Genomic DNA, 57,671 nt, shown 5'->3' with positions numbered 1-57,671 from the left:
AATGATGCCGTTACTATTTATAATGGTTATCGCTCTTATTGGTCGAATGATTTTCTTACCTGGTGCATTAGATGGTCTTAACTACCTATTCCAGCCAGATTTTAGCAAAATCACAGATCCAAAAGTATGGTCTGCTGCTTATGGTCAAATATTCTTTACGTTAAGTGTCGGCTTCGCAATCATGCTAGCTTATTCAAGTTACCTACCTGAAAAATCAGATGTAAATAACAATGCCTTTATGACGGTATTAATTAACTGTGGTTTCTCAATTATCGCTGGTATCCTTATCTTTTCTATCTTAGGTAACATGGCACATGAACAAAGTAAGCCATTAACTGAAGTCGTGAGCGCTGGTGTTGGCCTTGCTTTTGTTACTATTCCTGCGGCAATTAACCTACTACCAGCTCCTTATATTCTTGGTCCTTTATTCTTCTTTGCTTTGGTTGTTGCGGGATTAAGTTCTCACATTTCGATCATTGAAGCGGTAACCTCAGCCTTCATTGATAAGTTAAATTGGTCACGTAAAAAAGCAGCGTCTGTTGTTTGTAGTGTTGGTTTAGTGGTTTCAATGGCGTTCGCTACTAATGGTGGTTTGCTTCTTCTTGATTTAGTGGACTACTTCATTAACAACATTGCTCTACTTGCTAGTTGCCTAATTGAACTGTTTATCATGGGTTGGCTAGTGAAACTTGCAGATATTCGCTCACACGTAAATAAGATATCTGAATTTACCGTCGGTAAATGGTTTGAAATCTGCTTACGCTTCGTAAGCCCAGCATTCCTAGTCGTTATCTTAGGGACAAATATTGTTAATACCTTAACTGATGGCTACGGCGGATATGCTCAATCTGATTTACTTCTACTAGGGTGGGGCCTTATTGCTGCAATGTTAGTAGTTGGTGTTGTTATTAATAAATCAAGCAAGGAGGCTTAGTATGACAACTGGTGCAATTATTATGATGGTTTTAGGTTTAGGGATAACTTGGGGTGGCGCTGCATTCTGTATCCGCAAAGCGATGAACAGTAATTAAAAAATAGTTTCTAGAAAATGCTAATCTTAAAGCAGATCTTCAGATCTGCTTTTTTGTTTTTCGCCGTTTCATTTTAATACCACTGTAATTAAGTACTCTATTTATTACTAGAATTGGTATAAATTAATTTAGAAGGTAAAAATGACCATTCTCTACTCATTTCGTCGATGCCCTTACGCTATGCGAGCACGGCTTAGCCTTGTTCTGTCAAATAAACCCGTGCAACTTCGCGAAATAATATTGAAACATAAACCTGAAGCAATGCTACAGGCATCCCCTAAAGGCACTGTCCCTGTTCTAATAGAAAAAAATGGGCATGTGATAGATGAAAGCTTAGATATCATGAAATGGGCCTTAGAGGGCTCTGTACTACTTTTATCAACAACACCTGAAATGCATCTGTTAATTAAAGAAAACGACGAAAGTTTTAAAAAGTGGTTAGATAAATATAAATACGCAGATCGTTATCCTGAACATTCTGAAGTTTACTACCGTGAGCAAGGCGAGATATTTTTAGAGCAACTAGAACGACGCTTAACTAATTCAAATATGTTATTTAGCGACAAATATAGTTTTGCTGACTTAGCTATCCTTCCTTTTATTCGACAGTTTGCATTTGTAGACATTCGTTGGTTTAACCAAAGTAGATATCAACACGTGCACCACTGGCTAATGACTTTCATTGATTCGGCGCTGTTCCTCTCAATTATGCAGAAATACCCTACTTGGCTAGAATCAAATCAGGAAATATCCTTTCCTAACAATAATATCAATGTAACTAATTAGCTGGTCGATTTATTAAGCAGGAAAATTAATGACGTTGACATAACCTCTTTATTTATCTTCTATTTCCTCAAACTAGAAAAACAAAAAAGGAGACTCGAAAGTCTCCTTTTATTATTCATCGATAGAATCGATAATTAGTTATGAGCAATCCACTCATTCATGTCTGTTTTCAGGTTATCCGATTTAGTACCGAAGATAGCTTGAACACCAGAACCTGCAACAACAACACCAGCAGCGCCAAGTTGTTTCAGTTTATCTTGATTAACCGCTTCAACATTAGCTACAGAAACACGTAGACGAGTGATACAAGCATCAAGGTTTGTAATGTTTTCTTTGCCACCAAATGCAGCAACTAACTCACCAGCAAGTTCAGAACCAGTAACAGCTGGGCCTGCATTTTCATCTTCGTCTTCACGACCTGGAGTCTTAAGATTCATTGCTTTGATTACGAAGCGGAATACGATGTAATAAACAACTGCATAAACAAGACCAAGGCCAACAAGAAGAAGCATGTTCTCTGCGCGTGGCGATTGGACTACAAAGTCAATGAAACCATTCGAGAATGTGTGACCATGAACAATACCTAATGCATTAGTTAGCATGTATGCAACACCAGCAAGTACTGCGTGGATAGCATAAAGAACAGGAGCAACAAATAGGAATGCGAATTCAATTGGTTCTGTGATACCTGTAAGGAATGAAGTTAACGCAGCAGATGCCATGATACCCATTACTTTAGCGCGGTTTTCAGGTTTTGCTGAGTGTGCAATTGCGATTGCAGCAGCAGGAAGACCGAACATTTTGAATAAGTAACCACCAGCAAGTTGACCGAAACCATTACCTGCAGCACGAGATGCGTCATCAGCAGTAAGGAAACAAGTCATGATACCGTGAACTTGTTCACCAGCATTGTTTGTACAAGTACCAGCTTCATAGAAGAATGGTACGTTCCAAATATGGTGAAGACCAAAAGGAATAAGAGAACGTTCAATTACACCATAGATACCAAATGCAGCTACAGGGTTTTGATGTGCAGCCCAATCAGAGAATGCTGCAATAGCACCGCCAACAGGAGGCCAAACAACAGATAGGATTAAACCTAGAGCGATAGATGCGAAACCAGTAACGATTGGCACAGCACGCTTACCAGCGAAGAAGCCCAGATATTCAGGAAGTTGAATACGGTAGAACTTGTTGAATGCCCAACCAGCAAGACCACCAGCAAGGATACCACCAAGAACACCAGTCTCAATACCATCAACACCCATTACTGTTGCCATTACTTTAAGCGTAGCAACCATGATGCCGTAACCAACAACAGCAGCTAGACCAGCAACACCGTCATTGTTTGTAAAACCAAGCGCAGTACCAACAGCAAATAGTAAAGCCATTTGACCGAATACTGAACCACCAGCTTGTTCCATTAAATGAGAAACAACTTCTGGAAGGAAACTAAAGTTGGCTGCACCAACCCCTAAAAGAATACCAGCAACAGGAAGTACTGATACAGGCAACATAAGTGCCTTACCAACTTTCTGTAGACTAGCAAAAAGGTTTTTAAACATGTTTTGCTCCTAATATTTATAAATACAATTGGAAACAGTTAGTTCTTACTTATCAATTACGGCAATATCCCCCTTGCCTATGTGTAATTCATAATTTTGTAAGCATTCGTGTCTCTAATCAAACTGTCGCTAAATATAGACCTATGTAAAAACACTTTCTAGCATGTTTTCATTTAATGTTTTAAAACCCTGCAGTGATCACAAAAGCACGGCGTAGTAAAAGTAGCAATAAAAATACAAGTTATCCGCAACCACCTGATTTTATTTAAAAAAGAACACCAACATCAAAAAATGAAATGTTATTTTTAGCAACAAAAATAGATAGGTCAAATAAACCACACAGTTAATCGTTTGCCTGCTTAAATTCTGGAATAAAACTGCTTAAAATCAATCAAACAAAAAAAAGAGAGGTAAAAACCTCCACTTTGATTACTTTTCAATCTAAATAAAATTATTTGTTCAAAAAAAGATTTCTGAAATTATTCGTCGTTGTTTGAGCAACTTCTTCGAATGACTTCCCTTTTAATAGCCCAATATACTCTGCAACATCTCTTACATAAGCGGGCTGGTTCTCTTTTCCTCTGAAAGGAACTGGAGCTAAATAAGGTGAATCAGTCTCAACTAAAAGACGTTCTAAAGGTAAACGACGAACAACATCTTTTAATTCTGTCGCCTTATTAAAGGTCACGATACCTGAAATCGAAATATAAAAACCAAGCTCCATCGCCGCTTCTGCGAATGCCCAATCTTCAGTAAAACAATGAATGACACCACCACATTTATCTGCTTGACCATTTTTTAGAATAGCTAAGGTATCTTCACGAGCTTGTCGTGTGTGTATAATAAGTGGCTTATTATACTCAACAGCCACAGCAACCTGTTGCTCAAATAAGTCACGCTGACGCGGTGCACTTTCTGGTTGATAAAAATAATCTAATCCAGTTTCACCAATCGCAACAACACGATCATTTGCTGCATATTGACGAAAAATAGATAAATCAAAATCAGAATCAACGTCTAATGGATGAATACCACAAGAAGCATAAACCTCAGAATGATCCTTAATCATTTCCATCATATTTGGAAAAGCATCAAGAGTAACACCTACCGTTAGGAACTGTTCTACCCCACGTTGTTTTGCTTTTTCAATGACATCTGCTACGCCAGTATGCAAATCGTTGTAATTTAATTTATCTAAATGGCAGTGTGAATCAACTAACACATTATTCTCCAATGAACTCAAACAACCACTGAGTTAACAATAATTCTTTATTTAATCCTGAATGAGCATTCAACTGTTGTCGTAATGCATTCAAACTCAAATATTGTTTATAAATAGTATTCGCTGGGATACGAATCGCTAAACGCTCAATGATTTCTTTTTCATCACAATGTACCCAGTCCGTAATAATTCCTAATTGTCTCTTTTGAATATCAGACAATAAATAACTTAACCAACATAAGCCTTCATCATCTAATTTGATCAGGCTTTTGACGACCTCTGAGGTATGACAAAAAGAAGAATTAACACAAGTATCAAAATAAGACAGTAACTGTTGATGAGCAGCCTGCTTCTTATCTTGATAAAAGCTTTTTACCGCTAAGGGTAGATATCCATTTAATGTAATGGATTGCTTACTAACTTTTAATTTTTCAGTTTCACCTAACCACGCTTCTATTACTTCACTACTGATCTCTGGTTGCTGCCAAACCTGACAACGGCTTCGGATCGTAGGCAATAAATGATGCGGAGAATTAGCCAACAAAACAAACTGACAGTTTTTAGGTGGAGCCTCTAATGTTTTTAAGAGTGCATTTGCCGCGGATTCTGTCATTTTTTCTGCGGGCTCAATGATGATCATTCGTTTAGCATTAAATTGTGATGATTCTAGTGCCCACAAATTACATTGTCTTATTTGATCAACAGATATCGATTTCCCCTCAACTTCAGGTCTTATCCAGTGCAAGTCAGGGTGATTACCTGACTCAACTAAACCACAGCTATGACAAAAACCACAAGGTTCGGTACCTTGCGTTAAGCACAATAAAGTATCAGAGAAATATTGGACAAGAACATCTCTGCCCGTACCATCAGACATTGCACATAAGATGGCATGAGGCAATCGATCTGTCGCTATCAATTGCTGCCATTGCTGCCAAACATCTTGTTGCCAAGGATATAATTTAGTTGCCATTGACCACTAACCACGCTTCTAATGCGTTAATGATAGATTGAGTTACAGTCTCTAGGTCTTGGCCTGCATCAATAGTCACAATCGTTTCATCACTATTAGCAAATTCTAAATAACGTTCACGACTGCGTTCAAAAAAATCCAGTTTCATTTGCTCTATTCTATCCAACTCGCCACGTGCAGACGCACGCTGCAAGCCAAGTTTAGGATCAATATCCATATAGATAGTTAAGTCTGGTTTAAAATCTCCAAGAACAGTGGTTCTCATTGTCGCCATTAAATCACGATCAAAACCACGACCACCACCTTGATATGCTTGTGAAGATAAATCATGGCGATCACCAACCACCCACTCACCTCTTGCTAAAGCCGGTTTAATTACATTTCCAACTAGCTGTGCTCGTGCTGCATACAATAATAATAACTCAGCCATATCAGTTAATGGCTCATCAGGATGACCTTGTTTAACCAACTCACGCATTTTTTCAGCTAATGGTGTCCCACCTGGCTCTCTTGTCGTAACCGGGTTATCAATGCCATGCTTAGCTAGAGTCGCCAATACGTTTTTGATCGCTGTACTTTTACCTGCGCCTTCTAGGCCTTCAATTACAATAAATTTAGACATGATTAATTTCTTAATGTTCTTAGGTAAGCTCTAACTGCTTTGTTATGCTCAACGAGTGATTTTGTGAATTTATGACCGCCAGTGCCATCTGCAACAAAATAAAGATAACGACTAGTTTCTGGGTGCAGGGCTGCTTTTATCGATGCAGGGCCCGCCATTGCAATCGGTGTTGGCGGTAGGCCATTTATTGTGTACGTGTTGTAAGCTGTTGGCGTACGTAGATCTTTTTTACGAATATTACCATCGTATTTATCTCCCATTCCGTAAATTACGGTTGGATCTGTTTGTAAACGCATTCCACGCTTTAAACGGTTAACAAAAACAGACGAAACACGTTCTCTTTCTGAATCTATTGCTGTTTCTTTTTCAATAATAGAGGCTAAAATCAATGCTTCATAAGATGATTTCAAAGGTAAATTAGCTGATTTTGTTCCCCACTCAGTCTCTAATACTGAAACTAATGCATTATGAGAACGATCTAGAATATCAAAGTCACTCATTCCTGCCGTATAGTGATACGTTTCTGCTAAGAACAAACCTTCTAATTTAGGACGATCAATCCCCAACTTCTTTGCGATTTCTTTTTCTGAAAGATCACTTAATTCATGATCTAGATAAGGCGCTTGCTCTAATTGTTGCAACCATTCAGAAAAACGGCTTCCTTCAACAAATGTAATCGAAAATTGGTGCTCTTTACCTGATTTTAATTGCGTTAACACAGAAGCAAGCGACTGATTTGGCTCGACCCAGTAAGTTCCAGCTTTAATTTCTGTTAATTCAGGTGACAATTTATGAGTAAAACGAGCCCATTTAGTATCAGTAATCCAACCACTTTGTTCAAATTGACGGATCAATTTACGATAGCTAGTGCCTGGTTTTACTTCAATTAATTGAGCTTTATCCAAGACTACTTGTTGCTCTGTAAATTGACTGGCTTGTTGGTAACTCCAGAATCCGAAGCCAGCCGTTCCTATCGCTATCAATAAAATAAGGAATAAAAATTTCTTTAACACGAGTACAATTTCTCCTGAAATCGGTAAGTTAATTTATGTTGAGCAAAACTTTGGTGAACAATCGCATTAATAGGTACAATTTCAAATAAAGCATTAGTAATAAAGACTTCGTCTGCATTTTCCAACTCAGATAACGCAACACTGACTTCTTCTAACTCTAATTGAAACTCTTTTGCTAGTTGTTGAATGTGTTTTTTCATCACACCTTCTACACCAGAAAAAGATAATTTTGGCGTAAAGATTCTATCACCCTTAATCCAAAAAAGATTACCTATTGATGTTTCGATAACGTGGTTATTAAGATCAAGAACAATTGCATCAAGATACGTAGTTTTTGAAATATCATGTTTAATTAATACTTGCTCTAAACGATTTAAATGCTTCATCCCTGCTAATAAAGGGGATGATAGGCCAAGCCTAACCGTTGAAACGCCTAATTCTATGCCTTTTTCTTGCCATTGCTTATAATGAGCCGGATATTGAAAATCTGAGATAACTACCTGAGTATTATCGCAACCTTCAGGAGAATAACCTCTACCTCCAGCACCTCGACTTATTAAGATTTTAATTCCGCCGTTACTGATCATTTTGGCAATAGCATGTACTTGGTTTTCAATATCTTCCCAATGAGGGGGAGCGATACCTAAACGCTGAGCTGAAATAACCAAACGCTCTAAATGAAAAGACCACAAGCGGATTTCACCGCTTTCTACTTTCATTGTCGTAAAAAAGCCATCACCGTATTGAATGCTTCGATCATTAATTGGCAATGTTTCGGATTCAACTCCATTAACCCAATACATAGAAACTCCAGATAAGAAAAAGGCGGTTTGATATATTATCAAACCGCCTTCAAAGTGTAACTGACTGAGTGAAACTAATTAAGCCTCACAAACAAGTTATTACATTTTCTTAAATATTAACGTGCCGTTAGTACCGCCAAAGCCAAATGAATTACAAATTGCATATTCCATATCAACTTTACGTGCAGTATGAGGAACTAGATCGATATCTAGGCCTTCTTCTGGGTCATCTAAATTAATCGTTGGTGGAACGATTTGATCAATTAAAGACAGTGCCGTAATGATAGCTTCAACAGAACCAGCAGCACCTAGTAAGTGACCTGTCATTGATTTTGTTGATGATACTAGAACTTGCTTAGTACCCGCTTCACCAAGAGCACGTTTAATGCCTTTAATTTCAGCAACATCACCAGCAGGTGTTGATGTGCCGTGTGCGTTCACATAACCAATTTGCTCACCAGTTACACCTGCGTCGCGCATTGCTGCTTCCATCGCTAATGCACCACCAGAACCATCTGGTGTTGGTGAAGTCATATGATAAGCATCGCCACTCATCCCAAAACCTACTAACTCACAGTAAATTTTAGCGCCACGAGCTTTCGCATGTTCATATTCTTCAAGAACCATCATACCAGCACCATCACCTAGAACAAAACCATCACGGTTTTTATCCCAAGGACGTGAGGCTGCTTGTGGATTCTCGTTATTTGTTGATAGTGCTTTAGCTGCACCAAAACCGCCCATACCTAGCTCTGTTGATGCTTTTTCCGCACCACCTGCTAGCATTGCATCAGCATCACCATAAGCGATCATACGTGCAGCATGACCAATATTATGAAGACCAGTCGTACAAGCCGTTGAAATTGCGATATTAGGACCACGTAGACCGCGCATGATCGACATATGACCAGCGATCATATTAACGATAGTTGAAGGCACGAAAAATGGGCTGATCTTACGAGGGCCTTTTTCTTTAAATGCTTTGCAGCCTGCTTCAATTAAGCCAAGACCACCGATACCAGAACCAATTGCTGCACCAATACGGTGTGCATTTTCTTCAGTAACGTTAAAACCCGAGTCATCTAATGCCTGAATGCCAGCAGCCACACCGTATTGAATGAATAAATCCATTTTACGAGCGTCTTTTTTAGACATGTACTCTTCAGCATTAAAGTCTTTTACTAGACCTGCAAAACGAGTTGTAAACTCAGTGGTATCAAAGTGCTCGATATTAACGATACCACTTTGGCCTGCTAACAGCGCTTTCCAAGATGCTTCAACAGTGTTACCCACCGGTGTTAGCATACCCATGCCTGTAACTACTACACGACGTTTGGACACGATATAATTCTCCGGAATTAATTGAAATTAGATAGGGATTGTTGCGTATAAAAAACTCAGGCGGTCAAGATGACCGCCTGGAGGGTATTTCTTACTGTGCGCTAGTTACGTAGTCGATAGCAGCTTGAACAGTTGTGATCTTCTCAGCTTCTTCATCTGGAATCTCAGTGTCAAACTCTTCTTCTAAAGCCATTACTAGTTCAACTGTATCTAGTGAATCTGCACCTAGGTCATCAACAAATGATGCTTCGTTTTTAACTTCAGCTTCATCCACACCTAGTTGCTCAATGATGATTTTCTTTACGCGTTCTTCAAGATTGCTCATTTTAATTTTCCTAATTACAGATTTCGCTGATTTGCGATACTTGCTGTATTTTATTCATTAATAAGAAAGTTGCAAGGCTAAGATCGCTGGTCAAACCACGAAATTCGTGATTTTTAGTGCAATTTTAACCCAAAATTGACTTAAGTCACCCTTAAATCAATTTCATAAATTAAACCATGTACATGCCGCCATTCACATGCAAAGTTTCGCCTGTGATGTAAGCTGCTTCTGGAGACGCTAAAAATACTACTGCAGCAGCGATTTCTTTAGGGTCACCTAAACGACCAGCAGGTACAGATGATAGTGTTGCAGCTCGTTGCTCATCATTCAAGGCTTTTGTCATATCAGTTTCGATAAAACCTGGAGCAACCGTATTTACGGTTACACCACGAGAAGCAACTTCACGTGCCATTGATTTAGTAAAACCAATGACACCTGCTTTTGCTGCTGCATAGTTTGTTTGACCAGCATTGCCCATTGTACCAACAACAGAACCTACGTTGATAATACGGCCATTACGTTTTTTCATCATGCCACGAAGAACCGCTTTAGATAAACGGAAAATAGACGTTAGGTTAGTATCTAAGATATCCATCCATTCATCATCTTTCATGCGCATAAGTAAGTTATCACGAGTAATACCTGCGTTATTAACTAAAATGTCAATCGCACCAAACTCGTCATTGATTGTTTTAAGTACCGCTGCAATAGATTCTGCATCAGTTACATTTAATGCAAGACCTTTACCGTTCTCACCTAAATACTCACTGATTGCCGCTGCACCATTTTCAGAAGTTGCAGTACCAATAACGGTTGCACCGCGAGATACTAATTGCTCAGCAATAGCACGACCAATACCACGGCTAGCGCCAGTAACTAAGGCAATTTTGCCCTCTAAATTCATCATTTAATTTTCCCTTTAATTACTTAGCAGCTTCAAGAGAAGCAGCGTCATTTACCGCTGCTGCGCTAAGTGATTTAACGATTCGTTTAGTTAAACCAGTAAGAACTTTACCTGGACCAACTTCATATAATGCTTCTACGCCTTGTTCAGCCATTGCTTCTACTACTTCAGTCCAACGTACTGGACAATATAATTGACGAACAAGTGCATCTTTAATTTTTGCAGGATCAGACTCTGCAGCAACATCAACGTTATTAATAACAGGTAATACCGGAGTTGAAAATTCAATGCTTTCTAACGCAACGGCTAACTTGTCAGCAGCTGGTTTCATTAATGCACAATGAGAAGGTACAGATACAGGTAAAGGCAATGCGCGTTTTGCGCCAGCAGCTTTACATAACGCACCTGCGCGCTCAACAGCATCTTTATTACCAGCAATTACCACTTGGCCTGGTGAGTTGAAGTTTACAGGAGAAACGACTTCACCTTGTGCTGCTTCTTCACACGCTTTAGCAATCGAATCATTATCTAAACCGATAATCGCAAACATAGCACCAACACCTGCTGGAACCGCTTCTTGCATCAATTGACCACGTAGTTCAACCAGTTTAATTGCTTCTTTAAAGTCAATAACACCAGCACATACCAGCGCTGAGTATTCACCAAGGCTATGACCTGCTAATACTGTTGGTTGTGTTAAACCTTGTTCTTGCCATACACGCCATAACGCAACAGAGGTCGCTAATAATGCTGGTTGAGTACGAAACGTTTGATTTAAATCTTCCGCAGGGCCATTTTGAACAAGTGACCATAAGTCATAACCTAGCGCTTCTGATGCTTCTGCAAAAGTTTGCGTTACAACTTCGTGTTGCTCACCTAATTCAGCAAGCATGCCAATGGCTTGTGAGCCTTGACCTGGGAAAACGATAGCAAAATTGCTCATGAACATTATTTCCTTTAAATAAGCGTATAAAGAGACTAGACCAATATAAAGGCCTAGTTTCTTACTTAAAACTTAACGAGTGCCGAACCCCACGTAAAACCACCACCAAATGCTTCAAGCAATAGAGTTTGGCCACGTTGAATTCGTCCATCACGTACTGCTTCATCTAATGCTGTTGGCACTGTAGCAGCAGAAGTATTACCGTGACGGTCTAGAGTGACAACAACTTGATCCATTGACATAGATAGTTTTTTCGCTGTTGCTTTAATAATTCGTAAATTAGCTTGATGTGGTACTAACCAATCAAGTTCTGATTTATCCATTTGGTTTTTCTGAAGCGTTTCTTTAACTAGGTTTGATAGCTGAGTAACGGCAACTTTAAAGACTTCATTACCCGCCATATATAACCATTTATCTGCTTCTTCATTTTTACGAGAAGGTACAGGTAAAGAAAGCAACTCACCAAATTTTCCATCAGCATGTAAATGCGTAGAGATAATTCCAGGCTCTTCACTTTGACCAATAACAACCGCACCAGCCCCGTCACCAAACAAAATGACAGTTGAGCGGTCCTCAGGATCACAAGTATGAGAAACAGCATCAGAACCAATAACTAATACATTCTTTGCCATGCCTGTTTTAATGTGTTGGTCTGCAACACTCAATGCATAAACAAAGCCTGAACAAGCTGCTGATAAATCAAATGCAGGGCAACCTTGAATACCTAATAGGCCTTGAACTTCACACGCAGCAGATGGAAATGAGTACGTTGGTGTACTTGTCGCTAGGATAATCAGATCAATATCATTCTTATCGATTCCAGCCATTTCGATTGCATTAACAGAAGCAAGGTGACCCATTGTGGCCACTGATTCATTTTCACCAGCAATGCGGCGTTCACTAATACCTGTACGAGCTAAGATCCACTCATCACTAGTATCGACCATTTTTTCTAAATCCGCATTCGAGCGAATTTGTGCTGGTAAATAGCTACCAGTACCTAAAATTTTGCTATACATGAAGACTAATAATGCCTCTCGAGTAAAACTGCCTCCAAGCGATCACTAATACGGTTAGGTATTTGTCGCTTGACCTCATGAACCGCTTCCTTGATGGCATTGTTAAAGGCAAATACATCTGCACTTCCATGACTCTTAACAACAATGCCACGCAATCCTATCAGACTTGCGCCGTTATACTGGTCGGGGTTCAGCTCTTTTAAGCTAGAAATGACATCACCAAAGAGCCATTTCGCTAAAACTTGTTTAAATTTAGACGTGATCAGGTGTGATTTTAGTTGATCTAAAAATAAATGCGCAACACCTTCACTGGTTTTTAAGCATACATTACCGACAAAACCATCACACACTACTACATCTGCATTGCCTTGATAAAGCTTATCGCCTTCAATATAACCGATAAATTCAATATCTTTGCATTGATGTAGCATTTCTGCGCATCGTTTTATTTGGTCGTTGCCTTTTATTTCTTCTTCACCAATATTCAACAACGCCACTTTGGCTCTGCGTCCTAATGACTGCTCTGCTAATTCAGAACCCATTACGGCAAATTGAAATAACGTCTCAGCATCACACGATACGTTTGCGCCAAGATCAAGCATCCAAGTGCGTTGATTATTTTTCGTAGGTAAAGGACTAATTAATGCAGGACGTTCAACACCAGGGAGAAGCTTCAAGGTAAAACGAGAAAGCCCCATTAAAGCACCAGTATTTCCAGCGCTAATACACGCGCCAGCTTCTTTATTCGCAACTAAATCAATAGCCATTCGCATTGAACTACCACGACTGTGCCGTAGTGCTTTTGAAGGTGGAGTGTTGTTGCCTATAACGCTGTCGCTATGTGCAATAGAAAGTCGTTGATTGGGGGTATAATTTAGATGTGTTAGCTGTGTAGAAATCGCATGACGATCTCCAACAACAATAATTTTTAGCTCTGGGAATTGCGACAATGCCTGCACGATGGCAGGCACTGTAACTTGGGGACCGAAGTCCCCACCCATCGCATCAATTGCAATGGTTAGCTGCTGCAAAGCGTCAACCTTACTTGTTGATTACCTTGCGGCCACGGTAGTAACCGTCAGCTGTAACGTTGTGACGAAGGTGAGTTTCGCCACTAGTTGCGTCTACAGATAATGCACTTGTAGTTAGTGCATCGTGTGAACGACGCATGCCACGCATTGAACGTGATTTCTTGCTCTTTTGTACGGCCATGGACCCTACTCCTCAATTACTGTTGTTTTAAAGATTTTAAAACATCAAACGGATTCGGTTTCTCTTCCTCTTCAGGAATTTCGCCAAATACCAAATTGTTAGATTTGACCTGACAATCTTTAATGTCATGCATAGCGACTTGCGGCAACGCTAGAATGAACTCATCAGTTACCAACTCAACGAGATCAACTTCACCTACTTCATTTAAATCTACAAACTCATATTCCTCAGGAACAAGAGCTGCCTTCTCTTCGCTTAAAAAAGGCGTACACGTAAATGATACATTTAGGTGATGTTCAAAATTTTCATTACAGCGTTGACATTCCAACAACACATTGACGTTAGCTTTACCAGAGATAACGGCTAGTCGTTGTTCGTCAACTTTAAACGACATCGTGACTTCAGCATCACTTTTCACATCTACAGTAGATTCAGCCAAACGCTTTAAAATATCAGATTGGATGATTCCATCGTAGTCTAATCTTCGTTGAGCGTTTTGGATTGCATCAACTGTTCGTGGTAATTTTACCTTTTGCATAGGGCGCGCATCTTATCTTTCTAAAGCCTTCGAGTCAAAGAAAAATGGCAAAAATTATGCTTTTTTTCTTCCCAGTTGCTATTTCAGCAGAGTTGCTAATAATAAACGAAAAATTAAAGAAGAAGAACCCATTATGCAACCAAAACTCATTCTAGCTTCAACATCGCCTTTTCGCCGTTCGATCTTAGAGAAGATCCAAGTTCATTTTGATGCTATTTCACCCAATTGTGATGAAACACCACAAGAAAATGAGTCACCTACTGCACTTGTCACTCGATTAGCAGAACAAAAAGCACGTTCTTGTAACATGAAGGATCCTAATTACTTGATCATAGGATCCGATCAGGTATGCGTAATCAACGGCCAAATTATTGGTAAGCCATTAACACGAGAAAAAGCAATCATTCAGCTTCAAAAAGCCAGTAGTCAAATCATCACTTTTTATACGGGCCTATCGTTACTCAATACGACAACAATGGTCGCAGAAACTCTATGTGAAGAATTCCATGTTCATTTTCGCCGATTAACCTCACAACAAATAGAAAATTACGTTGATAAAGAGATGCCATTATATTGCGCCGGTAGCTTTAAATGTGAAGGTTTAGGTATTGCATTATTTGATAAGTTAGAAGGTAAAGATCCAAACGCACTTATCGGCCTTCCTTTAATATCTTTAATTGACATGTTAGAGCGTCAAAATTTTTCAGTACTTTAGTTTCAATCACAAAAAAGCGATAAGTGTCAGTTCAACACTTATCGCTAGGAAATAACAAAAATATAGGATTACTTCTTAGAACGTAGACCTTTTAGAACTCGTTCTAATTTCGCTTCCATTGGCGCACTGATATCCATCAATTCTTCTGTACTTGGATGAGTAAACTTAATATTTGCCGCATGCAAGAACAATCGATCTAAACCAAATTGACCAGAATAAGCATCAAATCGTCTATCGCCATAACGGTCATCCCAACCAATTGGGTGACCAGCATGTTGAACATGTACGCGAATTTGATGAGTACGACCAGTAATTGGGCTCGCTTGAATTAATGTTGCCTGATCAAACTTTTCTAAAATCTTAAAACGAGTTTCAGAAGGTTTACCATTTGGATTTACACGTACGATACTGTTCACTTCATTTTTAAGTAAAGGAACATTAACTACTTTACAGGTGCTCTTCCATTGACCCATAACTAAAGCAAAATAGTATTTTTGTACTGTTTTGTTTCGGAATTGTTCTTGTAAGCGACGTAATGCTGAACGTTTTTTTGCAATTAAGAGAATTCCAGAAGTATCTCTATCAATTCTGTGTACTAACTCTAAAAAACGAGCGTCAGGGCGCAAAGCACGTAATGCTTCAATCGCACCAAACTTTAAGCCACTACCACCATGCACTGCAGTGCCTGATGGTTTATTTAAAACAAGAAGGTGGTCATCTTCATAAATAATACAACTTTCAAGCTCTGAGACTTTAGACAGTTTAACGCTCGGTAACTCAGGCGCAGTCGACTCAGGAAGCTTCACAGGAGGAATACGAACTAAATCCCCTTCTTGAAGTTTGTATTCTGGTTTAATACGTTTTTTATTTACACGAACTTCGCCTTTACGCACAATTCGGTAAATCATACTTTTTGGTACATTTTTTAAGCGGGCAAGAAGAAAGTTATCGATTCGTTGCCCTGCAAAGTCGTCATCGATCTCGACGAATTGCACTTTAGGTTTATCTTCATTCATTCTCTTATTCTACTGTCTTAATTCTAATTGATGAACCTTTTTTACCTCAGTTTCAAATAATGAAGATTGCTGAGGCTTGATCTGACTGTTATAGTTAGCACCTGAAATCGGCCCAGATGGCCATTTCTTCACCTTGGTGAGCATAAAAGCACCAAAAGAACAAAAAATATACTGCTCGAATGCGGTGATGCAGCAATTGGCGTAAGACATCTATACTGCTTTGAGTTTTTTTGCTTGTTATGCCTAAACCATTTTTTATGTTTTAACGACCGCGAATAATTGCGGATCAGCACTATTTTATCGATAGTGTTGATGTGGATTGTGCCCTAGAGCATCCCTGAGTTCCAGCCGTGAGGCTGCACATGTAATCAGCCTTGGGATCTGGCACCATTTGAAATGGAAGTGGACAAACAAGCTCGACAATTTGTAATGAGTATTCCCTAATGAAAAGAATGTTGATTAACGCAACCCAAAAGGAAGAGTTGCGCGTCGCATTAGTTGATGGCCAACGCCTTTTTGATCTAGATATCGAAAGCCCTGGTCACGAATCTAAGAAAGCAAATATTTATAAAGGCAAAATCACACGTATCGAACCAAGCTTGGAAGCAGCTTTTGTTGATTACGGTGCTGATCGCCACGGTTTCCTTCCCCTTAAGGAAATCGCTAAAGAATATTTCCCACAAGGTTACACTTATCAAGGTCGTCCAAATATTAAGGACGTATTGAAAGAAGGCCAAGAAGTTATTGTTCAAGTTGAAAAAGAAGAGCGTGGCAACAAAGGCGCAGCTTTAACAACGTTCATATCTCTGGCTGGTAGCTACCTTGTTCTTATGCCTAATAACCCTCGTGCTGGCGGTATTTCTCGTCGTATCGAAGGTGAAGAACGTACTCAATTAAAAGCAGCATTAAGCACATTAGAACTACCTCAAGGTATGGGTCTAATTGTTCGTACTGCCGGCGTTGGTAAATCAGCAGAAGAACTTGAATGGGATTTAAACGTACTCCTAAATCATTGGGAAGCCGTTAAACACGCCTCTGAATCAAACCAAGCACCTTTCCTTATTCACCAAGAAAGTAATGTAATTGTTCGCGCAATTCGTGATTACTTACGTCGTGATATTGGCGAGATCTTGATTGATAGCCCAACAATTTTTGATCGTGCTCGTCAGCACATCCAACTTATTCGTCCTGATTTCTTATCTCGCGTTAAGTTGTATGAAGGCGAAGTACCGCTATTCAGCCACTACCAAATTGAAAGCCAGATTGAATCTGCCTTTGAACGTGAAGTGCGCTTACCTTCTGGTGGATCGATTGTTATTGATCCAACAGAAGCTCTTACTTCTATTGATATCAACTCTGCTCGTGCAACAAAAGGCGGCGATATCGAAGAAACAGCATTAAATACTAACCTAGAAGCAGCAGATGAAATTGCTCGCCAATTACGTTTACGTGATTTGGGCGGCCTAGTTGTTATCGACTTCATCGACATGACGCCAGTTCGTCACCAACGTGAAGTAGAAAACCGTATGCGTGAAGCTGTTCGTATGGACCGTGCTCGTGTTCAAATTGGTCGTATTTCTCGCTTTGGTTTATTAGAAATGTCTCGCCAACGCTTAAGCCCGTCTTTAGCTGAAGCAAGTCATCACATTTGTCCTCGTTGTACGGGTACAGGCGTAGTTCGTGATAATGAATCTCTTGCACTTTCTGTACTTCGTTTAATCGAAGAAGAATCTCTAAAAGACAACACAACTCAAGTGCTTGCTGTTGTTCCTGTTGCTATTGCTTCTTACTTACTGAATGAAAAACGTCGTTCCGTTCAGCATATTGAGAAATTCCATAGCGTTCGCGTAATCATTGTTCCGAATTCTGATATGGAAACGCCTCATTTTGAAGTGATTCGTATCCGTGAAGGTGAAGAACAAGAAATGCTGTCTTACCTTCTACCTAAGAAGTTAGAAGCATTACGTGAAGCAGAAGCAAAAGAAGTTCCTGCTATTAATGTTGCACCAAGAAAGCGTGAAGAACCAGTTCTTCAAGGTTTTAGTGCTCCAACTCAAGCAGCGCCAGTAGCTAAAGCTCCAGAAACAAAAACTACAGCACCTAAAGCTTCAGCAACAACAGAAGAAAAACCAGGTTTAATTAACCGTTTCTTCTCTGCGATTGCTAACTTCTTCTCTGCACCAGAAGCAGCGCCTGCTGAAACTGAGAAAAAAGAAGAAGAAAAACCAGCACAACCGCAACGTCGTAATCAAAACCGTAATAACGATCGTCGTCGTAACGAAAATGGTCGTAACAACCGTAATAATCGTCGTAACGGTAATGACAATCGTAACAACAACGAAAATCGTAATGATAATCGTCGTGGTAAGAAAGTTGAAGATGCTCCAGTTGCTGTAACTAAACCAGTAAAAGCAACTGAAAATAAACCAACGAAACAACCTAAAGTTCGCAAAGAAATTGCAGAACAAGGTATTCAGTTGGCAGCTGAAGCGCAACAAACACCTGCGCAAGCATCAGAAAAACCAGCTGAAAAACGCGAGAAGGCAGTTCAAGTAAAACAACGTCGTCAACGTCGTCAGCTACAGAAAAAAGTTCGTACTGGTCAAGCAGTTGAAGCAGAAGTAGAAACTAAAGTTGTCGCAACAACTGAAGTTGAAGCACAAGCACAACAACCTGCAGTAGCAACTGAAGCAAATACAGAGCGTAAAGAAGGACAACGTCGTAATCGCCGTTCACCTCGTCATTTGCGTGCAAGTGGTCAACGCCGTCGTCGTCGTGATCGCCGTCCTGTAAATCCTGCGCGTCTATTTGCTGGTGTTGCATCACCTGAAATGGCTATGGGTAAAGTTTATCCTGATTACGCTCGAATCTTAGAGCAGAAATTAGCTAGACAACAACAAGAAAAATTTGTTGATAACGATACTCAAAATGCACAAGATGAAGCAAACAAACCAACAATAGTGAAAACACTAGTTGGTGGTGTTGCTTTCCCTGAAATGGCGATGGGTAAAGTATTACTTCCTTATGTAGCAACTCCAACTGTTGAAGAAGCAGTTATAGTTGAAGCTCCTATTGTAGAAACACCAGTAGTAGCAACTCCAGCAGCAGTAGAACCGACTAAAGTAGAGGCACCAGTTGCTATCGAACCAGTAGAAGTTATTGTTGAAGAGAAAATCGCTCCTGTTGAAGTAGTAGAACCAACACCTGTTATTGAAGTTGCAATAGAAACGTCATCTAAAGCTGATGTTGTGACTGCTAAGCGACAATATAAAGGTCAAGCATCTTCAGGCATGACAAAAGCAACCGGCCCTACAGAGATTAAAGAAATCACTGTAACAGCTGCAGCATTCAGAACTGAACGCTTTACACCTAAGCAAGCCGGTAGCCAAACAGCTACAGGTAAAGCAAGTGCAGCAATGGCAAAAACAGCTGGTTTATAATTTTTTAGGCACTAGCCTCTAAATAATAAAACCATCTAATTAAGCAAGTTACATTTCGGTGTAACTTGCTTTTTTTATATCAATAATCTGAATAGATATTGAAGTTCATCACGCTTTTCTGTACGATTCGCGCCATACCATGCTTGAAAAACAACCAAGAAGATATCTAAAAATAATGTTTGAATTCCCAAAATTTTCTAATCATTCAGTGAAGAATGATGTTCTATCAGGGTTAACCGTTGCGTTAGCTCTAGTCCCTGAAGCTGTTGCTTTCGCCTTTGTTGCTGGTGTTGACCCTATGGTTGGCCTATATGCTGCTTTCATTGTCGGTTTAATTACATCAATTATTGGTGGTCGCCCAGGAATGATTTCTGGCGCAACTGGCGCAATGGCAGTTGTAATGGTTAGCTTAGTAGCAGTTCACGGCGTACAGTACCTTTTTGCAGCAATCTTACTCGCTGGCCTACTACAAATAACAGCTGGTTTATTCAAATTAGGTAAATTCATTCGTATCGTGCCACACCCAGTGATGATCGGTTTCGTGAACGGTTTAGCTATCGTCATATTCCTTGCTCAATTAGGTCAGTTTAAAGCGCCTGACGCACTAGGTAATTTAGATTGGCTTCAGGGCGACCAAATGATGCTAATGCTTGGCTTGGTTGCTGTAACTATGGCAATTATTCACTTCTTACCTAAATTAACAACAGCAGTACCTTCTTCACTGGTTGCTATCATTGTTGTTACAGGGTTAGTTCAAGGCTTAGGTTTAGATACTCGTACTGTTGTTGATTTTCTACGTACCATGAGTGGTGATGAAGCTGCTACTTTAGCAGGCTCTCTACCTACTTTTGCTGTACCTAATGTTCCATTATCTTTAGAAACACTGTACATAATCTTCCCTTACGCACTTATCTTAGCGGCTATCGGCCTAATTGAATCATTGTTAACTCTAACTGTAATTGATGAAATGACAGGGACTCGTGGCCAATCTAATCGTGAATGTGTAGGTCAAGGCGTTGCAAACGTAACTTGTTCTGTGTTTGGTGCGATGGGGGGTTGTGCGATGATTGGTCAATCTATGATCAACGTTAATTCTGGTGGTCGCGGTCGTCTATCTGGTATTACAGCAGCACTTGCTCTACTTGGCTTTATCTTATTTGCTTCAGGCTTAATTGAGATGATCCCACTAGCAGCATTAGTTGGTGTTATGTTTATGGTAGTTATCGGTACTTTTGAATGGGCAACGTTCAAACTAGCTCGTCGCGTACCAAAACAAGACTTCTTTGTAATTGTATTGGTAACTGTTGTAACGGTTCTAACTGACCTTGCTGTGGCTGTTGGTGTAGGTGTTATTGCATCGGCACTTATGTTTGCATGGCAACACGCAAAACATATTTACTCAACAAACTCTATGAATGATGAAGGCTCTAAAGTATATGAAATTAATGGCCCAATCTTCTTTGGCTCTGCAGCTAATTTCTTAGAATTATTTGATGTAGAGAATGATCCTCAAGATATCATTATTGATTTTGCTACGTCACGCGTCGTAGACCATTCAGCAATTGAAGCTGTTGATACTATTTCTGATCGTTACTCTAAAGCGGGCAAAAAAGTGCATCTTCGTCACTTAAGCCAAGACTGCCATGCTTTATTAAATAAAGCAGGAAGCCTAGTTGAAATTAATGTTCAAGAAGATCCTATCTACAAGGTTGTAAGCCAGTAAATAGAGTTATAATTCAAAAGAATTGATCGATAATAAAAATCCCGATATGGTTATCCTATCGGGATTTTTTATATTTAACTGTCTTGATATTGCTCTGCTATCTTTTTAAATTCCATTTCTACACTTAAAAAAGACTCTACAATAATTGGGTCAAAATGACTGCCCTTACCTTCTAAAATAATATTTCTTGCCTTCTCATGACTAAAACCGGGTTTATAAACTCGTTTTGATATAAGAGCATCATAGACATCAGCCAAAGCCATTAATCGACCAGATAAAGGAATATCGTCACCTTTTAATTGTTGAGGGTAACCACTGCCATTCCATTTCTCATGATGAGTTAGTGCGATTTCTTTAGCCAGTTGCAAGAATGAGCTTTCACCTTCCATTTGAGATTCTGCGACTTCAAGTGCTTTTGCTCCAATAATTGCATGACCTTTCATTATCTCAAATTCTTCATCGGTTAACTTTCCAGGTTTAAGTAAAATAGCATCAGGGATCCCAACCTTACCGACATCATGTAATGGCGCCGATTTAAAAAGTAAATTAATGTAGCTATCTGTTAATACATTGGAGTAGCCTGCTTTCTTTCTTAAATCAAAGGCAAGCACTCGAATATATTCTTGAGTTCGTAATATATGCGCACCCGTTTCGTTATCTCTTGATTCAGCCAAAGCGGATAAACCAACAATAGCAGAATCTCGAGTCTGTTGGATCTCTGTCTGGCTTTCTTCTAAGCTAGATAACATCTTATTAGTTAATGAAGCTAAAACACCAAATTCGTCATTATTATAAACAGGTAAGCGATCACTCAGAGCACCTCCTGCTACGTTATTTAATGTTTTCTCTTTCATATTTAAAATAAGTGATAATTTCTTTCCCCACAAAAATACGACTGAGAATGTGTATAGAAAAAGAATAAAACTCACAAAAATAAACTCTTTAATTATGCTTATTTTACCTTCACCACTTAAATAATAGTTCTCAGCACTTTCTAACCAAAATAAATCTTTAACTGCGATCATGACTAATGTAGTTGTTAATGCGATGACAAGTAGAACAATTAACATCGTAAATTGTTGGGTTATAGATTCCCTATCTCCATGCAGAACGGTATTAACTGCGAATTGCTTAGGCATATTTTCATAGCGTTCAATCAATCTAATTTGTGTTGTTATTATTCCAGTAAATACCCCTAAGATTACCATGCCAAAAATAACTTTAAGGTTACTTTCAATTGGGAAACCATAAATCGTCCCCATATAAGCTGACATAACTAATCCAAACAAAGAAAACAAGACAACTTCTGTTGCAAATGAGGATTTCAGACTAAAGAAAGTAAGACGGGGGATGACGAAAAATCGACTTATTAACATTAATATAAATGTCATATTGACCTCAAAAAAGACAACACCTCGAGGTAAGGATTCAATAAAAGGACAAACAAATACACCGTAAAAAGCAAAAACAACCGCAGCGAAAACATATAAGCAAGTAATGCTCTTTTTATTTAATTTATAATTCATTTCTATGACTCTATTTTATAATTAACACAATCATCACACTAACAAAGATAAATTTCAATCCGACCTCTGTTATGAACAGGTTCCACTCTTATTTATTCATTGCTATGATTCAAGATCTAACATGGAGAGAATAATGAATAGCAGCTCAAAAGATGAACGTTACAAACAACGTCAATCAAAGATAAAAGAGAACGTCGATAAGCGTGTAGAAGAAGCACAAATAGAAAAAGGCTTATTAATTGTTGTTACTGGTAATGGAAAAGGGAAAACAACATCTGGCTTTGGAACAGTAGCGAGAGCAGTTGGCCATGGATTAAATTGTGTTGTTGCTCAATTTATCAAAGGCACATGGGACTGTGGTGAAAGAAATCTACTAGAAGGCCACGGCGTTCCCTTTCATGTAATGAAAACAGGCTTCACTTGGAATACTCAAGATAAAACAGCGGATACAGAAGCAGCACAACGAGTATGGCAAGAATGTAAGAAAAGCTTATCAGACGACTCTATTGACTTAGTTTTATTGGATGAGATGACTTATATGGTCACATACGGCTATATAGACTTAGATGAGTTAAAAGCGGCATTAAATAATCGTCCAAAAATGCAATCTGTTGTCATTACTGGGCGAGCTGCGCACCGTGAATTAATAGAAATGGCAGATACTGTTTCTGAAGTTCGTAGTGTTAAACACGCGTTTGATTCTGGAGTAAAAGCATTGAAAGGCATAGATTGGTAAGTAGCACCAATTTCAGTAATAAAAAATGGCCTGCATTATTAATATTACAGGCCATTTTCTATTGCGCTATTATTAAGTTAGGTTAATTAAACAATCCTTTTAACAATTTATTCGCTGCTTCTTTTACCTTTTCGTCCTTAATTTTATCGCCATATTTTTCTTCTAACTTCTCAATACCACGATCAATTTCTTTTTTCGCTTTCTGTTGCATTACATCATCAAATTCAAGTTTATACTTTGGTTTTATCCAAGGACCTGTAATTCGGATAGGGATTGTGACATCTTTAAGATCATTAATATCTTTACCGCCCTGACCTTTCAAAGATCCAACGATTGATGTTTTAATTAGCATGTTCGCCGTTTCATTAATGTAGTGTGCAGATCCTTCACCATGAATTCTTAACAATGGTGAAACCATCTTAATATTTTTAGTCGTTGCATTACCTTTCGCTAAATAAAAGTCTGCAGACAATGCACTAAAGTCTGTTTTTTCTGCCTCTTCACTGCCTTTAACTTTTTCACCTTTAATTTTGGCATAAGTAGTTCTGATCAATAGTGGAATATTTACCCCGTTTACCGCACCATCGGCAAAATTAATCGACGCTTTACCTTTTAAGTTTTGTTTCAATGCTGTCGGTTTTAAACTCTGACCTGAAATATTAAGGGTAATATTACCTGTACCTTCGATTAGGCTTTCTCCCATAACATCAATTAGCAATGGGGCGACTTTAACACCTTTAATTGCTTGCTTAATCGCATAGCTTGGTGTCGGCTTACGAGCATCAAGAGTCGCCGTCATATCAATAGCACCACTGTATAAATCAGAATAGAACTTACTTAGCTTAAATACTCCTCGATTTATCGAAAACACCGATTCTACATTCTGCATTTTTGCATTATTGGCTTTAAATTTATCAATGATGATAATACCTGCAACATCTAATGTTTTTAATGCACTTAAATCAGGTTCAACTTCTTTAACTGGTTTTGATGTGCTATTTGATGTCCCTGTTTTCACTTTTCCATCGGCTACTTGAGTATCACCTTTTGGTAATGTTGCTAATAATGCATCAACATCAATATTAGGACTACGTAAAGAAAAGTGGACTTTAGGAATATCTTTTAACTCAACACTCGCTTTACCGGTAAAATCAGTATCAACAGCTGATAAGGTAAGTTTTTCTACCTTTAATAAGGACTTACTTAAATCAAATGAACTATCAAAACCAATAACGGCAGTAACGTCTTCATTTGGTAAACCTTTACCTTTTACGTTATTGGTACTTTTAAATGACTTAATGCGGATAAGATCTAATGTGTTAGGTACATTAACGGCAAAAGAAGAATCGGAGTTAACCATCAACTCATTTGCCTTTCCTTTTGCAATAAGTTTAATGTTAGCCCACTCACCAAAAGAAAATTGATCAATCGTGAAGGTAATGTCATCAAATTTATTCACAGCATCTGAATATGATGCCATAAACTCAGTTTGTTTTAAGGATGCTGCATCCAATGTGGTTGCGATATTTAAATCAGTTTTACCAGCAAGTGATATTTTCTGTTGACCTAAATCGCCTTTCACATCAAACGTTAAGCGCGCCCATTCTCCCGGACTAAATTGAGACAATGATAAATTGATATCATTTAATTTTGTCTTTGACCCTGCTCTATCATCTTGAATAAGCACTTCTGCATTCGTTAAGGCAATGCCTTCTAGTGTGATTTTCCAATCGTTAATACTTGTGCTTGGTTGAGAGTGTTCACTAGTGTTAGCTGCTACATTCACCTCTTCTGATACTGACGCTTCAGGTCCTACTTCAGCTTTCTTAGGTGTTAAGCTATCAAGGTTAGTCGAACCATCTTTTAATGTATGTAATGTAAAAGAAGCACCATCTAAAGTAACTAATCCTATATTTATTTCATGGTGAAATAATGGTCGTACATTAAGATCCAAAATTGCATTATCAAACTTCACTAAATCTGATGTCGCAAATCCTTTAGGGTTGCTTAAGGCTGTCTTTCCTATAGAAAAACCGATAGATGGAAAAAATCGCCATTCAATATCACCATCAATGCTTAATTGACGACCCGTTTGAGCTTCAACTTGCTCTTTTATCAAAGGTTTAAAGTCGTTAGGGTTAACAAGTAATACCAGCACCAATAAAGCGGCAATGATAGCGATAAAGGGTATGCTAATTAATAGGGCTATTTTTTTCACGGCCAAAATCCATCTAATGTATTGAAATGGTAACAAGAGTGTTAATTATGCCACTACTTAAGCATAATAAACATAGGGTTACCTATAGTTATATACCTAAATAACAGGAAGTGACAGAAATCAGACAAAAAAAAGGCCAACGATAACGTCGACCTATTTATTTAATTGCGTTTTATTATGCTTTCAATAAACGAGAAATGTGTGCTTTTAATACATCAATTGCAATGCGGTTTTTACCACCACGTGGAACGATAATGTCAGCATGTTGCTTAGATGGATCAATAAATTGCATGAACATTGGGCGAACTGTTTTTTGATATTGTTCAAATACCGACTCCATAGTACGGCCACGTTCTTCTACATCACGTTTAGCGCGACGTAATAAGCAAATATCTAAAGGTGTATCCATGAACACACTTGCGTGCATTAAATTACGTAAACGAGGATCTGTTAATAGTAAAATACCTTCAAGAATAATTACTTTCTTTGGCGTCATTACTTCAACATCAGTAGTACGAGTGTGTTCAGTGTAGCTATAAGTCGGAATATTAACCGCTTCACCACGCATTAACTGCTCAAGATGCTCACTTAATAATTGGTGATCAAGTGCATTTGGGTGATCGTAATTCGTTTTGACTCTTTCTTCCATGGTCAGGTGGCTTTGGTCCTTGTAGTAACTGTCTTCAGTTATTACGCCAATTTGGTGGTCGCCAACTTTTGCTCGTAGTTCGTTATAAATAGTCGAAGCGATCAAACTCTTACCTGAAGCTGATGCGCCTGCAATACCTACGATAATACAGTGATGATTACTGTTCTCTGACATAAAAGATACCTAAAGTGTGCGAGATACGGTTATTAAAATAAAACCGCCTGATTATAAGGATTACTCACCACACTTTCCACCGAAAATTACACATAAGTGTGAAGCTACAATGACTTGAACATTATTTGGTCAGCAACAACCTCTCCCTGCCAATATAAACGGCTTGAAACTTGTTCAGCTAATTCAATATAGAGTCGGCTGTGTGCACTAGAAGCATTAGACGTAACGCTTGGGGTGCCAGAATCAGTCTCACTACGAATATCAATATGTAAAGGAAGTTGTCCTAATAAAGGAATTGAATAATGTTGTGCCATTAATGCGGCGCCACCAGTACCGAAAATCGCTTCTTCATGACCGCAATTAGAACAAATATGTATACTCATATTTTCTACAACACCAACAACAGGGATCTCTACTTTCGTAAACATATTTACTCCTTTTATAGCGTCTGTTAACGCTAAATCTTGTGGTGTTGTTACGATAACCGCTCCTGTGGTTGGGATCTGTTGTGACAAAGTAAGCTGAATATCACCTGTGCCTGGTGGCATATCAATAATCAAATAATCTAAATCAGGCCATAACGTTTCATTCACCAATTGCGATAATGCTTTCGATGCCATAGGACCACGCCATACTGCAGCTTCTGACTTATCAACCAAATAACCAATCGAGTTACTGTAAATGCCGTGGGCTTCAACTGGCATCATTCGATTATTATCAACAATGTTTGGTTTCTTATCTTCAACACCTAGCATTAGGGGAACTGAGGGACCATAGATATCGGCATCTAAGATCCCAACTCTCGCTCCTAAATATTGGAGAGCTAACGCTAAATTAACAGCAGTCGTAGATTTACCTACTCCGCCTTTACCAGAGCTGACTGCAATAATATTTTTAACACCTTTAACCGCTTGCTTATCTGTTTTTAATGTTGCGACTTTAAATGTCACGGTCAACTCTAAAGGAGAAAGGTTAAGTTGTTTTTTTTGCTCTGTAACCCACGAAAGTAAATTATGTTCCACTGAGTTAGAAACAAAAGGCAATGTTACAGTAATAATTCCCGCGGCAGAGATAGAGACCATATTAGGGATCTCCGCCCAGCCTTCACAAAGCTGTGGATGTGTAAAATCATTGAGCCAATTTTTAATCTCTGCCATCGTTGTAAATGCCATCTTGTCACTCCTCAGTTATTTTTACTCATCCTATCACTAAATGAACCCTTGATCCTCTATGCATTCAGGCTCGCATCAGGTACTATTTATCTCTTAAAATTTTCACCCATCACATTAAGCGAAAGAGAAGATATGGCTACAGATCCGAGAAAAATTCTGGTTACATGTGCCCTACCGTATGCAAACGGTTCAATCCACTTAGGCCACATGCTTGAGCATATCCAAGCGGATATCTGGGTTCGTTACCAACGTTTACGCGGCAACGACGTTAACTTTATTTGTGCAGATGACGCTCACGGCACACCAATCATGCTTAAAGCTCAACAGATGGGTATCACTCCTGAAGAAATGATTGCAGCAGTTAGCGAAGAGCATCAAAAAGATTTCGCAGGCTTCGACATCAGCTTTGATAACTATCACAGCACACACAGTGATGAAAACCGAGAATTAGCTTCTCATATCTATTTAGAGCTAAAAAAGAATGGTTTTATTACTAGTCGTACTATCTCTCAGTTATTTGATCCTGAAAAAGAGATGTTCTTACCTGACCGTTTTGTAAAAGGCACATGCCCAAAATGTAAGTCAGAAGAGCAATACGGTGATAACTGTGATAACTGTGGCGAAACTTACAGCCCTACTGATTTAATCAACCCTAAATCAGCCGTTTCAGGTGCTACACCTGTAATGAAAGATTCAGAGCATTTCTTTTTTGACTTACCTCAATTTGAAAGCATGCTAAAAGAATGGACTCGTTCTGGTTCTCTGCAAACTGAAACAGCAAACAAAATGCAAGAGTGGTTTGAGTCTGGTTTGCAGCAATGGGATATCTCTCGTGATGCACCTTATTTTGGTTTTGAAATCCCTGGCGAAACAAACAAGTTCTTCTACGTTTGGCTAGATGCCCCAATTGGCTACATGGGTTCATTTAAAAACCTGTGTAACAAGCGTGACGATCTAAACTTTGATGAATACTGGAAGAAAGACAGCACAACAGAGCTTTACCACTTCATCGGTAAAGACATTGTTTACTTCCACAGCCTATTCTGGCCTGCAATGCTAGAAGGCTCAGGTTTCCGTAAGCCAAACAATGTATTTGTTCATGGTTACGTTACTGTGAATGGCGCAAAAATGTCTAAATCAAAAGGCACATTCATTAAAGCAGGTACTTACTTAAATCACTTAGATCCTGAGTGTTTACGTTACTACTACGCAGCTAAACTTAACAGCCGTATTGATGATCTTGATTTAAACCTTGAAGATTTCACTCAACGTGTAAACTCTGATGTTGTAAACAAGATTGTTAACCTAGCTTCTCGTAACGCTGGCTTCATTACTAAACGTTTTGATGGCAAACTTTCTGATAACTTTGTTGCTCCTGAGCTTTACAACGAATTTGTTGCTGCTGAAAGTCGCATTGCTGATCTATACGAAACTCGTGAATTTAGTCGTGCTATTCGTGAAATTACCGCGCTTGCTGATAAAGCAAACCAGTACATTGACGAAAAAGCACCTTGGGTTCTTGCGAAAGAAGAAGGTAAAGAACAAGAGCTACAAGAAGTCGCTTCTGTTGGTATTAACCTATTCCGTGTATTAATGGCTTATCTAAAACCAGTAATGCCTGAGCTTGCAGCACGAACTGAAGCATTCTTAAATGAAACACTTACGTGGGAAGCTATTGCACAACCACTAACGTCTCATGAAATCACTAAGTTCAAAGCACTATTTGCTCGTATTGATCCTAAAAAGGTAGAAGCAATGGTTGAAGCATCAAAAGAAGATGCAGCAATTGAAATGGCAGCAAAAGAGAAAGCAGAAGCGGAAAAAGAAAAAGCAAGCCAAACTGAACTAGACAAAGAACCAATCGCGGATGAGATTGAATTCGATGCGTTCGAAGCTGTTGATATGCGTATTGCTCGTATTATCTCTTGTGAAGAAGTTCCAAAGGCAAACAAACTGCTTAAATTCCAACTAGACATCGGCGGTGAAACTCGTCAAGTATTCTCTGGGATTAAATCAGCATATAAACCTGAAGAGCTAGAAGGCAAGCTAACTGTTATGGTTGCTAACCTTAAACCTCGTAAGATGAAGTTTGGTATGTCTGAAGGTATGATCCTAGCAGCAGGCCCTGGTGGTAAAGATCTTTGGATCCTTGAACCACACGAAGGTGCTCAACCTGGTATGCGTGTAATGTAATTCTTTTTTTAAAGAAGCTTACAAACAAAAATAGAGACCAAATGGTCTCTATTTTTTTATCTATTTATAGGTGATTACAAGTTTAGAATTTTTCAGCTATCAAATTACAAACTTATAAAACTGACGCTAAAGAAAGGTTAATCTCATTTAATACTTGCGATGGATTCTCAGCTTGTGTAATTGGGCGACCAATCACTAAGTAATCTGAGCCTGAAGTCACCGCATCAACTGGTGTCATAATACGTTTTTGGTCCCCTACAGCAGAACCTGCAGGGCGAATACCAGGAGTCACTAACTTAAATTCCTTACCAAGGTCAGCTTTTAACATGGTTGCTTCTTGAGCTGAACATACAACACCATCTAATCCACTATTCTTAGTCAACATCGCAAGACGTTTAACTTGTTCTTGTGGTGCGATATCCAAACCAATACCCGCTAAATCTTGCTGCTCCATGCTAGTTAAGACAGTAACACCAATAAGTAATGGGCGATCTTTACCATACGGTTCTAAGATTTCACGTGATGCCGCCATCATACGCTCACCACCGCTCGCATGAACATTAACCATCCATACTCCCATTTCAGCAGCTGCTCTTACTGCTTTTGAACAGGTATTAGGAATATCATGAAATTTTAAATCTAGAAAAACAGAAAAACCACGCTTATGAAGTTCCTTTACAAACTCAGGGCCAAATAGAGTAAACATCTCTTTACCCACTTTTAATCGGCATGAACTAGGATCAATTTTATCAATAAATGCTAATGCATCTGATTGATTATCATAGTCCAACGCAACGATTACCTTTTGGTCTTTCATTTTCTATCCTTATTTATATTTATTTTAATCAAAAAAAGAGGCACTCATGCGCCTCTTAATTATTCACCGTCTAAGCCTCTAATCGGCTTAATAACACCCCACCCTTTACAAGAAGGGCATTGCCAAAATAAACGATGCGCAGAAAAACCACATTTACTGCATCGATAATTTGGTTTCATTTTTAACTGTTCACCAACCAAATTTTGTAAACTTGAAAGGCTTGCCTTTGCGCGACCATCCTCAGCTTCATCTACGTGATAACCCATTAAGCGATAAAAGCCTTTCATGGTTGGATTCTTAAGAAGCTGCTTAGTCATATAACCTTGAGCTAATGCTGTACCTTCATGTTTCGCTATCAAATTTGATAACATCAACTCAGCACTTGCACCTGCCCCTTTTGAAATGGCTTCTTTTAAGAAATTTAGTAATGCACCTTCTCGATCCAGCTGTTCGTAGCATTCAGCGAGTAAAGGTAATGCCTCACTAATAAATTCAATATCTTGATCTAAAACTGACTCTAACTGGCTTACCGCACCTTTAAAGTTATCTTCTTCCATTAATAATTTGGCCATCATAATAGAGGCACGGACACATTGATTATCAATAGATAAGGCTTTCTTCAGGTTTTGCTTAGCTTTATTAATATGGCTATCTGCTAGTTCTTGCATTGCCAATTCACAATAATAATGAGCAATATCTGGTTTTAATTTCTTTTTTCCCATTTTAACTAAGCTATTTGCAAAGTTAATTGCTTGTTCCCATTCACGGGTTTGTTGATGAATTGCAACAAGCTGCATTAATGCAGCTTCTCTGTGATCTGGTTCATCAACAAGCTGTTCAAAAATCTTTTCTGCTCGATCAAGAATACCTGCAACCATGTAGTCTTTAGCCAGTTGCTGCAGAGCAATATTACGTTGATCTAATGTCAGGTTTGGACGAGCAATGAGGTTTTGATGAATTTTAATGGCACGATCAACCTCACCTCGGCTTCTAAAAAGATTACCTAAGGCTAAATGAGTATCTATAGTATCGCTATCAACTTGAAGTAGTTCAATGAAGTGATCTACCGCTTTATCTGACTGATCAGAAAGCAATAGATTTAACCCCGTCACATACTGGCGTGACAGGTGATTTGTATCTCTTTGACGTTGTTGTCTCGCACTCCTGTTACCCATATACCAGCCATATCCGGCAGCAATAGGTAATAATAGGAATAGCAGCTCTAACATTAAGTCATTACCCTTTTGTTGAGTCTAAGCGTAATTTATCCAATTCGATGGTTTTCTTTTCAAGACGTTTACGTAAACGACGTTGGGTCATGCTGGCTTTTAAATACATACTGCCACAGATTAACCAACCCAAGCCAAAACCAGTCGCAAAGAAAATACCAAGTAAAGTTGATAGTTGGAAATCGCCTTGTGCTAATAAATAATTAAAATTAACTACGATCTGATTCTGTGCGCCAACAGCGAGTGAAATCAGAAATAAAGCAATTAATAAAACTGCAATTACAATTTTCACTGGTCTTCCCTCCAGTTAATGAATATCTAACAATATATTATTTTACTGCTCTAAAGATACACCTAAATGCACTGAAAATGAACATAAAAAAACGGCATACTCAAAAGTATGCCGTTTTTATATACTAATTTACATTAGCTGAAATTCACACGTTCACGCAGTTCTTTACCTGGTTTAAAGTGAGGAACAAACTTACCGTCTAATTCAACCTTATCACCAGTTTTCGGATTACGACCTAAACGAGGCTCTCGATAGTGTAGAGAAAAACTACCAAAACCACGAATCTCTATACGATCACCGCCTTCTAGCGTTGTTGCCATCTGTTCAAGGATTTCCTTGACTGTATCTTCAACCTGCTTAGCAGAAAGTTGAGGCTTTTTACTACACAGTTGTTCAATCAGTTCAGATTTTGTCATAAATGACCTCCTACGTTATCGAAAGAAAAGGGAGCATTACGCTCCCTTTAAATTTACTTATTCGCCTTTAGCTGCTTTGAAAGCGTCAGCCATTGCGTTACCGAAACCACCGTCTTCAGACTTAGTGTTCAGTGAAGCCATTGCTTCTTGCTCATCAGCTTCATCTTTAGCTTTGATAGATAGGTTAACTACGCGGTTCTTACGGTCTACACCAGTGAACTTCGCTTCAACGCTATCGCCAACGCTTAGGATTAGAGATGCATCTTCAACACGGTCACGAGAAAGCTCAGAAGTACGGATGTAACCTTCTACGCTATCTGCAAGAGTGATTGTAGCGCCTTTAGCGTCAACAGCTGAAACAGTACCGTTTACTAGAGTACCTTTCTTGTTGTCTGCTAGGTAGTTGTTAAATGGGTCTTCTTCCATTTGTTTAACACCTAGAGAAATACGCTCACGCTCAGCATCAACAGCTAGAACAACAGCAGAGATTTCGTCGCCTTTCTTGTACTCACGTACCGCGTCTTCACCTGTAGCATTCCAAGAAATGTCAGATAGGTGAACTAGACCGTCGATGCCGCCGTCAAGACCGATGAAGATACCAAAGTCAGTGATAGATTTGATCTTACCAGTAACGTGGTCGCCTTTAGCTTGCGCTTCAGCGAATGTCTGCCAAGGGTTAGCTTTACATTGTTTCAGACCTAGAGAGATACGACGACGTTCTTCGTCAATCTCAAGAACCATAACCTCAACTTCGTCGCCTACATTAACAACTTTAGAAGGGTGGATGTTCTTGTTAGTCCAATCCATTTCAGAAACGTGTACTAGACCTTCAACGCCTTCTTCGATTTCAACGAAGCAGCCGTAATCAGTTAGGTTAGTAACACGACCAGAAAGTTTGTGACCTTCTGGGTAACGCTTAGCGATAGCTACCCATGGATCTTCGCCAAGTTGCTTAAGACCTAGAGAAACACGAGTGCGCTCACGATCGAACTTAAGAACTTTAACATTGATCTCGTCACCAACATTTACGATCTCAGATGGGTGTTTAACACGCTTCCAAGCCATATCTGTGATGTGTAGTAGACCGTCAACGCCACCTAGATCAACGAATGCACCGTAGTCAGTAAGGTTCTTAACGATACCTTTAACTTCCATGCCTTCTTGTAGAGAAGCAAGTAACTCGTCACGTTCAACACTGTTTTCAGATTCGATAACAGCACGACGTGAAACAACAACGTTGTTACGCTTTTGGTCAAGTTTGATTACTTTGAACTCTAGCTCTTTGCCTTCAAGGTGCAGAGTGTCACGTACTGGACGTACATCAACAAGAGAACCAGGTAGGAATGCACGGATACCGTTAAGTTCAACTGTGAAGCCGCCTTTAACTTTACCGTTAATAACACCCATAACTGTTTCAGCATCTTCGTATGCTTTTTCAAGTTGAATCCAAGCTTCGTGACGCTTCGCTTTCTCACGAGAAAGTTGAGTTTCACCGAAACCGTCTTCAACAGCGTCAAGAGCAACGTCTACTTCAGAACCAACTTCAACTTCAAGTTCGCCAGCTGCGTTCTTGAATTGTTCAGCTGGGATAGCTGCTTCAGACTTAAGGCCAGCGTCAACAAGAACGAAACCGTTCTCGATAGCTACTACAGTACCTTTAACGATGCTGCCTTGTTGGAATTCAGTTTCAGATAGAAACTCTTCAAAGAGTTGAGCAAAAGATTCAGTCATTAATTTGATCTTCAATATTAAACGTCCATGGGTATCCTACCGCATGGGGTTGATAGTAAGGTTAGTTATCATCCTTGCAACTAACTAAGTTTCAATTATAGCTTAGATTCAATAAAAGCAATAGCTTGCGCTACAACTTCATCAATATTCATTGACGTTGAATCTAATACTAAAGCGTCTTCAGCAGGACGTAATGGCGCGACAGCTCTATTGCGGTCTCGATCATCACGTTCTTGAATTTCGCCTAAAAGACGGTCAAATTTAACATCTAACCCCTTCTGTTGCAACTGCTTCATTCGGCGATTCGCACGTTCTTCGGCACTTGCATCTAAAAATATCTTAACTTCTGCGGTAGGAAACACAACGGTACCCATATCACGACCATCTGCGATAAGGCCCGGTGATGCAGAAAATGCTCGTTGACGACGTAATAACGCCTCACGAACTTGCGGTAATGCAGCTACTTTTGACGCTGCCATTCCCGTTTCTTCTTTACGAAGCTCTGAAGATACATCTTCACCTTCAAGAATCACTTTAACTAGCTCACCTTCCGCTTTGAACTGCACATCCAAATTGGCAGCTAAAGGAACAAGTGCATCTTCTGATTCTAAATCAACACCATGGTGAATTGCAGCTAATGCTAATACACGGTATATAGCACCAGAATCTAATAAATTATAACCTAGCTTTTCTGCAAGTAACATGCACAAAGTGCCTTTACCTGCTCCACTTGGACCATCAACAGTAACGACTGGTGAATGAGTAGTCATGGAGTTCTCCATTAATTATTGTGATTGGTTTCTACGAGCGCATTATACCCAAGTCAGATTATTTATATACTTTAGTTTATTAAAAACTAAAAAAGCCCTATGTTTTTTACACAGGGCTTACATCAACGTAAATTTAATTGCTTTTACACTATGAATTACGCACTAAGTTCTTTCATTTTATCAAAATAGTCAGGGAAAGTTTTTGAAGTACAGCCGGGATCATTAATCGTCACAGGGGTATCACTAAGAGCAACTAAAGAAAAACACATTGCCATACGGTGATCGTCATAAGTATCAATGGCTGCATGCTGTAATTTTTCTGGTGGTGTGATCGTAATATAATCCTCACCTTCTTCTACTTTAGCACCGACTTTTCTCAATTCAGTTGCCATCGCAGTCAAACGATCGGTTTCTTTTACACGCCAATTATACACATTGCGAATTGATGTTGTCCCTTGTGCAAAAAGAGCGGCAGTGGCAATAGTCATAGCTGCATCAGGGATATGATTAAAATCCATATCAACGGCTTTTAATTCCCCTTTTCGAGCAATGACATAATCATCCCCCCATTCGATATCTGCGCCCATTGCTGCTAATGCATCAGCAAATTGAACATCGCCTTGAATGCTTTTTTTACCAATTCCAGTGACTTTTACTGCTCCACCTCTGATGGCTGCAGCTGCTAAGAAATAAGACGCAGACGAAGCGTCCCCCTCAACAAGAAAATCACCCGGCGCGACATACGTTTGATTAGCCGGAACAACAAATGTCTGATAATTCTGATTCTCAATCTCAACACCAAACGTGGCCATAATATCTAAAGTGATATCAATGTATGGTTTAGAGACTAAATCACCTACTATATTAATGGTTGTCTCTTTTGTTGATAATGGTGCTGCCATTAAAAAAGCAGTTAAAAACTGACTTGAGATAGAACCATCAATCTCAACAGTTCCTCCTTTAAGGCCGGTACCTTTAATTTTTAGCGGTGGGTAATTTTCATTTTCTAAATATTCAACATCTGCACCTGCGGCTTTCAATGCAGTTACAAGATGTCCAATTGGGCGTTCCTTCATACGAGGTTCGCCAGTAAGTACAAATTCACCACGTCCCAAACATAATGCTGCGGCTAATGGGCGCATTGCTGTACCTGCGTTACCAAGAAAAAGTTCCAGTGCTTCTTTCGGTTCAAAAGCACGACCTAAGCCCGTCACTTCACAAACCGTTTTATCTTCAGATAGTGTATATTCAACACCAAGCGCTTTTAATGCATTAAGCATGTGACGAATGTCATCACTATCAAGCAAATTAGTTAGTTTTGTTTTTCCAGACGCTAACGCGGCTAATAACAACGCACGGTTGGAAACACTTTTTGAGCCAGGTAGATTAATTTGGCCATCAATTTTTGAAATCGGTTGAAGAGTTAAGCTTTCCATGTTTATGTAAAAATTCCTGTACAAATAAATAATAATGCTATGCCTGCTATTTCACTCAGTTATTGCATAGCTGTTTCAGCTTTCATTGTTATTTTTTGTTATTCTTCATACTTTCAGAGTAACGAAAACCAAAGCGTTGTACCAGAGGCAATGTTGCCTCTTTACTTAAAAATAGTGAATCCTATTTCTTTTACTTATGACTATTTATCTACCACAACTTGATTCAAATGAAACAAGTCACTTTCCTAATGTTGAAAGTGCATTAACTGAACCTGATGGTTTACTAGCTATGGGAGGCGATCTATCGGTATCTCGGTTATTAAATGCTTATCGACAAGGTATCTTCCCTTGGTATAGTGAGAATGATCCTATTTTATGGTGGAGCCCAAGCATTAGAGGTGTTTTTCTACCTGACCTATTTTTACCATCAAAAAGTTTGAAAAAATTCTTCCGAAAATCAAACTATGAAATCACTATCAATAAATCGACAAATCAAGTGATTGAACTATGCGCCTCCACACGAGGTCCTGATGAAACGTGGATCATGCCTGAAATGATTCAAGCTTATAAACAGCTAGCAAAATTAGGGCATTGTCACTCTGTTGAAATATGGTCTGATAATGTGCTTATTGGCGGATTGTATGGTCTTCAAATAGGACAAGTTTTTTGTGGTGAGTCTATGTTCTCATTAAAAACAAATGCATCTAAAATAGCCTTATGGAAATTTTGTGAGCATTTTGTGGCTTCTGGCGGACAGTTAATTGATTGCCAAATGATGAACCCTCACCTTGAAAGTTTAGGAGCAGTCGAAATGGAAAGAGTCAACTTCACTATAAAATTGAATCAGCTAGCTAGCCAAACAGTAAGTTCACACTGTTATCTTCCACAACCAATTGGGAATAGTTTCTAGTCATGAGTCAATTTTCTCTTCAAGTGGGTTTAACTCCAGAGGGACCTTGTAGCTATCTCCCTGGACAACAAGAGCGTCTTGGTGTAGCTATGGATAGAGAGCTTCATTCTCCTCTTGGTTATCAAGCTTTGATTCGCTTGGGTTTTCGACGCAGTGGTTCTACTGTATATAAGCCGATGTGCGAAGCTTGTAATGCTTGTCAACCTTTAAGAATAAACGCGAATGAATTCATACCAAGTAAAAGCCAAAAACGAATTTTAAATAAACTATCCGCGTTTACTTGGGAAGTAAAAACAGAAATGGATAACGAATGGTTCGCATTATATGAACGATATATAACCACTCGTCATCAATCAGGCAGTATGTTCCCTGCCAGCGAAGAACAATTTTTTGAATTTTCTCAAGCAGAATGGTTACCTAGCCACTTTCTTCATATTTATGAAAACAACATTCTTATCGCAATTGCTGTAACCGATATTTTAATCGACTCAGTCAGTGCTATGTATACGTTTTTTGAGCCTGAACATGTGTTATCTCTAGGTACTGTTTCTATCCTAATTCAACTAAAGTTATGTAAGCAGTTGCAAAAAAACTGGCTCTACCCTGGTTACCAAATAGACGATTGTCCAGCCATGAAATATAAAGATCGATATAAACCTAACCAAAAGCTAGTAAATATGGTCTGGCAGGGGTAAAATGCCCACCAAACTTTACATACATCATTTTTAAGGGCATTATTGGCCGCTTAAAAATCAGCCAAAGCTATCTATATAAAGAGGATTCAATGGCAAAAGAAGACGCAATTGAGCTGCAAGGCACCGTTCTAGATACACTACCAAACACAATGTTTCGCGTAGAATTAGAAAACGGTCACGTTGTTACTGCTCATATCTCAGGTAAAATGCGTAAAAACTACATCCGTATTCTTACTGGTGACAAAGTAACAGTTGAAATGACTCCTTACGATTTATCTAAAGGCCGTATCGTCTTCCGTGCTCGTTAATTTGTCATTTTTAGCATGTTAATTTTTTAACTTGCTTTAAAATAATACAAAAAAACCCAGTCATTGACTGGGTTTTTTATTATCTAAACATTAACTAATGAACCGCTTCAGTCTCACTTGTAAACTCAAAAGCCAGTTCACCTTTAGTTAGTTTAACGCGAACCGTACCGCCGTTTACCAGCTCCCCAAATAACAATTCGTTTGCCATTGGTTTCTTAAGGTTCTCTTGAATAACACGAGCCATCGGCCGTGCCCCCATCGATTTATCATATCCTTTATCAGCAAGCCAATCTTTTGCATCTTGCGATACTTCCATTGATACACCACGGGCATCTAACTGTACTTGTAACTCAACAATGAATTTCTCTACAACTAATGAAATAACATCTTTACTTAAGTGTTCGAACCAAATGATATTATCTAGACGGTTTCTAAACTCTGGGGTGAAGATCTTCTTAATTGCAGCCATCGCATCGGTTGTATGATCTTGTTGAATCAAACCAATCGATTTTTTCACCGTTTCATGAACACCAGCATTCGTTGTCATTACGAAAATAACATTACGGAAATCAGCTTTACGACCATTATTATCTGTTAAGGTCCCGTTATCCATAACTTGAAGAAGCAAGTTAAAGACATCTGGGTGTGCTTTCTCAAGCTCATCAAGTAAAACAACTGAATGAGGATGTTTAATTACAGCATCTGTTAATAATCCACCTTGCTCATAACCAACATAGCCAGGAGGAGCACCAATTAATCGACTAACCGTATGTTGCTCACCGTATTCAGACATATCAAAACGAAGAAGCTCAATACCAAGTGCTTTAGCTAATTGAACGGTTACTTCTGTTTTACCAACACCTGTTGGCCCAGCAAACAAGAATGAACCCACAGGTTTATTATCTGCACCTAGCCCTGCTCGACTAAGTTTGATAGCTTCACATAGAGCATCGATACTGTGATCTTGACCAAATACCAACATTTTTAGCTTCGAATCTAGTTTCTTCAGTACATCTTTATCACTAGAAGATACTGATTTCTCAGGAATACGAGCCATTTTAGCTACCATTGCTTCAATGTCTGCAACATTGATGGTCTTCTTACGACGACTTACTGGTGTTAAACGGCAACGAGCCCCTGCTTCATCAATAACATCAATTGCTTTATCTGGTAAATGACGTTCATTAATGTATTTTGCTGATAGCTCTACCGCAGCACGAAGGGCTTTATTGGTATAGCGAACTTCATGATGCTCTTCGTATTTACTTTTCAAACCAATTAATATTTTAGTTGTGTCATCAATAGACGGCTCTAAAACATCAATTTTTTGGAAACGACGAGCTAAAGCGCGCTCCTTTTCAAAAATCGTACTGTGTTCTTGGTAAGTCGTTGAGCCGATACAACGTAATTTTCCGCTACTTAATAGTGGTTTAATTAAGTTAGCTGCATCAACTTGCCCACCAGAAGCGGCACCCGCACCTATAATCGTGTGGATTTCATCAATAAATAAGATCGCATGTTCTTCTTTCTCAAGCTGCTTTAAAATAGCCTTAAATCGCTTTTCAAAATCACCACGATACTTAGTACCAGCAAGTAATGAACCAATATCTAAAGAGTAAATAATACAATCTTTGATAACATCAGGAACTTGCCCTTCAACGATACGCCACGCAAGACCTTCAGCAATAGCAGTTTTACCTACCCCAGCTTCACCTACTAATAGTGGGTTATTTTTACGACGACGACACAGAACCTGAACAGTTCGTTCTAATTCTTCATCACGTCCAATTAATGGGTCAATCCCACCATTTTTAGCCACTTGGTTTAAATTGATAGCAAAGCTTTCTAATTTATCTTCAGAGTTAGCTTCTACTGCAGCTTCAACATTATTCGGATCAGAATTTTCATCACGATGCTCAGGCGCACCATGTGAAATAAAGTTAACAATATCTAATCGGCTGATGTCATTCTTTTTAAGGAGGTACGCGGCATGTGATTCTTGTTCGCTAAAAATAGCAACAAGTACATTAGCTCCAGTTACTTCATTACGACCTGATGATTGGACATGAAAAACTGCACGTTGAAGAACACGTTGAAAACTTAATGTTGGCTGAGTTTCACGGCTCTCATCATCAGCAGGAATAAGCGGTGTGGTTTGTGTAATGAATTCATCAATTTCAGTTGCCAATGCACCTAAATCTGCATGGCAAGCTAAAAGAGCTTCATGGGCGGATGGGTTTTCTAGTAGAGCGAATAACAAATGCTCTACTGTCATAAACTCATGGCGCTTTTCTCGTGCTCGAACAAACGCACTATTTAAACTCGCTTCTAATTCTTTATTTAGCATAGGAACCTCCCAAAACACCAAAAATATGGTGTAACGAACAAACTTACGCTTGTTCCATTGTACACAGTAGTGGGTGCTCATTATCACGCGAATATTCATTAACTTGCGCGACTTTAGTTTCAGCAACTTCAGCAGTAAAAACCCCACATACTGCTTTCCCTTCATAATGCACTGTTAGCATTAATTGTGTCGCTTTTTCCAAATCCATGGAAAAATATTTATCTAAAACTTCGACAACAAACTCCATTGGAGTGTAATCATCATTATTTAAAACCACTTTATACATAGATGGTGGTCTTAACTCTGTTTTCTCTTGCTCCAAAACATCTGAATCAGGAGAAATCCATTCATATAATTTGCTCATGTCGACAACTGATTAGTTAAATAACATTCTGTGATACTCAATGTATCCCCCTGCTATTGAGCCTAATCTAGACGGAGAACTACATCAAACAAAAGATGCTATTTTCATGTCTTTATCACTTATTTTTCATAAAATCGAATAGAAAAACAGCGATATTAAAGTAAAGGATAGGGGCTTTTTTTCTTTATCTCCACTTTATTTATCAATCTGATATTACTGATAATAATGTTAATCGCAAATATGATATTAAACACAAATGTTACAAAGGTAAACAGAATGTACTTGACTCCCTCTTGAGATTTAATAGAGTGTACTTGTTAGTGGTTATCAATTAAGCAAATTCTTAATTGATAAATATTATGCTAGGTAATTTAAAATGCAGAAGGATGTATAGCATGGCAACAGGTACAGTTAAATGGTTCAATAACGCCAAAGGGTTTGGCTTCATTTGTCCAGAAGGAGAAGATGGGGATATTTTTGCTCATTATTCCACAATAGAAATGGATGGCTACCGTACATTAAAAGCAGGACAAGCTGTCACCTACGAAATCCATGAAGGCCCAAAAGGCTTTCATGCAAGTGAAATCAAACCACTTGAAGGTGAAACTGTAAAATAATATTACGTAATTATGGCTAATTAAATAATATTAAAGGTGAGTATCGATACTCACCTTTTTTGAACCTATCGATTAAGAAACGCTCTAAAGACTTCCATTCATTCATCTAGGTAGCTAATTTGAAATATATTCTCTCACTTATTCTATTATTTACTCTATCGGGCTGTGTGTCCGAAACCTACCAAGAAAAAAGCACGGTAAACTTAGTTACGACTGGCGATATTAATAATACGCTTCAAGGGAAAAAGACGTTCTCTTGGCACCCCACTATCAGCGCCAATTATTTAAATAAAGAATTAAACAATAGAGATACAGAAGAACGATTTTCCCACTCATTAAAATCCTCATTAGAAAAGAGAGGGTTTCAATTTGTCGATAACGCGACTGATGCCGATTTCTATGTGGGTTATGGTTTAGGTCTAGAAGAAAACATTCAAGATGAAGATATCCTAGAAAAAACGGGGCTATTAACAGGGATACAACCAATTGGTGTTGAGAATGACGACTCAAAAAAGGCCAGTATTTTCATCGCTATCTTTTTACCAAATGAACCATATCAACAATGGTCAGTGTTAGCGCAAGGTTATACCAATTCCGATAATAAAATGTCTTTAGATGAATTGACTGAGTTTATGTTGCATAATCTAAAAAAATAAGCGCCTGAAATATAAAATAATAAAGCAGCCATCTGGCTGCTTTATTATTTTTATGAGGAGCAACTAATCTCCATCTTCTTACCCCATTCAGGAGGTAATTGAGCATATTGTTCAAATTCAGTATGTTCTTCAAATGGCTTTTCTAATAATAACGATAATATTTCTAGCTCACTAAAATCGCCCTGTTGAGCTTTATCAATTGCCTGCTGCGCCAAATAATTTCTAAGAATGTATTTAGGATTTACACTTCTCATTTTCTCACAGCGAAGTTCAACGCCATCCTCTTCCAATTCACAGCGAGTTAAATATAAATCCACCCATAACGTTGCCGCTTCTCGGTCAACAAACAGATCAACAATGGTTTGCTTGTCTTTACTATCCAAATAAGAAAGTGAACGCATAAATCGAGTGTAATCCACCGCATTTTGCGACAACAACTCAAACATCGATTCAAATAATCGACTATCCCCTTCTTGTTTAGAATAAAGTCCTAATTTATCTCTCATTAATTGGCTGAAGTAACCATGAAGTTGTGCTTCATATTGAGCCAAAGAGGATTCTAAGTCTGATTTATCAATTAATGGAGAAAGAGAGTGTGCTAGAGCAGACAAATTCCATAAGCCAATTCTGGGTTGCTGATTAAATGCATAACGCCCCTGATAATCAGAATGATTGCAAATATAACTAGGCTCGTAATCATCAAGGAAACCAAAAGGACCATAATCAAACGTTTGCCCTATAATCGACATGTTATCGGTATTCATAACACCATGTGCAAACCCAACAGCTTGCCACTGTGCAATCATAGAGGCAGTGCGATCAACAATCTCATCAAACATTGCAGCATAAGGACTATCTGATTCAAGGCAGTCAGGAAAGTGCCATTCAATCACTTTATCCGCTAATAATTTTTGTTCTGCCAATAAATTTGAATAAAACAAATGTTCAAAATGACCAAATCGAATATGGGATTCAGTGGCTCTAATTAATAATGCGCCTGTTTCATAGCCTTCTCGAAAAACAGCGGTATCACTTGTCATCATTCCTAAAGCCCGTGTAGTTGGTATATTGAGCCCCACCATAGCTTCACTACACAAATATTCTCTGATAGTTGAACGTAGTACAGCACGACCATCTCCAGTACGAGAATATGGCGTTCGTCCCGCACCTTTTAGATGAAGATCAAAGCTAACTCCTGATTTATCGATAATTTCGCCCAATAAAAGTCCTCGTCCGTCTCCAAGGTCTGGATTGTAACTACCAAACTGGTGTCCTGCATATTTCATTGCTAAAGGAGAAAAAACAGAAGGGAGATTATCGCCTGAAAATGCAGACAGCAATTCAGGAGTATTATCAGGGATCAGCGGTAATCCAAATTGTTCAGCTAACTCACTATTCCACATAACCCAACGCGTATTATCTAACGGACTAGGATTTACATGAGTAAAGAGACAGCGAGGTAATTTAGAATAACGGGTAGTAATCAAAAAAGCGTTCCAAAAAGACATTTGTGCATTCCATTAACGAGCAATATCGTAACGCTAGCATATTGATAAATGATATGACAGAAATGAAAAAAGCCGCACTAACCATAAGGTTAATGCGGCTTTTTCAATTTGGTACGCCCTGAAGGATTCGAACCTTCGACCACCTCCTTAGAAGGGAGGTGCTCTATCCAGCTGAGCTAAGGGCGCTCTATGGGGTAGGATTATACGAATATACGAAATCAGATCAATCCTTTTCTTATCATTATCTTACCGAATGCTGAAAAAAAGGACAGATCGTGCATTGTTTGATCTAAACTCTCGCTTAAAATCATTTTTTAGATGTAAAGTGAATATCAATACAATATACGAGTATATTAAATACGAAAAAGCAATCGTTTGCGTTATAGCAATTACTTATTGTTTCTGCGACAATAAGCAGGTCAATCAGTATTAGACCGCTAAAGGAACACTATGACCGCTCAAATTATCGATGGAAAACTAATTTCTCAAACCGTTCGTTCAGAAGTTGGCGCTCGTGTTAAAGCTAGAGTCGACGCAGGGCTTCGAGCTCCAGGCTTAGCTGTTGTACTTGTTGGGCAAGATCCCGCTTCTCAAGTTTATGTAGGCAGTAAACGCCGAGCTTGTGAAGAAGTTGGTTTTGTTTCAAAATCCTATGATTTGCCGACAACGACAACAGAAGCTGAATTACTGTCTATTATTGATACATTAAACCAAGATGCTGAAATTGATGGCATTTTAGTTCAACTTCCTCTTCCAGCAGGAATGGATAGTACTAAAATCTTAGAACATATAGACCCTGAAAAAGACGTTGATGGTTTCCATCCATACAACGTTGGTCGCCTATCTCAACGAATTCCGAAACTCCGTTCATGCACGCCAAAAGGCATAATCACTTTACTTGACCGTTACAATATTCAAGTTCGTGGTATGCATGCTGTTGTTGTTGGTGCATCAAACATCGTTGGTCGCCCAATGACACTTGAGTTACTACTTGCGGGCTGTACCACCACCACTTGTCATCGATTCACCAAAGATCTTGAGCACCATATCCGTCAAGCTGATCTGGTAGTGGTTGCAGTAGGTAAACCTAACTTCATCCCTGGTGAGTGGATAAAAGAAGGCGCAGTCGTGGTCGATGTAGGTATTAATCGCCTAGACAGCGGTAAGCTTATTGGTGACGTTGAATACGATGTCGCAAAAACAAAAGCAAGCTATATCACTCCTGTTCCAGGAGGTGTTGGCCCTATGACAGTTGCTAGCTTAATTGAAAATACATTACTGGCCTGTGAGCAATACCACAGCAAATAATCAAATAAAGTGACAAAAATATCAATAGGCGACTTTTTAAGGTTCGCCTTTTTTATACCTGCGCGTTGCCACATTTCTCAATTAATTTTTATTCTATTTTCAGTTTTTTCTTGGACAAAATAAGGGTTTAGTTACTAACCTTAGATAAGAACGATTTGGAACTATGGATGACAAGAGGAAATGGATATGAGTATTTTTGACCACTATCAAGCCCGTTATGAAGCAGCAAAAGATGAAGAAATATCACTGCAGGATTTCTTGTCATTATGTAGTAACGACAAAAGTGCTTATGCAAATGCAGCAGAAAGACTTCTTATCGCTATTGGCGAACCAGAAGTAATCGACACTGCACTTGATCCTCAGCTGAGTCGTATTTTTTCTAATCGTGTCATCTCTCGCTATAAGACCTTTAAAGACTTCTATGGTATGGAGGAGCCAATTGAACAAATTGTTTCTTACCTTAAACATGCTGCCCAAGGTCTCGAAGAGCGCAAACAAGTACTTTACCTATTAGGTCCAGTAGGTGGCGGTAAATCATCATTAGCTGAAAAACTAAAAAGCTTAATGCAGAAGTTACCCATTTATGTCTTGAGTGCTAATGGAGAACGAAGCCCTGTCAACGACCACCCTTTCTGTTTATTTGATGTCACAGAAGATGGCGAGTTACTAAAAAAAGAATACGGAATTGAGCCTCGCAATCTACGTTCAATTATGTCTCCGTGGGCAGCAAAGCGATTACATGAGTTCGGTGGTGACATTACCAAATTTAAAGTGATCAAAGTTCACCCATCAATTATCGACCAAATCGGGATAGCAAAAACAGAACCGGGTGATGAAAACAATCAAGATATCTCATCTCTTGTTGGTAAAGTAGATATTCGTCAATTAGAGCATTTTGCCCAAGATGACCCCGATGCATATAGTTACTCAGGCTCCTTATGTAAAGCTAACCAAGGCTTAATGGAGTTTGTAGAGATGTTTAAAGCGCCAATCAAAGTACTTCACCCTCTACTAACAGCAACACAAGAAGGTAACTTCAACGGTACAGAAGGATTATCAGCCCTGCCTTTTGATGGCATGATTTTAGCGCACTCAAATGAGTCAGAATGGCAAACTTTCCGAAACAATAAAAACAATGAAGCCTTTTTAGATAGGGTTTATATCGTCAAAGTCCCTTATTGTTTACGTGTTTCAGAAGAAGTTCGAATTTACCAAAAACTACTTGAACACAGTGAACTTTATCATGCCCCTTGTGCCCCAAGTACCTTAGATATTTTGGCTCAGTTCTCTATATTGTCTCGCCTTAAAGATCCTGAAAATTCATCACTGTTCTCTAAAATGCGTGTTTATGATGGTGAAACACTAAAAGATACCGATCCAAAAGCCAAAAGTTACCAAGAATATAAAGACTTCGCAGGAGTCGATGAAGGGATGTCAGGCTTATCAACTCGATTTGCCTTTAAAATCCTTTCTCGTGTATTTAACTTTGATCAAACTGAAGTTGCAGCGAACCCTGTCCACCTTTTCTACGTCATAGAACAACAAATCGAACGTGAACAGTTTGCTCAAGACATTGCAGACAAATACACCGAATTTGTAAAAGGATTTTTAGTACCTAAATACGTTGAATTTATCGGTAAAGAAATTCAAACCGCCTATCTTGAATCTTACTCTGAGTATGGTCAGAACATCTTTGACCGTTACGTTGTCTATGCTGATTTTTGGATCCAAGATCAAGAATATCGAGATCCAGATACAGGTCAATTATTTGATCGTTCAGCTCTGAATGATGAGCTAGAAAAAATAGAGAAAACAGCTGGAATAAGTAATCCAAAAGATTTCCGAAACGAAATCGTAAATTTTGTTCTGCGTGCTAAAGCCAATAATAATGGCCAAAATCCAATATGGACAAGTTACGAAAAGCTGCGTGTCGTTATTGAGAAGAAAATGTTCTCAAATACCGAAGATCTACTGCCTGTGATTTCATTTAATGGAAAAACATCCACTGATGATCAGAAAAAACACGACGATTTTGTTGCTCGGATGATGGAAAAAGGCTACACCAAAAAACAAGTTCGCTTACTAGCGGAATGGTACTTACGTGTGCGTAAATCTTCATAATAAAACTCTTTTATTTTCGAGATTATGTTGCAGCTCATTACTTAATGAGCTGCCCCTAGCAAAATAAGGGGTAACTAATGGCTCAATTTATTGATAGAAGATTAAACGGGAAAAAGAAAAGTACCGTCAACAGACAGCGCTTTATCCGCCGTCATCAAGAACAGATTAAACGTGCCGTCTCTGATGCCGTTAATCAACGTTCAGTAACAAATATAGAAGACGGTGAAAGTATCTCTATTCCTAAGGGAGATATATCCGAGCCTGTTTTTCACCAAGGTCAAGGAGGCGTACGAGAACGCATCCTTCCTGGTAACGATCAGTTCATCAGAGGCGATAAAATAGAACGTCCACAAGGAGGCAGTGGCGGCGGTGCTGGAGATGGCGACGCCAGTGCTGATGGAGAGGGTGAAGATGAGTTTAGTTTTCAAATCTCCAAAGATGAATATCTAGATATCCTATTTGAAGAACTTGAACTACCTAATTTAGAAAAGAATCAAGTTCAAAAAATTACAGAGTGGGAAACTCACCGAGCAGGCTACCAAACGGCTGGCGTCCCTTCTAATATCGATATTGTTCGTTCATTACAACAATCTCTTGCTCGTAGAACCGCCATGACGGCAGGGAAAAAACGACTGCTTACTCAATTAGAAAAAGAGTTAGAGGAGATTAAAAACAGCGAACCAGCTCAACCTCTCTCAGTACGTAAGATGAAAGAAGAAATCGAAACATTACGAGAAAGAATTAAGAACGTGCCTTATATTGATTCTTTTGATTTACGTTATAAAAATTACGAGCGCACCCCTATTCCATCAAGTCAGGCGGTCATGTTCTGTTTAATGGACGTGTCAGGTTCAATGGATCAAGCAACGAAAGACATCGCTAAACGTTTTTATGTACTGCTTTATCTTTTCCTTACTCGTACCTATGAAAATGTCGAAGTCGTTTTTATTCGCCATCATACTCAAGCAAAAGAAGTTGATGAACACGATTTTTTCTACTCCCAAGAAACGGGAGGAACAATGGTCTCCAGTGCATTAAGACTAATGAAAGAAGTAATTGCTGAGCGATTCCCTGTCAATGAATGGAATATCTATGCAGCACAAGCCTCTGATGGGGATAATTGGGCAGATGATTCACCAAAATGTAAAGAGTTGCTTACCGCATCTATTCTCCCTTATTGCCAGTATTACTCTTACATTGAAATAACCAAACGCCACCATCAGACCTTGTGGACAGAATATGAAAAACTCACTCAAGGATTTGATAATTTTGCGATGAAAAACATTCGATCGGTTGAAGATATTTATCCTATTTTCAGAGAGTTATTTCAAAAACAATTGGCTTAGGAGGCACTATGAAAAGGAAAGCAATGCTACCTGACGGGCCAGATTGGACCTTTCAAATATTAGAGCAGTATCATGTGGAAATAAAAAAGGTCGCGCAACACTACCGCCTTGATACTTACCCCAATCAGATTGAAATCATCACGGCAGAACAAATGATGGATGCTTACTCTAGCGTAGGTATGCCAATAAACTACCATCATTGGTCTTTTGGTAAAAAATTCATTCAAACAGAGCAAAACTATAAACATGGCCAAATGGGACTAGCGTATGAGATTGTAATTAACTCCTCTCCATGTATTGCCTATCTAATGGAAGAAAACACCATCACAATGCAAGCCTTAGTAATGGCTCATGCGTGTTATGGACATAATTCTTTTTTTAAAGGTAACTACCTTTTCCAAACATGGACAGACGCCAGTTCTATTGTTGATTATCTATTATTTGCTCAACAATACTTAACCCAATGTGAAGAAAAATATGGGGCAGATGAGGTAGAAAAAATCCTCGATTCTTGTCATGCATTAATGAATTACGGCGTTGATCGCTATAAACGTCCTGAGAAAATTTCTATCGCAGAAGAAAAAATTCGTCAAGAAGACAGAGAGTCTTACCTTCAATCTCAAGTAAATGACCTATGGCGAACCGTACCAAAATCAAAAGAGGAAAACAATGAAGAAAAAATACGATTCCCTTCCGAGCCGCAAGAAAATATTCTTTATTTCATAGAGAAACACGCACCATTACTTGAATCATGGCAACGAGAAGTGGTTAGGATTATAAGAAAAATCAGCCAGTATTTTTATCCTCAAAAACAAACCCAAGTGATGAATGAAGGCTGGGCCACCTTCTGGCATTACACTATTTTGAACCATTTATATGATGATGGGCTAGTCTCTGAAAAATTCATTTTAGAATTCTTACATAGCCATACAAATGTCGTCGCGCAACCGGCTTACAACAGTCCTTATTTCAGTGGCATTAATCCCTACGCGTTAGGCTTCGCTATGTTCCAAGACATCCGCCGAATTTGCGAAGAACCGACAGATGAAGATAAAGAATGGTTTCCTGAATTAGCCGGTAGTGACTGGCTCGATGCCGTACATTTCGCGATGCATAATTTTAAAGATGAAAGCTTCATTAGTCAGTATTTATCGCCAAAGCTTATTCGTGAATTTAAATTATTTTCGATTCTAGATAACGATAAAAATAAGCATATTGAAGTCAACGCGATTCACGATGAAACAGGCTATCGAGAAATAAGGGAGAAGTTAGCTGCTCAATATAATCTAAGTAATTTAGAACCTAATATTCAAGTATGGAATGTAGATGTGAGAGGGGACCGTTCTTTAACGCTCAGACATATTCCCCACAATAGAATCCCATTAGATAAGAGTCATGCTGAAGTGATGAAACATTTACACCGTTTATGGGGGTTTGATGTTGTGCTTGAAGAAGTTATTTCATTTAACCGAGCAGAAATCATTTCTTCTTGCCCAAAACGTAATTACTACAATACGAGTATTTGATACTTATTCTTGATTATTCAAGCACAAAAAAGCCTTGAAGTAGTAATACTTCAAGGCTTTTCATTTTAACCGCTCTTTATTATAGAGAAGTTTTCCGATATTAGATTGACGCTAGCGCTGCATTTAATGTCGCACTTGGACGCATCTCTTTTGCTGCTAGTTCAGCAACGGGTTGGAAATAACCACCGACGTTACCAACAGCACCTTGCGCTGCATTTAACTCATCCACAATTTTTGCTTCATTAGATGTTAATGTTTCAGCTAATGAACCAAAGTAAGCTTGAAGTTCTGCATCTTTTGTTTGTGCTGCTAATTCTTGAGCCCAATACATTGCTAGATAGAAGTGGCTACCACGGTTATCTAACTCACCGACACGACGAGATGGTGACTTATTCGTCTCAAGGAACTTAGATGTTGCAGCATCTAGCGTATCTGCAAGGATTTGTGCTTTTGCATTGCCCGTCGTAACGCTTAAATGCTCAAACGATGCTGCTAATGCTAAGAACTCACCTAGAGAATCCCAACGTAAATGGTTTTCTTTTTCAAACTGCTGAACGTGTTTTGGAGCAGAACCACCAGCACCAGTTTCAAACAGGCCACCACCATTCATAAGAGGAACAATAGACAGCATTTTCGCTGATGTACCAAGCTCTAAAATTGGGAATAGATCCGTTAGGTAATCACGCAGTACATTACCCGTTACAGAGATAGTATCTTCACCTTTAATAATACGCGCTAACGTATATTCAGTGGCTGCAACAGGAGACAGTATTTGAATATCAAGACCTGTTGTATCGTGATCAGCAAGATAAGTATTTACCTTCTTAATCAACTCAGCATCATGAGCACGATTTGCATCAAGCCAGAAAATAGCTGGAGTACCTGTTGCACGAGCACGATTTACTGCTAATTTAACCCAATCTTGAATTGGTGCATCTTTTGCCTGACACATACGCCAGATATCGCCTTCACCTACCGAGTGTTCAATCAGTGCTATACCAGCACCATCAATAACTCGAACAATGCCCGCTTCAGGAAGAATGAATGTCTTATCATGAGAACCGTATTCTTCTGCTTTTTGGGCCATTAGGCCTACGTTTGGTACAGAACCCATTGTTGTTGGGTCAAATGCACCATTCGCTTTACAGAATTCAATCACGGCTTGATAAACACCGGCATAACAACGATCTGGGATCATCGCTTTAGTATCTTTTAATTGACCATCTGGCCCCCACATACGACCTGAAGTACGTAATGCAGCAGGCATAGAAGCATCAATGATCACATCACTTGGTACATGAAGATTCGTGATACCACGGTCGGAATCGACCATTGCAAGCTCTGGTTGATATTCGTAAACAGCTGCAAGATCAGCTTCAATCGTTGCTTTTTCAGCTTCTGGCAATGAGGCTATTTTAGTGTAAACATCCCCTACACCATTATTTGCATCAACACCTAGCTTTTCAAATGTCGCAGCATGTTTTGCAAACACCTCTTTATAGAACACTTTTACGGCATGACCAAAAATAACAGGATCTGATACTTTCATCATGGTTGCTTTCATATGCAAAGAAAGCAGAACATCTTCCTCTTTCGCTTTTTTGATTTCAGCTTCGAAGAATTCAACTAACGCTTTTTTACTCAAACAAGAGCCATCAATGATCTCTTTATCTTTTAGCGCTAAGCCTTCTTTAAGAACAATAACATCACCATTCGCAGCAACAAACTCGATAGTTACGTTGGTCGCACCATCAATCGTTACTGATTTTTCGCTTGAGTAAAAGTCTCCTTCACTCATGCTTGCTACGTGTGATTTAGAATCTGTAGCCCATGCACCCATTGAGTGTGGGTTATTACGAGCATATTGCTTAACTGCACCAGGCGCACGACGGTCAGAGTTACCTTCACGAAGAACAGGGTTTACCGCAGAACCTTTAATCTTGTCATAAACCGCTTTAACGGCTTTTTCTTCATCTGTTTTTGCTTCTTCTGGGTAATTAGGAAGAGCATAGCCTTTCGCTTGAAGCTCTTTAATTACCGCATGAAGTTGAGGAATTGACGCACTAATATTTGGAAGTTTAATGATATTTGCTTCTGGCGTTTTTGCTAATTCGCCAAGCTCTGCTAATGCATCACTAATACGTTGTTCTTCGGTTAAATACTCAGAAAAGTTAGCAATTACACGACCAGCAAGTGAGATGTCGCGCGTATCAACGTCAATATCCGATGACGCTGCAAATGCTTGGATAATTGGAAGAAGTGAATGTGTCGCCAATGCTGGCGCTTCATCAGTGATAGTATAGATAATCTTAGATTTTTGCGTTGTCATTTAATTTCCCTATTTAATCCACAAAACCCACAACAAAACGTATAATGAGTTTTGTAATTTACCGACTTTATTTTTATTAGTCTCTTGTTTCACGCGCGTACTATAGCGAAAAGCGGCGAACTTTAAAACTAAACACCACAAAAGCTTTACAATTTTGCAAGGTACTTAACATGACATTTAAGCGTTCTCCAAATTGGAAAAAACCGGCCTTTAAGAAAAAAAATACCCAAAAGCCACGCCCTGCACCAAAAGATCGTAAAGTCCTTATCTTTAATAAACCTTTTGATGTACTGAGTCAATTTACCGATGACCAACATCGTCAGACTCTCGCAGATTTTATTTCAGTAAAAGACGTTTATGCCGCTGGCCGCCTCGATCGCGACAGTGAAGGTTTATTGATCCTGACTAATGATGGTGTACTTCAAGCTCGTTTAACGCAACCAGAATCTAAATCACCAAAAACATATTGGGTACAAGTGGAAGGCGCACCGACAGAGGAGGACTTAGAAAAACTTCGTCAAGGTGTTGAATTAAAAGACGGTATGACACTTCCCGCTAAAGTTGAAGTTATCGACACTCCTGATTTATGGGAGCGCACCCCTCCGGTTCGATTTCGTGCCGCCATTCCAACAACATGGATAGCACTTACTATTATTGAAGGACGTAATCGCCAAGTTCGTCGTATGACTGCACATATTGGGTTCCCAACATTACGTTTGATCCGTTATTCAATGGGCGATTGGACCATTCAAGACGTTCCTCATGGAGAATGGAAAGAAGTCTCACTTTAGAATAATAAATACAAATGTAAAAAATAAGTTAAAAACAGCTACCCGTTTGAGGTTTTTTAACTTAACATTAAGAAAACACGATAAGAGTAAAGGAATAAAAATGAACATAATCATCAAGGTAGCAGGGATTGCTAGCGTATTATTTTTAAGTGCTTGTGCTCCAGCAGATAGAGAAGACATTAATTCTGTTGAGTTAACAAATGAACACTATGACAATCAAGAAAAACAGCAACAAAACTGCATGTTAACTGGTGAAATTGGCTGCGCAAACTAGGCATACTGCAATATACAAAAAGGGCTAATAGTATTAATACTATTAGCCCTTTTTGTCTTTAATACCGATTAAAATAATCGTTATTACTATTATTCATCACCCATGAAGCTCATGTCTGGTAATGATTCTAGATTTTCTTTATAACGCTTTTGATTGAATTCAGCGCCATTCTTCATTACATCAAACACTTCAACAGCCAAAGCACATGCCATCATTTCAATCGCATCTTCACGAGGATTACCCGTCATAACTAAACGCATTAACGTCTCTTTTACTGCGATTGGGCTACCGTCTTCAATTTGATTTTTTACGGTTTCAATTAGTGTTTCTTCCGTCATGAAATCGTCTTGTTGATCTGTCATCTTACTTCTCGCTTAATAATTTTGCCTACTATGCCATAAATGCAAAGAAAGAGGCGTAAATTATTTAGCACTGAACATTTTCTTACCTGTTTTATCTTGGTCTGACCAAAAATTGATATTGAATTGAGCATCATCACTTAACTCAATACGGTGCCAATACCGCGGTGGACTTGTAGCAAACTGCCCTGCATTAATTACAACTTTTATTTCAGGTTCTGTCGCTTCAGAATCAGCAAAACCATAATAGGTGACCACGCCTTCCATTACACATAACTGACCAAATACCTCGGCAGCCGTATTATGGTGAGTTAGCAATGCCTCTGGCACAGTATCTTTTGTGAAAAATGGAGTAGAACGTTGGATTGTCCAATTTTTAGGAATACGTAAATGGCTCATGATAATTTCTCCAAATAAATTTTTATTCTTTCTTCATCATATGCTTATTGATAGTTACCAATAGTTCTCAGAACTAAATTGTCCTAATTTACGACGAAGATGTTTGTTAAAACCTAACTCTTTTAGCGCATCAGATGTGTCTTTAACCATGTTAGGGTTGCCGCAGATGTATAAGAAACTATGCGCTTTACTAAGCTGACATTGGGCACTTTTTTCGAGCTCTCTGTTGAGCAGTAAAGTCGGGATTCGTCCACATAAAGTTCCGGTGACATGTTCTCTAGAAACAATTGGTACATAATGAAACCTCTTGTTGTATCTATTAAATAGTTGTTGGATTCTCTCTTGATAAATCAACTCAGATTGCGCTCTTACTGCATGAACTAACACAATATTTTTAAATCGAATTTCAAGTAATGGTGTTTCCAATATAGAGATAAATGGTCCTATTGCCGTTCCTGTCGATAATAACCATAAATCCTCTACACCTTGAGGCATCTCATTAATGGTCATAAACCCTGAAGCTTCTTTACCAACAAAAATCTCGTCGCCAGAATTAAGAGCCTTAAGGCGAGGTGATAGCTCCCCGCTTTCATCCGCAATGATCAGAAATTCCATTTGTTGGTGACCTTCCATCTGCTTTGGATTATTCACGATGGAATAAGCTCTCCTTACCCAATCGCCATGCCCATCAGGTAATGCCAACTTGGTGAATTGTCCTGCCTGATAAGTATTAATCGGCGCTTCAACAAACAAACTAAACAAGCGTGTTGTCCAGTCATGACGCTTTAAAACAACACCTTTAATTAAGCCATGAGGAATTTCTGTCATAGTTCACCTCTTTAATTCGTCGTATTTATCTCTCTAAATAAAGGAAATGCGTTCTTAATTAATTCATTGGTTACCACAAATCCAGTTAACTGGTTATTAGCATTGTAAGCTTTAGCACATAACCCTTGCGTATCAATATCAACAGACCAGCGTTCAATCTCGACTGATGTATTGCCCGCAAGCTGGATTGGATAATGTGGCGTTTTCACCTTCACCATCATATTTGGTAATACCAATGCAGTTTCGGTACCCGATAAGGTTTTAGCTAACGCATTCGCACTCAATAGTATTGGCTGAAGATACGCCATTACCTTGCCTTCAATTTCAGCACAATCGCCTAACGCATAGACATTTTTAGCCGATGTTTGCAGCATTGAATCAACAACAACGCCTCGGTTAACCATTATATCTGCCTCTCTCGCTAGCTGCGTATTTGGCTTTAGGCCAGCGGCTGATATAACGCAATCCACTAAGTACGATTGACCATTCGTTGTCGTTACTCGATATCCGTTATCTTGTTTATTTACCGCTTGTACACAATCCGACAAAGTGACGGTGACTCCTTTTTCTCTGCATGCTTTTTCAAGTGGCAGTGAAATAAAGTCAGGGATCATATTGGCGAGTAAATGGCTATTTGGTTCAACCAAAGTAACCATTTTTCCTGAATTCGCTAAATCCATCGCGAGTTCCGTACCAATTAAACCACCACCAACAACAAGTACTTTTTTAGATCCCAATACTTTTTGTTGAATACCGGAAAATTCTTTTAGGCTATTTAACGTCAGGATATCTTCACATCCATCACCATGAAAAGGTGGAATAAATGTTTGGGAGCCTGTCGCTAATACTAACTTTCCATAAGTATGCAGCTCACCATTTACAGTAATTGTTTGGTTCTCAGTATCTATCGACTCAACGAAGGCATGCGTATGTAAAATAACATTGTATTGCTCAGCAAAATCCCCGCCAGATAATGTAATCACATCTTCTGGGTTCTGCTGTTTTGAAAATACATGACTCAAGTCTGGCTTGTTATAGTCGTCACCACTGTCATTCGTAAATACATGAATTAGACAATCACTGTTAGTTCGACGAATGGTTTTAATTAACTGGTAAGACGCAAAACCACTACCAATAATAACGATTGGTAAACTCATTATTTCACTCCCTATTTAACTTCAACAAAGACATCTTTACCTAAATTACACTCAGGACATAAGAAATAATCAGGCACTTCTTCCCAAGGGGTATTAGGCTCTACGCCTTGATTTGGTTCACCAAGCTCTGGGTCATATACCCAATTACATACAGTACATAACATGCATTGTTTAGAGTCATTTGACGCACTCGCACTTATGTCACTTTTAGCTACAGAATTCATTGATGCCTCAATCGTGACCACAGGTTTAGCAATAGATTCAGGAATGATTTCCTTCTCTGTATTGATAGTTGTAAACGTTGTTGTAACGGGTTTTAAGGCCCACTGTTTCGCAATAAATTGACCATGCTCTCGGCATAGTTGCATCGCTTTACCATCTGGACGCCATTTTGCTTTTAAGCCTACTGCCGTTTCAAAACCAGCATCGGTTAAACGAGAATGAATTCTATCAACGGCACCACCATTCCAACCATAGCTACCGAAAGCTCCTGCTTTTTTCGCTCTGAATCTAAGGCCTGTAATTTCTTCCAACATACCCGCCACTTTTGGCATCATCACATTATTCATGGTTGATGAGCCAACAAGGATCCCTTTTGATCGGAACACACTGGTTAAAATGTCATTTTTATCTTGGCGAGAAACATTGAAGACCTTAACTGCAACAGTAGGGTCAATATCATGAATACCTTGCGCAATCGCATCCGCCATCATACGAGTGTTGTTTGACATAGAATCATAGAAAATAGTGATACGATCTTCTTGATAATTATCAGCCCACTCTAAATATTGATGGATAATTTGAGTTGGGTTATCTCTCCATACACAACCATGAGAGGTTGCAATCATGTCTACCGGTAAATTAAAGCTTAATACTTCTTTAATTTTTGCCGTCACTAACGCACTGAATGGCGTAAGGATATTGGCGTAATAACGTAAGCACTGATCCATCAATTCGGTTTGATCAACTTCATCATTAAATAAACGTTCATCACAATAATGCTGACCAAAAGCATCATTACTAAATAAAATTGCATCGCCTGTTAAATACGTCATCATGCTGTCAGGCCAATGCAGCATTGGCGCTTCAACAAATACCAATTGTTTGCCATTACCAATATCTAATGCGTCACCAGTTTTAATTGGCTTAAAGTTCCATTCTGGATGGTGATGGTGACCAACAATTGAATCAATCGCGTTTTCAGTACAATAAATAGGAGTACCAGGAATCTTCTCCATTAACGCAGCAAGCGCGCCTGCATGATCTTCTTCTGCATGG

General features: G+C 38.9%; 54 protein-coding genes and 1 tRNA gene (2 of these 55 running past the window's edge). 19 read left to right on the top strand and 36 right to left on the bottom strand.

The genetic code is table 11. The features are described from left to right. The 3 genes from BTO23_RS02450 to BTO23_RS02440 all read left to right on the top strand — a co-directional run. On the top strand, positions 1-934 hold the 3' portion of the coding sequence (locus BTO23_RS02450; protein WP_060991446.1) for a sodium-dependent transporter. Its footprint begins 533 nt before the window's first position; only the last 934 of its 1,467 coding nucleotides appear in the window; its start codon lies beyond the left edge, outside the window; its stop codon occupies positions 932-934. A gap of 1 nt (position 935) precedes the next feature. After that, on the top strand, positions 936-1,031 hold the full coding sequence (locus BTO23_RS02445) for a MetS family NSS transporter small subunit (protein WP_099047736.1): 96 nt from the start codon (positions 936-938) through the stop codon (positions 1,029-1,031). 141 nt (positions 1,032-1,172) lie between these two features. Beyond that, positions 1,173-1,817, top strand: coding sequence for a glutathione S-transferase (locus tag BTO23_RS02440; RefSeq protein WP_060991447.1), 645 nt, complete (start codon positions 1,173-1,175; stop codon positions 1,815-1,817). A gap of 134 nt (positions 1,818-1,951) precedes the next feature. Here BTO23_RS02440 and ptsG read toward each other — a convergent pair whose 3' ends face one another. From ptsG to yceD, 14 genes are all read right to left on the bottom strand, one after another. Beyond that, positions 1,952-3,382 (bottom strand): PTS glucose transporter subunit IIBC, encoded by a 1,431-nt coding sequence (gene ptsG / locus BTO23_RS02435; protein ID WP_061012977.1) that lies wholly within the window; start codon positions 3,380-3,382, stop codon positions 1,952-1,954. 451 nt (positions 3,383-3,833) lie between these two features. After that, on the bottom strand, positions 3,834-4,604 hold the full coding sequence (locus tag BTO23_RS02430) for a TatD family hydrolase (protein WP_060991449.1): 771 nt from the start codon (positions 4,602-4,604) through the stop codon (positions 3,834-3,836). A gap of 1 nt (position 4,605) precedes the next feature. Continuing rightward, positions 4,606-5,577: a DNA polymerase III subunit delta' gene (gene holB / locus BTO23_RS02425; protein WP_105062878.1), complete on the bottom strand. Its 972-nt coding sequence runs from the start codon at positions 5,575-5,577 to the stop codon at positions 4,606-4,608. Continuing rightward, entirely contained in the window at positions 5,567-6,199 is a 633-nt protein-coding gene (gene tmk / locus BTO23_RS02420) for a dTMP kinase (RefSeq protein ID WP_060991451.1), read from the bottom strand. Before tmk ends, holB begins: the two co-directional genes overlap by 11 nt. A gap of 2 nt (positions 6,200-6,201) precedes the next feature. Continuing rightward, positions 6,202-7,212: an endolytic transglycosylase MltG gene (gene mltG, locus BTO23_RS02415; RefSeq protein WP_060991452.1), complete on the bottom strand. Its 1,011-nt coding sequence runs from the start codon at positions 7,210-7,212 to the stop codon at positions 6,202-6,204. After that, complete coding sequence (gene pabC / locus BTO23_RS02410) at positions 7,206-8,015, bottom strand: aminodeoxychorismate lyase (protein ID WP_060991453.1); 810 nt, start codon at positions 8,013-8,015, stop codon at positions 7,206-7,208. Before pabC ends, mltG begins: the two co-directional genes overlap by 7 nt. 99 nt (positions 8,016-8,114) lie before the next feature. After that, a complete protein-coding gene (fabF, locus tag BTO23_RS02405) occupies positions 8,115-9,356 on the bottom strand; it encodes a beta-ketoacyl-ACP synthase II (RefSeq protein ID WP_060991454.1) in 1,242 nt (413 codons plus the stop codon). A 91-nt stretch (positions 9,357-9,447) separates the two neighbouring features. Next, a complete protein-coding gene (gene acpP, locus BTO23_RS02400; RefSeq protein ID WP_017051317.1) occupies positions 9,448-9,681 on the bottom strand; it encodes an acyl carrier protein in 234 nt (77 codons plus the stop codon). Between the two features lie 169 nt (positions 9,682-9,850). After that, positions 9,851-10,585: a 3-oxoacyl-ACP reductase FabG gene (fabG, locus tag BTO23_RS02395; RefSeq protein WP_061003237.1), complete on the bottom strand. Its 735-nt coding sequence runs from the start codon at positions 10,583-10,585 to the stop codon at positions 9,851-9,853. 19 nt (positions 10,586-10,604) lie between these two features. Further along, positions 10,605-11,528, bottom strand: a complete 924-nt coding sequence (fabD, locus tag BTO23_RS02390) for an ACP S-malonyltransferase (RefSeq protein WP_060991455.1) — start codon at positions 11,526-11,528, stop codon at positions 10,605-10,607. A 65-nt stretch (positions 11,529-11,593) separates the two neighbouring features. Next, positions 11,594-12,547 carry a beta-ketoacyl-ACP synthase III gene (locus BTO23_RS02385; RefSeq protein WP_060991456.1) on the bottom strand — a complete coding sequence of 318 codons (954 nt, stop codon included), beginning with the start codon at positions 12,545-12,547 and terminating at the stop codon, positions 11,594-11,596. A gap of 5 nt (positions 12,548-12,552) precedes the next feature. Further along, on the bottom strand, positions 12,553-13,578 hold the full coding sequence (gene plsX / locus BTO23_RS02380) for a phosphate acyltransferase PlsX (RefSeq protein WP_060991457.1): 1,026 nt from the start codon (positions 13,576-13,578) through the stop codon (positions 12,553-12,555). Positions 13,579-13,588: 10 nt separating this feature from the next. Further along, the gene (gene rpmF / locus BTO23_RS02375; protein WP_060991458.1) at positions 13,589-13,759 is read right to left on the bottom strand and encodes a 50S ribosomal protein L32; all 171 of its coding nucleotides are present in this window, start codon (positions 13,757-13,759) and stop codon (positions 13,589-13,591) included. 16 nt (positions 13,760-13,775) lie between these two features. After that, entirely contained in the window at positions 13,776-14,297 is a 522-nt protein-coding gene (gene yceD, locus BTO23_RS02370; RefSeq protein ID WP_060991459.1) for a 23S rRNA accumulation protein YceD, read from the bottom strand. A 133-nt stretch (positions 14,298-14,430) separates the two neighbouring features. Between yceD and BTO23_RS02365 the strand changes: the two genes are divergently transcribed. Beyond that, entirely contained in the window at positions 14,431-15,012 is a 582-nt protein-coding gene (locus BTO23_RS02365) for a Maf family protein (protein WP_060991460.1), read from the top strand. Positions 15,013-15,080: 68 nt separating this feature from the next. Here BTO23_RS02365 and rluC read toward each other — a convergent pair whose 3' ends face one another. Further along, positions 15,081-16,028 (bottom strand): 23S rRNA pseudouridine(955/2504/2580) synthase RluC, encoded by a 948-nt coding sequence (gene rluC / locus BTO23_RS02360; protein WP_060991461.1) that lies wholly within the window; start codon positions 16,026-16,028, stop codon positions 15,081-15,083. A 443-nt stretch (positions 16,029-16,471) separates the two neighbouring features. On the opposite strand from rluC, the gene rne reads away from it, so the two are divergent. Together rne and BTO23_RS02350 are read left to right on the top strand one after the other, a co-directional pair. Continuing rightward, positions 16,472-19,468 carry a ribonuclease E gene (gene rne, locus BTO23_RS02355; RefSeq protein ID WP_105062876.1) on the top strand — a complete coding sequence of 999 codons (2,997 nt, stop codon included), beginning with the start codon at positions 16,472-16,474 and terminating at the stop codon, positions 19,466-19,468. 175 nt (positions 19,469-19,643) lie between these two features. Beyond that, complete coding sequence (locus tag BTO23_RS02350) at positions 19,644-21,191, top strand: SulP family inorganic anion transporter (RefSeq protein WP_060991463.1); 1,548 nt, start codon at positions 19,644-19,646, stop codon at positions 21,189-21,191. Positions 21,192-21,265: 74 nt separating this feature from the next. Here the strand turns inward: BTO23_RS02350 and BTO23_RS02345 are convergent, their stop codons facing one another. Continuing rightward, positions 21,266-22,717 carry an HD domain-containing phosphohydrolase gene (locus tag BTO23_RS02345; RefSeq protein WP_061030168.1) on the bottom strand — a complete coding sequence of 484 codons (1,452 nt, stop codon included), beginning with the start codon at positions 22,715-22,717 and terminating at the stop codon, positions 21,266-21,268. 133 nt (positions 22,718-22,850) lie between these two features. Between BTO23_RS02345 and cobO the strand changes: the two genes are divergently transcribed. Next, a complete protein-coding gene (gene cobO / locus BTO23_RS02340; protein ID WP_060991465.1) occupies positions 22,851-23,453 on the top strand; it encodes a cob(I)yrinic acid a,c-diamide adenosyltransferase in 603 nt (200 codons plus the stop codon). 82 nt (positions 23,454-23,535) lie between these two features. Here cobO and BTO23_RS02335 read toward each other — a convergent pair whose 3' ends face one another. The 3 genes from BTO23_RS02335 to apbC form a co-directional block, all read right to left on the bottom strand. Then, entirely contained in the window at positions 23,536-25,671 is a 2,136-nt protein-coding gene (locus tag BTO23_RS02335) for an AsmA family protein (protein ID WP_061030170.1), read from the bottom strand. Between the two features lie 175 nt (positions 25,672-25,846). Continuing rightward, complete coding sequence (gene udk, locus BTO23_RS02330) at positions 25,847-26,494, bottom strand: uridine kinase (protein ID WP_060991467.1); 648 nt, start codon at positions 26,492-26,494, stop codon at positions 25,847-25,849. A gap of 104 nt (positions 26,495-26,598) precedes the next feature. Continuing rightward, complete coding sequence (gene apbC, locus BTO23_RS02325) at positions 26,599-27,666, bottom strand: iron-sulfur cluster carrier protein ApbC (RefSeq protein WP_061030175.1); 1,068 nt, start codon at positions 27,664-27,666, stop codon at positions 26,599-26,601. A 132-nt stretch (positions 27,667-27,798) separates the two neighbouring features. On the opposite strand from apbC, the gene metG reads away from it, so the two are divergent. Further along, the gene (gene metG, locus BTO23_RS02320) at positions 27,799-29,859 is read left to right on the top strand and encodes a methionine--tRNA ligase (RefSeq protein ID WP_105062875.1); all 2,061 of its coding nucleotides are present in this window, start codon (positions 27,799-27,801) and stop codon (positions 29,857-29,859) included. A 112-nt stretch (positions 29,860-29,971) separates the two neighbouring features. Here the strand turns inward: metG and pyrF are convergent, their stop codons facing one another. The 7 genes from pyrF to aroA form a co-directional block, all read right to left on the bottom strand. Beyond that, on the bottom strand, positions 29,972-30,676 hold the full coding sequence (gene pyrF, locus BTO23_RS02315) for an orotidine-5'-phosphate decarboxylase (protein WP_061002922.1): 705 nt from the start codon (positions 30,674-30,676) through the stop codon (positions 29,972-29,974). Positions 30,677-30,735: 59 nt separating this feature from the next. Next, positions 30,736-31,905 (bottom strand): lipopolysaccharide assembly protein LapB, encoded by a 1,170-nt coding sequence (lapB, locus tag BTO23_RS02310; protein WP_060991471.1) that lies wholly within the window; start codon positions 31,903-31,905, stop codon positions 30,736-30,738. Between the two features lie 7 nt (positions 31,906-31,912). Continuing rightward, positions 31,913-32,197 carry a LapA family protein gene (locus BTO23_RS02305; protein ID WP_060991472.1) on the bottom strand — a complete coding sequence of 95 codons (285 nt, stop codon included), beginning with the start codon at positions 32,195-32,197 and terminating at the stop codon, positions 31,913-31,915. Positions 32,198-32,331: 134 nt separating this feature from the next. Continuing rightward, positions 32,332-32,613, bottom strand: coding sequence for an integration host factor subunit beta (gene ihfB / locus BTO23_RS02300; RefSeq protein WP_045102545.1), 282 nt, complete (start codon positions 32,611-32,613; stop codon positions 32,332-32,334). A gap of 57 nt (positions 32,614-32,670) precedes the next feature. Beyond that, complete coding sequence (gene rpsA / locus BTO23_RS02295) at positions 32,671-34,344, bottom strand: 30S ribosomal protein S1 (protein WP_060991473.1); 1,674 nt, start codon at positions 34,342-34,344, stop codon at positions 32,671-32,673. 95 nt (positions 34,345-34,439) lie between these two features. Next, positions 34,440-35,114 carry a (d)CMP kinase gene (cmk, locus tag BTO23_RS02290; protein ID WP_060991474.1) on the bottom strand — a complete coding sequence of 225 codons (675 nt, stop codon included), beginning with the start codon at positions 35,112-35,114 and terminating at the stop codon, positions 34,440-34,442. Between the two features lie 155 nt (positions 35,115-35,269). Continuing rightward, positions 35,270-36,550: a 3-phosphoshikimate 1-carboxyvinyltransferase gene (gene aroA / locus BTO23_RS02285; RefSeq protein ID WP_060991475.1), complete on the bottom strand. Its 1,281-nt coding sequence runs from the start codon at positions 36,548-36,550 to the stop codon at positions 35,270-35,272. 196 nt (positions 36,551-36,746) lie between these two features. Here aroA and aat point away from each other — a divergent pair, with 196 nt between their 5' ends. From aat to infA, 3 genes are all read left to right on the top strand, one after another. Then, positions 36,747-37,460: a leucyl/phenylalanyl-tRNA--protein transferase gene (aat, locus tag BTO23_RS02280; protein ID WP_060991476.1), complete on the top strand. Its 714-nt coding sequence runs from the start codon at positions 36,747-36,749 to the stop codon at positions 37,458-37,460. A 2-nt stretch (positions 37,461-37,462) separates the two neighbouring features. Then, a complete protein-coding gene (locus tag BTO23_RS02275; RefSeq protein ID WP_105062874.1) occupies positions 37,463-38,155 on the top strand; it encodes an arginyltransferase in 693 nt (230 codons plus the stop codon). A gap of 89 nt (positions 38,156-38,244) precedes the next feature. Further along, positions 38,245-38,463 (top strand): translation initiation factor IF-1, encoded by a 219-nt coding sequence (gene infA / locus BTO23_RS02270; protein WP_005420180.1) that lies wholly within the window; start codon positions 38,245-38,247, stop codon positions 38,461-38,463. A 94-nt stretch (positions 38,464-38,557) separates the two neighbouring features. On the opposite strand, the gene clpA is transcribed toward infA, so the two are convergent. After that, on the bottom strand, positions 38,558-40,810 hold the full coding sequence (clpA, locus tag BTO23_RS02265; protein WP_060991478.1) for an ATP-dependent Clp protease ATP-binding subunit ClpA: 2,253 nt from the start codon (positions 40,808-40,810) through the stop codon (positions 38,558-38,560). A 43-nt stretch (positions 40,811-40,853) separates the two neighbouring features. After that, positions 40,854-41,174, bottom strand: coding sequence for an ATP-dependent Clp protease adapter ClpS (clpS, locus tag BTO23_RS02260; protein ID WP_060991479.1), 321 nt, complete (start codon positions 41,172-41,174; stop codon positions 40,854-40,856). 395 nt (positions 41,175-41,569) lie between these two features. On the opposite strand from clpS, the gene cspD reads away from it, so the two are divergent. Both cspD and BTO23_RS02250 read left to right on the top strand, forming a co-directional pair. Next, entirely contained in the window at positions 41,570-41,791 is a 222-nt protein-coding gene (gene cspD / locus BTO23_RS02255; protein WP_060991480.1) for a cold shock domain-containing protein CspD, read from the top strand. Between the two features lie 119 nt (positions 41,792-41,910). Further along, a complete protein-coding gene (locus BTO23_RS02250; protein WP_060991481.1) occupies positions 41,911-42,447 on the top strand; it encodes a DUF4136 domain-containing protein in 537 nt (178 codons plus the stop codon). A 50-nt stretch (positions 42,448-42,497) separates the two neighbouring features. On the opposite strand, the gene BTO23_RS02245 is transcribed toward BTO23_RS02250, so the two are convergent. Beyond that, positions 42,498-43,955, bottom strand: a complete 1,458-nt coding sequence (locus BTO23_RS02245; protein WP_105062873.1) for a protein adenylyltransferase SelO — start codon at positions 43,953-43,955, stop codon at positions 42,498-42,500. Between the two features lie 109 nt (positions 43,956-44,064). Further along, positions 44,065-44,141 (bottom strand) — tRNA-Arg (locus BTO23_RS02240). 264 nt (positions 44,142-44,405) lie between these two features. Here BTO23_RS02240 and folD point away from each other — a divergent pair. The 4 genes from folD to BTO23_RS02220 all read left to right on the top strand — a co-directional run bounded on the left by folD (position 44,406) and on the right by BTO23_RS02220 (position 50,256). Continuing rightward, positions 44,406-45,263, top strand: a complete 858-nt coding sequence (gene folD / locus BTO23_RS02235) for a bifunctional methylenetetrahydrofolate dehydrogenase/methenyltetrahydrofolate cyclohydrolase FolD (RefSeq protein WP_060991483.1) — start codon at positions 44,406-44,408, stop codon at positions 45,261-45,263. Positions 45,264-45,449: 186 nt separating this feature from the next. After that, on the top strand, positions 45,450-47,384 hold the full coding sequence (locus tag BTO23_RS02230; RefSeq protein ID WP_061002935.1) for a PrkA family serine protein kinase: 1,935 nt from the start codon (positions 45,450-45,452) through the stop codon (positions 47,382-47,384). 77 nt (positions 47,385-47,461) lie between these two features. After that, positions 47,462-48,730, top strand: coding sequence for a YeaH/YhbH family protein (locus BTO23_RS02225; protein WP_061012996.1), 1,269 nt, complete (start codon positions 47,462-47,464; stop codon positions 48,728-48,730). A gap of 8 nt (positions 48,731-48,738) precedes the next feature. Then, positions 48,739-50,256, top strand: coding sequence for a SpoVR family protein (locus BTO23_RS02220; RefSeq protein WP_060991486.1), 1,518 nt, complete (start codon positions 48,739-48,741; stop codon positions 50,254-50,256). Between the two features lie 100 nt (positions 50,257-50,356). Here the strand turns inward: BTO23_RS02220 and BTO23_RS02215 are convergent, their stop codons facing one another. After that, positions 50,357-52,585 carry an NADP-dependent isocitrate dehydrogenase gene (locus tag BTO23_RS02215; protein WP_061012998.1) on the bottom strand — a complete coding sequence of 743 codons (2,229 nt, stop codon included), beginning with the start codon at positions 52,583-52,585 and terminating at the stop codon, positions 50,357-50,359. Positions 52,586-52,755: 170 nt separating this feature from the next. Here BTO23_RS02215 and BTO23_RS02210 point away from each other — a divergent pair, with 170 nt between their 5' ends. Continuing rightward, complete coding sequence (locus tag BTO23_RS02210; protein ID WP_105062872.1) at positions 52,756-53,376, top strand: pseudouridine synthase; 621 nt, start codon at positions 52,756-52,758, stop codon at positions 53,374-53,376. A gap of 100 nt (positions 53,377-53,476) precedes the next feature. Beyond that, a complete protein-coding gene (locus tag BTO23_RS02205; RefSeq protein WP_105055154.1) occupies positions 53,477-53,650 on the top strand; it encodes a hypothetical protein in 174 nt (57 codons plus the stop codon). 89 nt (positions 53,651-53,739) lie between these two features. Here the strand turns inward: BTO23_RS02205 and BTO23_RS02200 are convergent, their stop codons facing one another. The 5 genes in view from BTO23_RS02200 to norV are tightly spaced (at most 60 nt apart) and all read right to left on the bottom strand, a layout consistent with a single transcriptional unit that may run on beyond the window. Then, positions 53,740-54,012 (bottom strand): hypothetical protein, encoded by a 273-nt coding sequence (locus BTO23_RS02200; protein WP_060991489.1) that lies wholly within the window; start codon positions 54,010-54,012, stop codon positions 53,740-53,742. A 60-nt stretch (positions 54,013-54,072) separates the two neighbouring features. Then, positions 54,073-54,408: a TehB family protein gene (locus BTO23_RS02195; protein ID WP_061012999.1), complete on the bottom strand. Its 336-nt coding sequence runs from the start codon at positions 54,406-54,408 to the stop codon at positions 54,073-54,075. Positions 54,409-54,462: 54 nt separating this feature from the next. Next, positions 54,463-55,236 carry a ferredoxin--NADP reductase gene (locus BTO23_RS02190; protein WP_061013002.1) on the bottom strand — a complete coding sequence of 258 codons (774 nt, stop codon included), beginning with the start codon at positions 55,234-55,236 and terminating at the stop codon, positions 54,463-54,465. Between the two features lie 11 nt (positions 55,237-55,247). Continuing rightward, complete coding sequence (gene norW, locus BTO23_RS02185; RefSeq protein WP_061013004.1) at positions 55,248-56,393, bottom strand: NADH:flavorubredoxin reductase NorW; 1,146 nt, start codon at positions 56,391-56,393, stop codon at positions 55,248-55,250. An 11-nt stretch (positions 56,394-56,404) separates the two neighbouring features. Further along, positions 56,405-57,671, bottom strand: partial view of an anaerobic nitric oxide reductase flavorubredoxin gene (gene norV / locus BTO23_RS02180; RefSeq protein WP_061002947.1) — the 3' portion only. It continues 233 nt past the right edge of the window; 1,267 of the gene's 1,500 nt are visible here — the last part of the coding sequence; the start codon falls outside the window, past its right edge; its stop codon occupies positions 56,405-56,407.

Source organism: Aliivibrio sifiae, assembly GCF_002954715.1.
GTDB lineage: Bacteria > Pseudomonadota > Gammaproteobacteria > Enterobacterales > Vibrionaceae > Aliivibrio > Aliivibrio sifiae.
Note: the sequence above shows the minus strand (reverse complement) of the source record. Positions and strands in the feature narration are given on the sequence as shown.

Coding starts and splice junctions, on each gene's coding strand:
- BTO23_RS02445 (WP_099047736.1), top strand. CDS start 936: ATGACAACTGGTGCAATTATTATGATGGTTTTAGGTTTAGGGATAACT.
- BTO23_RS02440 (WP_060991447.1), top strand. CDS start 1,173: ATGACCATTCTCTACTCATTTCGTCGATGCCCTTACGCTATGCGAGCA.
- ptsG (WP_061012977.1), bottom strand. CDS start 3,382: ATGTTTAAAAACCTTTTTGCTAGTCTACAGAAAGTTGGTAAGGCACTT.
- holB (WP_105062878.1), bottom strand. CDS start 5,577: ATGGCAACTAAATTATATCCTTGGCAACAAGATGTTTGGCAGCAATGG.
- tmk (WP_060991451.1), bottom strand. CDS start 6,199: ATGTCTAAATTTATTGTAATTGAAGGCCTAGAAGGCGCAGGTAAAAGT.
- pabC (WP_060991453.1), bottom strand. CDS start 8,015: ATGTATTGGGTTAATGGAGTTGAATCCGAAACATTGCCAATTAATGAT.
- acpP (WP_017051317.1), bottom strand. CDS start 9,681: ATGAGCAATCTTGAAGAACGCGTAAAGAAAATCATCATTGAGCAACTA.
- fabG (WP_061003237.1), bottom strand. CDS start 10,585: ATGAATTTAGAGGGCAAAATTGCCTTAGTTACTGGCGCTAGCCGTGGT.
- fabD (WP_060991455.1), bottom strand. CDS start 11,528: ATGAGCAATTTTGCTATCGTTTTCCCAGGTCAAGGCTCACAAGCCATT.
- BTO23_RS02385 (WP_060991456.1), bottom strand. CDS start 12,547: ATGTATAGCAAAATTTTAGGTACTGGTAGCTATTTACCAGCACAAATT.
- rpmF (WP_060991458.1), bottom strand. CDS start 13,759: ATGGCCGTACAAAAGAGCAAGAAATCACGTTCAATGCGTGGCATGCGT.
- yceD (WP_060991459.1), bottom strand. CDS start 14,297: ATGCAAAAGGTAAAATTACCACGAACAGTTGATGCAATCCAAAACGCT.
- BTO23_RS02365 (WP_060991460.1), top strand. CDS start 14,431: ATGCAACCAAAACTCATTCTAGCTTCAACATCGCCTTTTCGCCGTTCG.
- rluC (WP_060991461.1), bottom strand. CDS start 16,028: ATGAATGAAGATAAACCTAAAGTGCAATTCGTCGAGATCGATGACGAC.
- rne (WP_105062876.1), top strand. CDS start 16,472: ATGAAAAGAATGTTGATTAACGCAACCCAAAAGGAAGAGTTGCGCGTC.
- BTO23_RS02350 (WP_060991463.1), top strand. CDS start 19,644: ATGTTTGAATTCCCAAAATTTTCTAATCATTCAGTGAAGAATGATGTT.
- BTO23_RS02345 (WP_061030168.1), bottom strand. CDS start 22,717: ATGAATTATAAATTAAATAAAAAGAGCATTACTTGCTTATATGTTTTC.
- cobO (WP_060991465.1), top strand. CDS start 22,851: ATGAATAGCAGCTCAAAAGATGAACGTTACAAACAACGTCAATCAAAG.
- udk (WP_060991467.1), bottom strand. CDS start 26,494: ATGTCAGAGAACAGTAATCATCACTGTATTATCGTAGGTATTGCAGGC.
- apbC (WP_061030175.1), bottom strand. CDS start 27,666: ATGGCATTTACAACGATGGCAGAGATTAAAAATTGGCTCAATGATTTT.
- metG (WP_105062875.1), top strand. CDS start 27,799: ATGGCTACAGATCCGAGAAAAATTCTGGTTACATGTGCCCTACCGTAT.
- pyrF (WP_061002922.1), bottom strand. CDS start 30,676: ATGAAAGACCAAAAGGTAATCGTTGCGTTGGACTATGATAATCAATCA.
- lapB (WP_060991471.1), bottom strand. CDS start 31,905: ATGTTAGAGCTGCTATTCCTATTATTACCTATTGCTGCCGGATATGGC.
- ihfB (WP_045102545.1), bottom strand. CDS start 32,613: ATGACAAAATCTGAACTGATTGAACAACTGTGTAGTAAAAAGCCTCAA.
- rpsA (WP_060991473.1), bottom strand. CDS start 34,344: ATGACTGAATCTTTTGCTCAACTCTTTGAAGAGTTTCTATCTGAAACT.
- cmk (WP_060991474.1), bottom strand. CDS start 35,114: ATGACTACTCATTCACCAGTCGTTACTGTTGATGGTCCAAGTGGAGCA.
- aroA (WP_060991475.1), bottom strand. CDS start 36,550: ATGGAAAGCTTAACTCTTCAACCGATTTCAAAAATTGATGGCCAAATT.
- aat (WP_060991476.1), top strand. CDS start 36,747: ATGACTATTTATCTACCACAACTTGATTCAAATGAAACAAGTCACTTT.
- BTO23_RS02275 (WP_105062874.1), top strand. CDS start 37,463: ATGAGTCAATTTTCTCTTCAAGTGGGTTTAACTCCAGAGGGACCTTGT.
- infA (WP_005420180.1), top strand. CDS start 38,245: ATGGCAAAAGAAGACGCAATTGAGCTGCAAGGCACCGTTCTAGATACA.
- clpA (WP_060991478.1), bottom strand. CDS start 40,810: ATGCTAAATAAAGAATTAGAAGCGAGTTTAAATAGTGCGTTTGTTCGA.
- clpS (WP_060991479.1), bottom strand. CDS start 41,174: ATGAGCAAATTATATGAATGGATTTCTCCTGATTCAGATGTTTTGGAG.
- cspD (WP_060991480.1), top strand. CDS start 41,570: ATGGCAACAGGTACAGTTAAATGGTTCAATAACGCCAAAGGGTTTGGC.
- BTO23_RS02245 (WP_105062873.1), bottom strand. CDS start 43,955: ATGTCTTTTTGGAACGCTTTTTTGATTACTACCCGTTATTCTAAATTA.
- folD (WP_060991483.1), top strand. CDS start 44,406: ATGACCGCTCAAATTATCGATGGAAAACTAATTTCTCAAACCGTTCGT.
- BTO23_RS02230 (WP_061002935.1), top strand. CDS start 45,450: ATGAGTATTTTTGACCACTATCAAGCCCGTTATGAAGCAGCAAAAGAT.
- BTO23_RS02225 (WP_061012996.1), top strand. CDS start 47,462: ATGGCTCAATTTATTGATAGAAGATTAAACGGGAAAAAGAAAAGTACC.
- BTO23_RS02220 (WP_060991486.1), top strand. CDS start 48,739: ATGAAAAGGAAAGCAATGCTACCTGACGGGCCAGATTGGACCTTTCAA.
- BTO23_RS02215 (WP_061012998.1), bottom strand. CDS start 52,585: ATGACAACGCAAAAATCTAAGATTATCTATACTATCACTGATGAAGCG.
- BTO23_RS02210 (WP_105062872.1), top strand. CDS start 52,756: ATGACATTTAAGCGTTCTCCAAATTGGAAAAAACCGGCCTTTAAGAAA.
- BTO23_RS02205 (WP_105055154.1), top strand. CDS start 53,477: ATGAACATAATCATCAAGGTAGCAGGGATTGCTAGCGTATTATTTTTA.
- BTO23_RS02200 (WP_060991489.1), bottom strand. CDS start 54,012: ATGACAGATCAACAAGACGATTTCATGACGGAAGAAACACTAATTGAA.
- BTO23_RS02195 (WP_061012999.1), bottom strand. CDS start 54,408: ATGAGCCATTTACGTATTCCTAAAAATTGGACAATCCAACGTTCTACT.
- BTO23_RS02190 (WP_061013002.1), bottom strand. CDS start 55,236: ATGACAGAAATTCCTCATGGCTTAATTAAAGGTGTTGTTTTAAAGCGT.
- norW (WP_061013004.1), bottom strand. CDS start 56,393: ATGAGTTTACCAATCGTTATTATTGGTAGTGGTTTTGCGTCTTACCAG.